The 57,671-nt window shown below is 70.5% G+C and carries 48 protein-coding genes and 5 tRNA genes (1 of these 53 running past the window's edge); 19 read left to right on the forward strand and 34 right to left on the reverse strand.

Annotated elements, in window-relative coordinates; translation table 11 throughout:
- The 3 genes from VF106_RS31780 to VF106_RS31790 form a co-directional block, all read left to right on the forward strand.
- Window positions 1-4,393 (forward strand): SDR family NAD(P)-dependent oxidoreductase (locus VF106_RS31780; protein WP_330843588.1); only part of this gene is annotated, 4,393 nt, incomplete at its 5' end.
- Window positions 4,390-5,964: an acyl-CoA carboxylase subunit beta gene (locus tag VF106_RS31785; RefSeq protein ID WP_330843589.1), complete on the forward strand. Its 1,575-nt coding sequence runs from the start codon at window positions 4,390-4,392 to the stop codon at window positions 5,962-5,964. The genes VF106_RS31780 and VF106_RS31785, both read left to right, overlap by 4 nt.
- Window positions 5,965-6,103: 139 nt before the next feature.
- Window positions 6,104-7,105 carry an alpha/beta hydrolase gene (locus VF106_RS31790; RefSeq protein WP_330843590.1) on the forward strand — a complete coding sequence of 334 codons (1,002 nt, stop codon included), beginning with the start codon at window positions 6,104-6,106 and terminating at the stop codon, window positions 7,103-7,105.
- Window positions 7,106-7,147: 42 nt separating this feature from the next.
- On the opposite strand, the gene VF106_RS31795 is transcribed toward VF106_RS31790, so the two are convergent.
- A complete protein-coding gene (locus VF106_RS31795; protein ID WP_330843591.1) occupies window positions 7,148-8,362 on the reverse strand; it encodes a PucR family transcriptional regulator in 1,215 nt (404 codons plus the stop codon).
- Between the two features lie 150 nt (window positions 8,363-8,512).
- Window positions 8,513-9,415: an alpha/beta hydrolase family protein gene (locus tag VF106_RS31800; protein WP_414639108.1), complete on the reverse strand. Its 903-nt coding sequence runs from the start codon at window positions 9,413-9,415 to the stop codon at window positions 8,513-8,515.
- A 214-nt stretch (window positions 9,416-9,629) separates the two neighbouring features.
- Between VF106_RS31800 and VF106_RS31805 the strand changes: the two genes are divergently transcribed.
- The gene (locus VF106_RS31805; RefSeq protein ID WP_330843592.1) at window positions 9,630-10,865 is read left to right on the forward strand and encodes an MFS transporter; all 1,236 of its coding nucleotides are present in this window, start codon (window positions 9,630-9,632) and stop codon (window positions 10,863-10,865) included.
- A 59-nt stretch (window positions 10,866-10,924) separates the two neighbouring features.
- Complete coding sequence (locus tag VF106_RS31810) at window positions 10,925-12,208, forward strand: extracellular catalytic domain type 1 short-chain-length polyhydroxyalkanoate depolymerase (RefSeq protein WP_330843593.1); 1,284 nt, start codon at window positions 10,925-10,927, stop codon at window positions 12,206-12,208.
- A gap of 40 nt (window positions 12,209-12,248) precedes the next feature.
- Here VF106_RS31810 and VF106_RS31815 read toward each other — a convergent pair whose 3' ends face one another.
- The 6 genes from VF106_RS31815 to VF106_RS31840 all read right to left on the reverse strand — a co-directional run bounded on the left by VF106_RS31815 (window position 12,249) and on the right by VF106_RS31840 (window position 18,078).
- A complete protein-coding gene (locus tag VF106_RS31815; protein WP_330843594.1) occupies window positions 12,249-12,707 on the reverse strand; it encodes a GNAT family N-acetyltransferase in 459 nt (152 codons plus the stop codon).
- 18 nt (window positions 12,708-12,725) lie between these two features.
- Window positions 12,726-14,051, reverse strand: a complete 1,326-nt coding sequence (locus tag VF106_RS31820; protein WP_330843595.1) for a family 1 glycosylhydrolase — start codon at window positions 14,049-14,051, stop codon at window positions 12,726-12,728.
- Window positions 14,052-14,129: 78 nt separating this feature from the next.
- Entirely contained in the window at window positions 14,130-15,272 is a 1,143-nt protein-coding gene (locus VF106_RS31825) for a damage-control phosphatase ARMT1 family protein (protein WP_330843596.1), read from the reverse strand.
- Between the two features lie 99 nt (window positions 15,273-15,371).
- Window positions 15,372-15,704: a YnfA family protein gene (locus VF106_RS31830; RefSeq protein ID WP_330843597.1), complete on the reverse strand. Its 333-nt coding sequence runs from the start codon at window positions 15,702-15,704 to the stop codon at window positions 15,372-15,374.
- 163 nt (window positions 15,705-15,867) lie between these two features.
- A complete protein-coding gene (locus VF106_RS31835; protein WP_330843598.1) occupies window positions 15,868-17,052 on the reverse strand; it encodes an NAD(P)/FAD-dependent oxidoreductase in 1,185 nt (394 codons plus the stop codon).
- Window positions 17,053-17,133: 81 nt separating this feature from the next.
- The gene (locus VF106_RS31840) at window positions 17,134-18,078 is read right to left on the reverse strand and encodes an RNA polymerase sigma-70 factor (RefSeq protein WP_330843599.1); all 945 of its coding nucleotides are present in this window, start codon (window positions 18,076-18,078) and stop codon (window positions 17,134-17,136) included.
- Between the two features lie 113 nt (window positions 18,079-18,191).
- Here VF106_RS31840 and VF106_RS31845 point away from each other — a divergent pair, with 113 nt between their 5' ends.
- The gene (locus VF106_RS31845; RefSeq protein WP_330843600.1) at window positions 18,192-20,327 is read left to right on the forward strand and encodes an MMPL family transporter; all 2,136 of its coding nucleotides are present in this window, start codon (window positions 18,192-18,194) and stop codon (window positions 20,325-20,327) included.
- A 4-nt stretch (window positions 20,328-20,331) separates the two neighbouring features.
- Here the strand turns inward: VF106_RS31845 and VF106_RS31850 are convergent, their stop codons facing one another.
- The 4 genes from VF106_RS31850 to VF106_RS31865 all read right to left on the reverse strand — a co-directional run bounded on the left by VF106_RS31850 (window position 20,332) and on the right by VF106_RS31865 (window position 23,001).
- The gene (locus tag VF106_RS31850; RefSeq protein WP_330843601.1) at window positions 20,332-21,597 is read right to left on the reverse strand and encodes an RNA polymerase sigma factor; all 1,266 of its coding nucleotides are present in this window, start codon (window positions 21,595-21,597) and stop codon (window positions 20,332-20,334) included.
- A complete protein-coding gene (locus VF106_RS31855; protein ID WP_330843602.1) occupies window positions 21,594-21,917 on the reverse strand; it encodes a YciI family protein in 324 nt (107 codons plus the stop codon). The genes VF106_RS31850 and VF106_RS31855 overlap by 4 nt, the downstream gene beginning before the upstream one ends.
- 16 nt (window positions 21,918-21,933) lie before the next feature.
- On the reverse strand, window positions 21,934-22,551 hold the full coding sequence (locus tag VF106_RS31860; RefSeq protein ID WP_330843603.1) for a dihydrofolate reductase family protein: 618 nt from the start codon (window positions 22,549-22,551) through the stop codon (window positions 21,934-21,936).
- 117 nt (window positions 22,552-22,668) lie between these two features.
- A complete protein-coding gene (locus VF106_RS31865) occupies window positions 22,669-23,001 on the reverse strand; it encodes a hypothetical protein (protein WP_330843604.1) in 333 nt (110 codons plus the stop codon).
- A gap of 267 nt (window positions 23,002-23,268) precedes the next feature.
- Between VF106_RS31865 and VF106_RS31870 the strand changes: the two genes are divergently transcribed.
- Complete coding sequence (locus tag VF106_RS31870; RefSeq protein WP_330843605.1) at window positions 23,269-24,498, forward strand: MFS transporter; 1,230 nt, start codon at window positions 23,269-23,271, stop codon at window positions 24,496-24,498.
- 28 nt (window positions 24,499-24,526) lie between these two features.
- Window positions 24,527-25,006, forward strand: coding sequence for a nitroreductase family deazaflavin-dependent oxidoreductase (locus VF106_RS31875; protein WP_330843660.1), 480 nt, complete (start codon window positions 24,527-24,529; stop codon window positions 25,004-25,006).
- Here the strand turns inward: VF106_RS31875 and VF106_RS31880 are convergent.
- From VF106_RS31880 to VF106_RS31905, 6 genes are all read right to left on the reverse strand, one after another.
- Window positions 24,966-25,035, reverse strand: a tRNA-Ile gene (locus VF106_RS31880). The genes VF106_RS31875 and VF106_RS31880 overlap by 41 nt on opposite strands.
- A gap of 26 nt (window positions 25,036-25,061) precedes the next feature.
- Window positions 25,062-25,134, reverse strand: a tRNA-Gln gene (locus VF106_RS31885).
- Window positions 25,135-25,143: 9 nt separating this feature from the next.
- Window positions 25,144-25,215 (reverse strand) — tRNA-Gln (locus VF106_RS31890).
- Window positions 25,216-25,227: 12 nt separating this feature from the next.
- Window positions 25,228-25,300, reverse strand: a tRNA-Leu gene (locus VF106_RS31895).
- A 3-nt stretch (window positions 25,301-25,303) separates the two neighbouring features.
- Window positions 25,304-25,377, reverse strand: a tRNA-Leu gene (locus tag VF106_RS31900).
- Between the two features lie 259 nt (window positions 25,378-25,636).
- Entirely contained in the window at window positions 25,637-25,915 is a 279-nt protein-coding gene (locus tag VF106_RS31905) for an Rdx family protein (protein WP_330843606.1), read from the reverse strand.
- A gap of 56 nt (window positions 25,916-25,971) precedes the next feature.
- Here VF106_RS31905 and VF106_RS31910 point away from each other — a divergent pair, with 56 nt between their 5' ends.
- Entirely contained in the window at window positions 25,972-26,835 is an 864-nt protein-coding gene (locus VF106_RS31910) for an alpha/beta fold hydrolase (RefSeq protein WP_330843607.1), read from the forward strand.
- Window positions 26,836-26,840: 5 nt separating this feature from the next.
- Window positions 26,841-27,431 carry a TetR family C-terminal domain-containing protein gene (locus VF106_RS31915; RefSeq protein ID WP_330843608.1) on the forward strand — a complete coding sequence of 197 codons (591 nt, stop codon included), beginning with the start codon at window positions 26,841-26,843 and terminating at the stop codon, window positions 27,429-27,431.
- A 4-nt stretch (window positions 27,432-27,435) separates the two neighbouring features.
- Here the strand turns inward: VF106_RS31915 and VF106_RS31920 are convergent, their stop codons facing one another.
- The 7 genes from VF106_RS31920 to VF106_RS31950 all read right to left on the reverse strand — a co-directional run bounded on the left by VF106_RS31920 (window position 27,436) and on the right by VF106_RS31950 (window position 38,680).
- Window positions 27,436-29,001 (reverse strand): hypothetical protein, encoded by a 1,566-nt coding sequence (locus tag VF106_RS31920; RefSeq protein WP_330843609.1) that lies wholly within the window; start codon window positions 28,999-29,001, stop codon window positions 27,436-27,438.
- Entirely contained in the window at window positions 28,998-31,007 is a 2,010-nt protein-coding gene (locus VF106_RS31925; RefSeq protein WP_330843610.1) for a hypothetical protein, read from the reverse strand. Before VF106_RS31925 ends, VF106_RS31920 begins: the two co-directional genes overlap by 4 nt.
- 150 nt (window positions 31,008-31,157) lie before the next feature.
- The gene (locus tag VF106_RS31930) at window positions 31,158-32,318 is read right to left on the reverse strand and encodes an FAD-binding oxidoreductase (protein ID WP_330843611.1); all 1,161 of its coding nucleotides are present in this window, start codon (window positions 32,316-32,318) and stop codon (window positions 31,158-31,160) included.
- Window positions 32,319-32,388: 70 nt separating this feature from the next.
- Window positions 32,389-33,747, reverse strand: coding sequence for an FAD-binding oxidoreductase (locus tag VF106_RS31935; protein ID WP_330843612.1), 1,359 nt, complete (start codon window positions 33,745-33,747; stop codon window positions 32,389-32,391).
- Entirely contained in the window at window positions 33,744-35,615 is a 1,872-nt protein-coding gene (locus VF106_RS31940) for an ABC transporter ATP-binding protein (protein WP_330843613.1), read from the reverse strand. The genes VF106_RS31935 and VF106_RS31940 overlap by 4 nt, the downstream gene beginning before the upstream one ends.
- Window positions 35,605-38,436 carry a type 2 lanthipeptide synthetase LanM family protein gene (locus VF106_RS31945; RefSeq protein WP_330843614.1) on the reverse strand — a complete coding sequence of 944 codons (2,832 nt, stop codon included), beginning with the start codon at window positions 38,434-38,436 and terminating at the stop codon, window positions 35,605-35,607. The genes VF106_RS31940 and VF106_RS31945 overlap by 11 nt, the downstream gene beginning before the upstream one ends.
- A gap of 49 nt (window positions 38,437-38,485) precedes the next feature.
- The gene (locus VF106_RS31950) at window positions 38,486-38,680 is read right to left on the reverse strand and encodes a DUF6229 family protein (protein ID WP_330843615.1); all 195 of its coding nucleotides are present in this window, start codon (window positions 38,678-38,680) and stop codon (window positions 38,486-38,488) included.
- A 175-nt stretch (window positions 38,681-38,855) separates the two neighbouring features.
- Here VF106_RS31950 and VF106_RS31955 point away from each other — a divergent pair, with 175 nt between their 5' ends.
- Together VF106_RS31955 and VF106_RS31960 are read left to right on the forward strand one after the other, a co-directional pair.
- On the forward strand, window positions 38,856-41,150 hold the full coding sequence (locus VF106_RS31955) for an RCC1 domain-containing protein (RefSeq protein ID WP_330843616.1): 2,295 nt from the start codon (window positions 38,856-38,858) through the stop codon (window positions 41,148-41,150).
- A gap of 109 nt (window positions 41,151-41,259) precedes the next feature.
- Complete coding sequence (locus tag VF106_RS31960; RefSeq protein ID WP_330843617.1) at window positions 41,260-43,578, forward strand: hypothetical protein; 2,319 nt, start codon at window positions 41,260-41,262, stop codon at window positions 43,576-43,578.
- Between the two features lie 54 nt (window positions 43,579-43,632).
- Here VF106_RS31960 and VF106_RS31965 read toward each other — a convergent pair whose 3' ends face one another.
- A complete protein-coding gene (locus VF106_RS31965; RefSeq protein WP_330843618.1) occupies window positions 43,633-44,583 on the reverse strand; it encodes a DUF6528 family protein in 951 nt (316 codons plus the stop codon).
- Window positions 44,584-44,861: 278 nt separating this feature from the next.
- Here VF106_RS31965 and VF106_RS31970 point away from each other — a divergent pair, with 278 nt between their 5' ends.
- A complete protein-coding gene (locus VF106_RS31970; protein ID WP_330843619.1) occupies window positions 44,862-45,803 on the forward strand; it encodes a carbohydrate-binding protein in 942 nt (313 codons plus the stop codon).
- Window positions 45,804-45,872: 69 nt separating this feature from the next.
- Here VF106_RS31970 and VF106_RS31975 read toward each other — a convergent pair whose 3' ends face one another.
- From VF106_RS31975 to VF106_RS31985, 3 genes are all read right to left on the reverse strand, one after another.
- Window positions 45,873-46,448 carry a roadblock/LC7 domain-containing protein gene (locus VF106_RS31975; RefSeq protein WP_330843620.1) on the reverse strand — a complete coding sequence of 192 codons (576 nt, stop codon included), beginning with the start codon at window positions 46,446-46,448 and terminating at the stop codon, window positions 45,873-45,875.
- Entirely contained in the window at window positions 46,445-46,819 is a 375-nt protein-coding gene (locus VF106_RS31980; RefSeq protein WP_330843621.1) for a hypothetical protein, read from the reverse strand. Before VF106_RS31980 ends, VF106_RS31975 begins: the two co-directional genes overlap by 4 nt.
- A 234-nt stretch (window positions 46,820-47,053) precedes the next feature.
- Window positions 47,054-47,680, reverse strand: coding sequence for a TetR/AcrR family transcriptional regulator (locus VF106_RS31985; RefSeq protein ID WP_330843622.1), 627 nt, complete (start codon window positions 47,678-47,680; stop codon window positions 47,054-47,056).
- Between the two features lie 84 nt (window positions 47,681-47,764).
- On the opposite strand from VF106_RS31985, the gene VF106_RS31990 reads away from it, so the two are divergent.
- A complete protein-coding gene (locus tag VF106_RS31990; protein ID WP_330843623.1) occupies window positions 47,765-48,412 on the forward strand; it encodes a hypothetical protein in 648 nt (215 codons plus the stop codon).
- A gap of 2 nt (window positions 48,413-48,414) precedes the next feature.
- Here VF106_RS31990 and VF106_RS31995 read toward each other — a convergent pair whose 3' ends face one another.
- A complete protein-coding gene (locus VF106_RS31995; protein ID WP_330843624.1) occupies window positions 48,415-49,641 on the reverse strand; it encodes a putative acyl-CoA thioester hydrolase in 1,227 nt (408 codons plus the stop codon).
- Window positions 49,642-49,743: 102 nt separating this feature from the next.
- Between VF106_RS31995 and VF106_RS32000 the strand changes: the two genes are divergently transcribed.
- Window positions 49,744-50,046 (forward strand): DUF1905 domain-containing protein, encoded by a 303-nt coding sequence (locus VF106_RS32000; RefSeq protein ID WP_330843625.1) that lies wholly within the window; start codon window positions 49,744-49,746, stop codon window positions 50,044-50,046.
- Here VF106_RS32000 and VF106_RS32005 read toward each other — a convergent pair.
- The 3 genes from VF106_RS32005 to VF106_RS32015 are packed head-to-tail and all read right to left on the reverse strand — an operon-like array spanning window position 50,033 to window position 52,687.
- A complete protein-coding gene (locus VF106_RS32005; RefSeq protein ID WP_330843626.1) occupies window positions 50,033-50,665 on the reverse strand; it encodes a TetR/AcrR family transcriptional regulator in 633 nt (210 codons plus the stop codon). The genes VF106_RS32000 and VF106_RS32005 overlap by 14 nt on opposite strands.
- Before the next feature lie 43 nt (window positions 50,666-50,708).
- Complete coding sequence (locus VF106_RS32010) at window positions 50,709-51,353, reverse strand: response regulator (RefSeq protein WP_330843661.1); 645 nt, start codon at window positions 51,351-51,353, stop codon at window positions 50,709-50,711.
- Window positions 51,353-52,687, reverse strand: coding sequence for a sensor histidine kinase (locus tag VF106_RS32015; RefSeq protein ID WP_330843627.1), 1,335 nt, complete (start codon window positions 52,685-52,687; stop codon window positions 51,353-51,355). Before VF106_RS32015 ends, VF106_RS32010 begins: the two co-directional genes overlap by 1 nt.
- Window positions 52,688-52,822: 135 nt before the next feature.
- Here VF106_RS32015 and VF106_RS32020 point away from each other — a divergent pair, with 135 nt between their 5' ends.
- The 4 genes from VF106_RS32020 (at window position 52,823) to VF106_RS32035 (ending at window position 56,872) form a co-directional block, all read left to right on the forward strand.
- Window positions 52,823-53,908, forward strand: coding sequence for an alpha/beta hydrolase family protein (locus VF106_RS32020; RefSeq protein WP_330843628.1), 1,086 nt, complete (start codon window positions 52,823-52,825; stop codon window positions 53,906-53,908).
- A 76-nt stretch (window positions 53,909-53,984) separates the two neighbouring features.
- Window positions 53,985-54,428, forward strand: coding sequence for a hypothetical protein (locus tag VF106_RS32025; protein ID WP_330843629.1), 444 nt, complete (start codon window positions 53,985-53,987; stop codon window positions 54,426-54,428).
- Between the two features lie 20 nt (window positions 54,429-54,448).
- The gene (locus VF106_RS32030) at window positions 54,449-56,407 is read left to right on the forward strand and encodes a hypothetical protein (RefSeq protein ID WP_330843630.1); all 1,959 of its coding nucleotides are present in this window, start codon (window positions 54,449-54,451) and stop codon (window positions 56,405-56,407) included.
- Between the two features lie 24 nt (window positions 56,408-56,431).
- Complete coding sequence (locus tag VF106_RS32035; RefSeq protein WP_330843631.1) at window positions 56,432-56,872, forward strand: hypothetical protein; 441 nt, start codon at window positions 56,432-56,434, stop codon at window positions 56,870-56,872.
- Here VF106_RS32035 and VF106_RS32040 read toward each other — a convergent pair whose 3' ends face one another.
- Window positions 56,873-57,671: the 3' portion of a PP2C family protein-serine/threonine phosphatase gene (locus VF106_RS32040; protein ID WP_330843632.1), read on the reverse strand. The gene runs 407 nt beyond the window's last position; 799 of the gene's 1,206 nt are visible here — the last part of the coding sequence; its start codon lies off the right edge, out of view; the stop codon is at window positions 56,873-56,875.

A 57,671-nucleotide genomic window follows, 5' to 3' on the forward strand; every position in this document is an offset into this window, starting at 1 on the left:
CGGCGGGGTGGCGCGGGCGGGTGTGTCGGCCTTCGGGTTCGGCGGCACCAACGCGCATGTGATCGTGGAGGAATGGCCGGCTGGGCGCCCCTCGGCACGTGGTGTGGACCGGCCGGAGGTGTTCGCCGTCTGGGGCGCCGACGAGCAGCGACTGCGGGACCGGGCTCGCGGTTTGGCGGACTGGCTGCCGGAGAACGAGCCTGGTCTCGCGGAGCTGGCCGCCGCCCTCGTGCACGGCTGTGACTCCGGTGCGGCTGGCGCGGTTCTCGTTGCCGGGGACCGCGATCAGCTGCGGGAGCGGTTGTGTGCCCTGGCCGAGGGGCGGCCCGATCCGTCGGTACTGCCCAGCACGTCCGAGGCTTCCTCGCCAGTGTTCGTGTTCTCCGGGTACGGCTCCTACTGGCCGGGTATGGGCCGCCGGCTCCTCGCCCACGAACCCGCCTTCCGCGCCGCGGTCGAAGGTCTCGATCCCGACTTCCGAGCGCGGATCGGGGTCACGCTCACCACGCTCCTCACCGAGGACAGCGAGGACCTTGCTCTGCGGCAACCCGCCACCTTCGGCATGCAGGTCGCGCTCGCCGCGCTCTGGCGTGCCTACGGGGTTCTCCCGGCCGCGGTGATCGGACACTCCGTCGGGGAAGTGGCCGCCGCCGTGGTGTCCGGAGCCTTGTCCCCGGCCGACGGGTTGCGGGTCGTCGTGGCACGGGCGTCGTTGCTGTCGAGAATCGACGCGTCCGGGACCGGCGCGATGGCGGTCGTCGAGCTTCCGGCCGGCGAGATAGTGCGGCTCGCCGGCCGGTTCCCCGGCATCGGGGTCGCCGTCCACGCGTCACCGCGGCATTCGACCGTGTCCGGTCCGGCGGCCAGTGTGGACGGTCTGGTGTCTCATGTGGCCGATCAGGGTGGCCTCGCCCGGCGCCTGCGCGTGGGCGGCGCCGGGCATTCCCCTGCCGTCGACCCCATCCTGGCGCCGTTGCGTGAGCGGCTCGCCGGACTCGAGGCGGCCGAACCCGCCGTCCCGTCGTACTCCACAGTGGACGAGAGGCGACCGATCGGCGCCGGGGTCGACTACTGGGTCGCCAACGTTCGCCAGCCCGTCCGGTTCGCCCAGGCCATCACGGCCGCGCTCACCGACGGGCATCGCGACTTCATCGAGATCGCGCCACATCCGATCGCGGCCGTGTCGGTGGAGCAGACCGCGACGGCCCTCTGCATGACCGACGTCAGGATGACGGCGACGCTGCGCCGTGATCCCGACGGCACCCTCGACGGGTTCGCCGCCGCCCTCGCGGGCCGGCAGCACGACGTACTGCGGGTCCGCTATCCCCAGCGTGCGGTCGTCGACCTGCCCGGACCGGCGTGGCGGCGCAGGCGGCACTGGACCGCGGCGCGCCCGCCCGCGGCGCGTTCACTGCTCGGCACGCGGATCGACCTTCCCGAGCCAGGCCGGTACGTCTGGTACAGCGAGATCGACTCCGCGCAGGGCCACACCACGTTCGGGCTTCCCGTGTTTCCCGCCGGCGGAATAGTCGAGCTGGCCATGGCGGCGGCGCGGAGCGTGCTCGGCGGGGCTGAGCTGACCGACGCGCAGGTGGTCGCCCCGCTCGTGCTCAGTGCGACGACCGAGGTGTGCGTGTCCGCGTACCACCGGACCGGTGGGCTGGATCTGTCCGTGTACGCCCGCTCGGCGTCGCGTCCGGAGTGGACACTGCACGCACTGGCGGTGGCCGAGCCGGGTGGTGGTTCGCCCGCGGAGCTGCCGGATGTACCGGTGCGACGGTCCGATCTGGTCGCGCCCCCGGAAATGCTGTGCTACCAGCCGGTCTGGCAGGAGGAGCCGTTGCCCTCGGTGCCACGGGAGCCTCGGCGGGTGGTGCTGCTGCACGAGGACGCCGAACGGGCCGAACGGGTCGCTGCCCTGCTGTCCGGCGACGACGTGCAGGTCCTGCCGCTCGGCACCTCGCCGCCACCCGCGGACGTGGTGGTCGTGCTGGTGCCCGCCCGTGACGTCGTGCTCGCGGTGGCGGACCTCGTGCGGGTGTTGGCGGACGGCCCGCCTGCGCGGTTGTGGCTCGTCACCCAGGCCGCGGCGGCCGTGGTTCCCGGTGAGCGTGGCGATCCGGGGCCGGCGGCTTTGCGTGGGCTGGTGCGGGTGCTCGCGTTCGAACACCCCGAGCTGCACGCCGGCTGGTTGGACACCGACGCGGACGACGCGCTCGTGGCGGAGGTGCGGGCCGGCACGCCCGAGGACGAGGTGGCGTGGCGGGCGGGCCGACGTTACGTGCACCGGGTGACACCGCTGTCCCCGGCTCCGGACCCGACCGCGCCGGTCGTCCGCCCGGGGGCGTACGTCATCACCGGTGGCACGGGTGGCCTGGGCCGGGTCGCCGCGCAGTGGCTGGCCGAGCGTGGCGCGACCCGGGTCGTGTTGTCGGGCCGGCGACCGCGCTCGGTCGAGCTGAGCTGCGACGTACGGGTGGTCACGGGAGACATCGCCGAACCGGGCGTCGCCGAACGGCTGGTGGCCGCCGCGACCGAGGGCGGTCTCCCGTTGCGCGGTGTGGTACACGCCGCGGGTGCGCTGTCCGACGCGTCCGTGCTGGCCATGGACAAGGCCGGCATGATGGCCGCCTGGCACGCGAAGGTTGTTGGTGCGCAACGGTTGTGGGCAGTCTGCGAGGATCGTGCCCTGGACTGGTGGGTGGCGTACTCGTCCGCCGCCGGACTGTTCGGCTCGCCGGGTCAGGCCGCGTACGCGACGGCCAACGCATGGCTGGACGCGTTCTGCGAACAGTTGCGCGCACAGGGCGTGCCCGCCACGTCCGTCCAATGGGGAGCGTGGGACGAGGTCGGTGGCGCCACGGAGAAGGACAACGCGGTCCTCGACCGGCTGAGCCCGGCGGAGGCGATGCCGGCGCTGCGGGCGATCCTGGGCTCCGACCTGCCGCAGGCGGCGGTCGTGCGCTTCGACCCGGCGCGGATCGTCGAGCTGTTTCCCGCGCTGGCCCGGCGACCGTTCATCGGCGCGCTGCTGCCGGAGCCCACGGGCGAGACGACGTGGTCGGGTGTGGCGGAGTTGGCGGCACAGTCCGATCCGGACGCCGTCCGCGCCGCGGTCACCGCGCACATGCGGGCCACGGTGGCGGAGATGATGCGTACCGCGCCGGACCGGCTCGACGTCACGGCGCCGCTGACGTCGTTGGGCCTTGACTCACTGCTGGCCATGCGCGCGCGGGCCGCCATCGAACGGGACTTCGGCCTGCACCTGCCACTGCCGCTCCTGCTACGCGGTGCGAGCCTCGACGACCTGGCCCGCCACGTGGCCGGCGAGCTGGCGACGAACAACGCTCCCGTACCCGCGAAGCCGGCCGGGCCGGGGACCCGTGACTTCGCCGAGCGGTGGGTGGCCAGGATGTGGCGTGAGGTGCTCGACGAGGACGTGGTGAGCGTGCACATCCCGTTCGAGGGCGCCGCCGAGCGGCTGCGGGCACGGATCGCCTGTGAGCTTGGCGCGGCCATGCCACAGGTCGACCTGTTCGCCCAGCCCACCATCGCGGGCATGGCCGATCTGCTGCGGCCCGTGCTCGAGGAGCACGGCGGCGGGGCCGTCCGGGTGCTGTCGGACCGCGGGGACACCGATCCGCTGTTCCTGTTCCACCCCGCCGGCGGGTCGACCGCCGTCTACGGCCCGCTCGTCAAGCTGCTCGGCGACGACGTGCCGTGTCTGGGCCTCGAACGCCTGCCCGACCTGGCGACCGTCGAGGAGAAGGCGGCCCGCTACGCCGAGTTGATCCGGGAACGTCAGCCGGAAGGGCCCTACCGGCTTGGCGGCTGGTCGTTCGGCGGCTGCCTCGCCTACGAGACCGCCAGGCAGCTCGGCAGTGACCAGGTCGGGTTGCTGTTCCTCGGCGACACGATCCTGCCGCTGGACACACCTCGGTCCGAGGACTACCTGACCGGCCGGTTCCGCCGCTTCGTCCAGTACGTGGAGCGCACCTACCAGGTCGACCTCGATCTGTCCACAATGGAGCACCTGGCCGAGGACGAGCGGTTCCCGCTGGTCATCGAGCGGTTGCGGGAGCGGGTGCCCGGCATGGGCGAGGCCGTGCTCCACCACCAGTACACGTCCTACGTGGACGCTCAGGTGGCCGAGCAGTACCGGCCAGGCCCGTACGAGGGAAAGGTTCTGCTGTTCCGCGCGGAGCAACCACATCCGCTCACCACCGAGCTGGATCCCCGCTACCTGCGGGCCGACCGGGCACTGGGCTGGGACGCCTACTGCCCGCACCTGGAGGTTCTCGACGTGCCCGGCGACCACATCTCGATGGTCGACCCGCCGAACATCGACGTGCTCGCGGAGCGTGTCTCGGCGACTCTGGAGGCACTGTCATGACGGAGGAACTGACCACCGCCTACCGGATCGCCGACCTCGCCGACCGCGACGAGGAGGTGTTGCGCACCGCGGAGAAAGAGGCCGCCGACCGCCAGCACGCCAAGGGCAAGCTGACCGCGCGCGAGCGGATCGAGGAGCTGACCGACCCCGGCTCGTTCGTCGAGCTGGACCGGTTCGTGCGGCACCACTGCACCGACTTCGGCATGGCCGCCAACCGGCCGTACGGCGACGGCGTGGTCACCGGACGGGCCACTGTGGACGGACGGCCGGTTGTCCTGTTCTCGCAGGACTTCTCGGTGCTCGGCGGCAGCCTCGGTGAGGCCTTCGGCAAGAAGGTCATCAAGGTCATGGACCTCGCCGAGGACATCGGCTGCCCGATCATCGGCATCAACGACTCCGGCGGCGCCCGCATCCAGGAGGGCGTCACCGCGCTCGCCTACTACGCCGAGATCGGCGCCCGCAACGTGCGCCTCTCCGGTGTGGTCCCCCAGATCTCCATGATCATGGGGCCGTGCGCGGGTGGCGCGGTCTACTCCCCCGCGATCACCGACTTCACCGTGATGGTCGACGAGATCGCGCACATGTTCGTCACCGGCCCGGAGGTCGTCACCGCGATCAGCGGGGAGACGGTCAGCCGGGACGACCTCGGCGGCTCGGTGGTCAACAGCGAGATCTCCGGCAACGCGCACTACCGCGCCGGCGACGAGCGGGACGCCATCGACTGGGTGCGCACGCTCGTCGGCTTCCTGCCCGCCAACTACCTCGAGCCCGCGCCGGAGTACGCCAGCACCGGGAGCCCCGAGCTCACCCGGCGCGACCTCGCGCTCGACGAGCTGATCCCGGACGCCCAGGCGCGGGCGTACGACATGCGTCAGGTGATCGAGACCGTCCTCGACGACGGCGAGTTCCTGGAGATGCAGCCGGTGTTCGCGCCCAACATGATCTGCGGGTTCGGTCGCGTCGAGGGTCGGTCGGTCGGCGTGGTGGCGAACCAGCCACTGTGGATGGCCGGGGTGATCGACATCCACGCCTCGGAGAAGGCCGCCCGGTTCATCCGGTTCTGCGACGCGTTCGGCATCCCGTTGGTGACGTTCGCGGACGTGCCCGGCTACCTGCCCGGCCGCGAGCAGGAGCACGGCGGCATCATCCGGCGCGGCGCCAAGCTGATCTACGCCTACGCCGAGGCGACCGTGCCGAAGGTGACGGTGGTACTGCGCAAGGCGTACGGCGGCGGTTACGCCGTGATGGGCTCGAAGCACCTCGGCGCGGACGTGAACCTGGCCTGGCCGACCGCCGAGATCGCCGTGCTCGGCGCGGAGGCGGCGGTCACCGTGCTGCACCGCAGAACCCTGCGCGACTGTGCACCCGCCGAACGCGACGCCCTGCGGCGGCGGCTGGTGGACGAGTACCGACGCCAGTTCGCGAGCCCCTACGCGGCGGCCGAGCGCGGCTACGTCGACCAGGTGATCCGCCCGGCGACGACCCGCCTGGAGGTCACCGCCGCCCTGCGCGCGATGCGGACGAAACGGCGGCGCCCCCCGGCGAAGAAACACGGCAACATCCCGCTTTAGGCGCGTAGCGGAGGAGCCCCCCGCCGGACTGACCGAGGAGCGTGCTCGTGAGCGAGGTACGAGCGTCGAGCACGCGATTACGGAAGGAGGCGGCCGGGCGGAGGAGCGGAGCGACCCATCCAACACGTGAGGAGAGAACATGAAATTACGAGGTAGGCGCAGCGCCGCGCTGACCGGACTGCTGGCAGCCGCCCTGGCAGCCGGCGCGCTGGCCGACCAGCCGGCGACCGCCGCCGCACCGGTGACCGCCGACACGGGCGCCACCGTGGTGCAGGAGACCCGGATCGACGCACGCACACTCGACCTGAAGATCAACTCGCCGTCGCTCGGCGCGACCGGCATGGTGCGGGTGCTGCTGCCCCAGGGTTGGGACAGCCAGCCCAACCGCACCTGGCCGCAGGTGTGGCTGATGCACGGCTGCTGCGAGCCGGCCGACTACAAGTCGTGGACGCAGTTCACCGACGTCGAGGAACTGACCGCGAACGTGCCGGCGATGATCGTGATGCCGACCGACGGCCCCGCCGGGATGTTCAGCGCGTGGTGGAACTTCGGCCTGTCCAGCAAGCCGGACTGGGAAACCTTCCACGTCACCGAGGTGCGGCAGATCCTCGAACGCGGCTACCGCGCCGGCACGCAGCGCGCCATCGCCGGGATCTCGATCGGCGGGTTCGGGGCCATGCACTACGCGTTCCGCCACCCCGGCATGTTCACCACGGCCGCCTCCTACAGCGGTGTGCTGGACACGATGGGCATCGGGGTGCCGGCCATCATCAAGGCGATCCTGATCCGTGAAGGCTTCTTCAACTACCTGCTGCTGTGGGGATCCGAGCTGTTGGCGCCGGACCGGTGGCGCTCCCACAACCCGACGGCGAACCTGGAGAAACTGCGCGGCACGGCCTTGTACGTGTCCAGCGGAAATGGCCAGGCCGGCCCGTTCGACCCCGGCACGAGCAACGAGGGCGGCGATTTCCTGCTGGAGCCGAACGCACAGGCGGCGACGCAGAGTTTCGTCAACCGCGCGCAGCAGCTGGGAATTCCGGTGACGGCGAACTTCTACGGCCCGGGCACCCATTCCTGGCCGTACTGGCAACGCGAGCTGCACCGCTCGTGGTCATTCCTGACGGCCCGTCTCGGTATTTGAGGGAAATGCGCTGAAGGGCACCCTCGAAGCGGAGGGTGCCCTTCAGGGTTTGCGCAGTGATCGGCCGTGCAGGACGAGGCTCGCGGCGAAGCGGAAGTCGGGGTCCTCCAGCCGGTCACCGAACAGGGATTCCAGCTGCCGCAGGCGGTAGCGGGCGGTCTGTGGGTGGATGCCCAGTGCCGTCGCGACCTCGGGTGCCGACCTGTTCATCGAGCGCAGCAGGGCGTGCAGTGTCTCCTCGAGCCGGGTCGCCTTGCCCGCCGGCAGCCCGGCCAGCGCGGCGAGCACGTCGTCCGACAGCAGGCGTCCGATGTGCTCGCCGCCAAGCAGGATCAGGGTCGCGAGGTGGTCGTCGGCCACCACCAGGCCGTCCTTGGCGGTGAGCATCCCGCGGCGGGCCTGCCGCAGCGCGAGCCGTGCGCAGTGCGCGGACAGCCAGGTGTCGGCCGGGGTGACGCACGGACCCAGCGCGCCAACCCGCCACGACAGCAGCTGTCGCAACCGGTCCACCCGCGCCGGCTCGTCCGGGCCAGGCACGAACAGCACGGCGTCGCCGCCGCGGGCCAGCACCAGGACGTCCGTGTCGAGCGTCGCGTCCGGCACCAGTTCGAGACCGGGCGCCTCGACGACGACACAGGCCAACGTGGCGGGCAGCGGCCATTCCGCTTGGTAGGAAAGGGTCTCCGGCGAGCTGCCGCCCGGGTCGGGGCTGCGTTCGAGCAGCCGTTCGGCGAGCGCGCGGCGTCGGGTCGCCAGGTCGCCCGCGCTGCGCAGGCGGGCCTCGGTGTACCCGCGGACCGACTCGTTCGCCAGTTCGTTGATGTGCACCAACACCGCCTCGCTAAGTAGCAGGACGGTGCCGGTCGGCATCCCGACCGCCTGCGCGATCTCGCTGTAGCGACGGCTGCCCACCCTGGCGCCCACCCGGTAGGCGGCCTGCAACTCGTCCATGTTGCGCCCGGTGAGGAACTCCGCCTTGCCGAGCCTGCGGAAGAAGGTGCTGTTGTGTTCCTGAGGGGCGTTCGGGTTCTCGATCAGCTCGACGAACTGGACGAGCGCCCGGCGGACGGCCGCGACCAGGTCACGACCCAGCTCCGAGTCCAGCGGGCGCCGGTACCGAGGCACCTCGCGCCGGATCACGTCGATCATCTCGGTGGCGATCGCGTCGAGGTTGGGGCGCAAGGCGTCCGCGATGGTGGCGGGCAGCTCGGCCCACGGGTTGCGGACGAGGCTTCTTGCTCCCTGCGGACGTGTCATCGGGCGCACTCCAGTGTGTGACCAAAACCGCGCACTCCGTCACCGCCCACTACTACGCAGTAGGTTAGAAGACCGGCACGAGCGAGGTCAACAAAAAGGTGTGCCCGGCCGAGTGGTCAGACCGGGCAAACCCTTGTGTCACACGAGATGTCACGGCGTGTAGGGACAGGTGGACAGGTAACGCGAGATGGCGGTGTTCGGCTGCGGTGTCGGGCAGAGGAACTGGTCGTACCGGGTGTCGTCGTCGATGAACCGCTTCAACCAGGAGATGGCGAACCTGGCGGTCGTGACGTCCGGGGAGTTGGTCTGGTTGTGCCCGGCGCCGCGCAGCTCCAGGAAGGCCTTGTCCACGGTGTTCGCCAGCGAGTTGTAGAACGGGAGCGAGTGGTCGTTGGTGGGGGCGATCGCGTCGTTCTGCGCCGCGACGACCAGCGTCGGCACCCGCACGGCCGACCAGTTCTTGGTGGTGTGCCAGCCGGCGAGCGGAATGGCGGCCTGCAGCGCGGGCCGCTTGTTGGCCGCGGACATCGACGCGCCGCCGCCCATCGAGTGGCCCATCACGCCGAGCCGGTTGCGGTCGATCCGGTTACGCACCGAGCTGGTGTTGGTGAGATAGTCGAGCGCGGCGAGTAGCTGGTCGGCGCGGGCGTCCGGGAAGTCGAACACACCCAGGGTGTCGATGGTGATCACCACGAAGCCCTGTGACGCCAGCCGGGGCCCCAACCACGAGATGGCGAGCTGGAGCTCGGTGAAACCGGGCGAGATGGCCACCGCACCGAACGTGCCCTGGCTGGTGTCGATCGGGAAGTAGACCGTCCCACCGCCGAAACCACTCTGGGCCGGCACCGTCATCTGCGAGGTCGCGAACGGGCCACGCTCCGCCTCGATGCTCTGCGGGGTCGGGTCAGGCCCACGCTGGAACGGGTTGTCGGCCGCCAGGGCGGCGCCGCTGCCGATACTCGCCCCCACCAGCCCCATGACAAGGGCCAGCACCGCGAGCACCACCAACCGCCAACGCCCGAAAGATTTTCCTCTTCGCGTCGTCGTCGTCATTCTCGGCGAGGGCACGTCGTTGTTCCTCCTGATTCCGGGAATACCACACGAACCTGTAGCTACTCGACGGTAACCACGCCGTACAGGCCGTTTCAACGAAGCCCCCGAGAACTGTCACCACCGTTAGCGAAAACACCCACCCTTTGTCACCGGCGCACCGAACAGGTCCGTTTCCCGCCAGACAGCCCGACCTGACACGGGCACGCTGCCCCGGGTGCGTAACTACCTGGCCGTCCTCCGGCACACCGGTTTCCGGCGCCTGTGGCTCGGCGCGACGATCTCGTCCGTCGGCGACGGGATGACGTTCGTGGCGCTGTCCTGGCTCGTGCTCGCGCAGCCGGACGGCACGTCCGGCCTCGGCCTGCTCGGCGTCTGCTACACCGCGCCGGTCCTGGTGGGCGGGCTGCTCGTCGGACCGGTGCTCGACCGCTTCGACAAGCGGGTCGTGCTGGTGGTGGACAGCCTGCTGCGGGCGGCGGCGGTCGCGTCGGTGCCGGTCACCTCGATGCTCGGCGGCACGCCGAGTTGGCTGCCGTTCGCGGTCGCGGCGACCTACGGCCTGCTCAAGATGGTGCCGTTGGCGGGGTTCCCGGCCGCCATCCCTCAGCTCGTGGCCGAGCGGGAGCTGGAAGCGGCGAACGCACTGGAGAGCATGAGCTTCAGCGTGGCGTTCGTCGTCGGCCCCGCGCTCGCCGGGCTGTTGGTGAACGCGGCCGGGCCCGAGGTCGTGCTCGCGGTGGACGGCGTGTCGTTCCTGGTCTTCGCACTCGCGGCGGCGACGGTGCGGGAGCCGCTGTCCCCTGTGATCACTTCCAAGGCCCGGCGCCCGTCGCTAGCCGGGTTGCGCCGCGATCGTGTCATCGTCACCACGACCATCGCGTTCATGGCGTTCAACATCGCCGAGGGCATGCTGCTCGTGACAACGCCATGGCTCGCGAAGAACCACCTGCCGGGTGGCGCGGCCACCCTCGGCCTGCTGCTCGCGGCGCTGGCGGCCGGTGAGATCGCCGGTGCCGCGCTGGCGGGGCGCCGACAACGCTCACTGGTCGCCGGTATCGCGGTGGCGCAGGCGGGTGCGGCACTGGGTTTTCTCGGACTGCTCGCGACGCCGAACCACATACTCGTCGGCGCCGGCTTCTTCGTGGTCGGGGCACTGAGCGCGCCGATGACCGTGTGGGCACAGTCGCTGCGGATGCGGCGGATCCCGGCGGAACTCCACGGCCGCGCGTTCGCCACGCTCCGCACGCTCATGCAGGGCACACCACCGGTCGGCACGCTGCTCGCCACCCCGCTGCTGGCCGGTGACCACCTGGCCCTCGCGGCACTCACCATGGCGCTCGTGGCGGGCCTGCCGGCCGCGCTGGTGTACGCGAACGCCGAAACTTCCGGCCGTCGTGAGCGCTCCAAAATGCGAAAATCGTCATGCTACAGTCCAACCAACGAAAGATGATTTCCGATATTTTCGGAAATTTTCAGACATTCGAGATATCTCAACGAGGAGATCTCGCGATGGTCAGAAAACGAATCCTGGGTTGGCTGGGTGCTGCTCTCCTGGTCGCGGCGGCCCTCGTGGGGCAGGCGAGTCCCGCGGCGGCCGCGTCCCTGGTGGAGGTCACCAACTTCGGCACGAACCCGAGCGGCCTGCGCATGCACCTGTACGTGCCGGACAACCGCCCGGCGCGGCCGGCGATCCTGGTCGCCGTGCACTACTGCACGGGAAGCGGGCCGGCTTTCTTCAGTGGCACGGAGTTCGCCCGGCTCGCCGACCAGCACGGCTTCATCGTGATCTATCCGTCCGCGACCCGCAGCGGCTCGTGCTTCGACGTGTACACCGCCGAAGCGTTGCGCCGTAACGGAGGCAGCGACCCGGTGGGGATCAAGTCGATGGTGGACTGGGTGATCCAGAACCGCGGTGGCGACCCGAACCGGGTGTTCGTCACCGGCGCTTCCTCCGGGGCCATGACGACCAACGTCCTGCTCGGCGACTACCCGGACGTGTTCAAGGCCGGCGCGGCGTTCGCTGGCGTGCCGTTCGCGTGCTTCGCCACCACCCCACCGAACACATGGAACAGCGAGTGCGCCAACGGCCAGGTCAACCGGACTCCGCAGCAGTGGGGCGACCTGGTCCGCAACGCCTTCCCCGGCTACACGGGCGCACGGCCGAGGATGCAGGTCTGGCACGGCACAGCCGACACCACGCTGCGCTATCCGAACTTCACCGAGCAGGTCGAGCAGTGGACGAACGTGCACGGGCTGAGCCAGACCCCGTCGTCCACCGACAGCCCGCAGTCCGGGTGGACACGCACCCGGTACGGCGGCACCGGCACCACCGCGCCGGTCGAGGCGATCAGCCTGAACGGCGTGGGCCACAACCTGCCGACGAACGGCATGGCGGCCATGGTGATCGCGTTCTTCGGCTTGAACGGCGGGGGCTCGGAACCGCCGCCTCCCCCACCACCACCGCCACCGCCCGGCGGGCCCTGCCGCGTCGCGTACTCGGTGAACCCGTGGAACACCGGCCTGACCGCGGAAGTCTCGATCACCAACACCGGCACGGCCGCGATCAGCGGGTGGACGCTCCAGTTCACGCTGCCCGGCGGACAGACCATCACCTCGGCGTGGAACGCCACCTACACGCCGGCGAGCGGGCAGGTCACCGCACGCCCGGTCACCCACAACAACACGATCAACGTGAACGGGACTGTGGGTTTCGGCTTCCAGGCCACGCACACCGGCAACACGGCCGAGCCGACGTCGTTCACCCTCAATGGGACCGCCTGCACGGTCGCCTGAGAAAACCGGGGCCCGGCCACGCGCCGGGCCCCGGTTTCCCCTACTGGTTCAGATAGTTCGACAGGACCACCATGTCCGGCTCGAACCCGAGCGTCTGCCAGAACCCGTGGTCCTCGGTAGCGCCGGCGCAGGACAGGCACCGGATCGTGTGCGCGCCGCGCGCACGCAGCCACGCGACCGCCGCCTCGGCGAGTGCCCGGCTGACTCCCTTGCCCCGCAACGGGGGCACGACGTAGAGCGAGTCGATCCGTCCTTCCTGCCCGGGAAGCAGCCCGTCCTCGTCGTCCACGCGCCCGTTGACGAACCCGACCAGCTCCTTGCCGTCCACGGCCACGAGGCAGAACGCGTTCCGGTGCCACGCGGCGATGTCCAGCATGCGGGACAACCTGCGTCGCCCCTCCTCGGTGAGCGGGCCGCCGTCCGGCACCTCCCGGCACATGCGATCCCACAGGTGACCGGCGACCTCGCCCTCACCGTCGTGAATCCTTCTGATCTCCATGCCGGAAGCGTCCCCGGGTCAGTTCAGCGGTGCGACCGGACCGGGATACCGCGCCGGGGACAGGCAGCTGTCCAGGGAGACGATCGAGCAGAAGGCCGGCGGCTTGACCGGCGCGTAGCCGGCGGGCACACCGTGTCCGGTGATCAGTGCCCGGTAGGTGGCCACGGCGTCCGTGGGCCGGCGGGTGAGCGTCGGGTCGGTCAGTGCGTCCACTGTGTACAGACCGAAGCGCGGCCGGTAGCTGCCCCACTCGTAGTTGTCGGTGATGCTCCAGTAGTTGTAGCCGATGACCTTGATGCCGTCGGCCTTCGCCCGCTGGATCCAGTAGATGTGGTCGCGCAGGTGGTTGGAGCGCGTGTAGCCGTCCGGCCGGGCCAGGCCGTTGTCGGTCGGCATGCCGTTCTCCACTATGTACAGCGGAAGCGTGGGGAACTTCTGGGCGTAGTACCGCAACGCGTAGTAGATGCCGTCCGGCTGCGGGTCGATCTTCCAGAACTCGCCGCTCGCGCCGTGCACAGCGGAGATGTTGTCCAGGCTGGCGCCGTAGTAGTAGTCCAGGCCGAGGAAGTCGAGCTTGTCCCGCACGTGGTCGACGAACAGGGTGTCCTGGCCGATCTGGACGCCCGCCGGCAGGTAGGCGGTGTTGCTCGACACCAGCGTGCCCGGGTCCAGCTGGTGGATCATGTCGTAGGCGCGGCGGTGGACGGTCACGAGCCGCGACATCATCCACGGGGTCTGCCACGCTTCCAGGCCACCGTTGGCGATCTCGTTCTGCAGGTAGATGGTCGGCTCGTTGATGGTGATCCAGATGGCGCCCTTGCCCTTGTACCGGTCGACGACGCGCCGCGCGTTCGCGAGCCAGTCGTCGACGGTCGCGTCGGCGTCCCAGCCGCCCTGGTCGGCGACCCATCCCGGGTACACCCAGTGGTCCAAGGTGATCATGGGCCGCATGCCGGCGGCCAGGATGCGCGCGACCACGTCGTCGTAGTAGGCGAGCTCCGCCTGGTCGACCACACCCTTGCGCGGCTCGATCCGCGACCACTCGACGCCGAAGCGGAACACTTCCACGCCAAGGGCTTTCGCGTTCGCGATGTCCTCGGCGTAGCGGTGCCGGAAGTCCACCGCGTTGACGTACGGGTCCTTGATGGAGGCCGTGCCGGCCTGCTCGTAGCGGCGCCAGTTGCTGTCCGGCGCGGAGCCTTCCGACTGGTAGCCGGAAGTCGCCACACCCCAGAGGAAATCGTCCTGTGCCGCCGCGGCAGCGCGCCCCGGCGGCGCACCGACCGAGGTGATCACGCTTGCGAGAACAGCGAGAACGGATCCGAGGACGGTGCTACGACGCATGGTTCCTCCTGCCCGGCGGTGGACGCGGAACCTACACTACTCACGAGTAGGTAACTGGGCCAAGTGGCCAGACCAGAGTCAGCGCGAGACCTGCAGCAACGCGTGCGCCCCGTTGGTACGCCACGACTCCCCGGTGGCGTCGAGCCTTGCCAGCACCTCGGGGGGCACGCCGACCACGACGTCGGACTTGCACGTGCGCACCGCGACCACCGGGCCGGGGAAGTACTCGGTGACCTTCTCGAACGGCGTGTCCGCCTGCCATGAGCAGTCCCCGACGAGACGCCGGTAGTTGAGATCGCCCTTCATGATCGTGACCGACGCCGCGGCGAACTCGGCGGCGAGGTCGGCCGGCATGTGGTGATAGGACCACGGCGCGCACGAGAACGGATGCGCACGCACCACGAGATCGCCCTCCCGCATCGCACGCCACAACCGCCCGCCCGCTTCCTCGGTCTCGGACAACCGCCGCAGGCAGGCGAGCACGTCGGCCATCGTGGCGTCGGACGTGAAGTACGGATACGCCTTGACGTGCAGGACGATGCGGGCCGCCCGGCCGGTGCCGAGCAGGTGGTCGGCGAGCAGCAGGTCCGGCACCAGCTCCCGCCCGGAGTTGTCCGCGACCACGCACACCGTGCCGGCCCCGTCGAGCAGCGACCACAACGCCGCACTCTGGTCGACCACCAACGCCGACGCACGTCCGCCGGCCACCTGCCCGAGCTGGAATCCAAGGTCGGCCTGGTTGCCCCACAACGACGCGGTCAGCAACCCCGCGTCCCGCTCGTCGGCCGTGAGCCCGCGGAGCACGGCCAACTCGTCCGCCAGCGCCGCACTCCGCAGCTCCGCGGACTTGACGGGCTCGAAGGGGTCGACGCCCTGCCACTCCCCCGGCGCGAAGTAGCCGACCGCGTCAAGGAGCTTGCGGTAGAAGAAACTCTCCGCCCACAGGAACGGCACGTCGTACCACCGCTCACCGAAGTAGTCCCGCCCCCACTCGGCCCACACGTCGTGGTCGTGGGCGGACCGGCCGAGGGGCCGGATGGCGCCGGTGATCTCCTCGGCGAGCGCGTCGAGCGCCCGTGACCGTTCCGGCGGGTACGGCAACCCGTCCCGCACCTTCTCGATCAACGCGGGATGCCGGTCGTGCAACACACTCCACGGAAACGACCCGGGCGCACTGCTCAGCACCGCCGGCGCGGCCGGCGACCACTCGGAGTTGACCACAACCGAGTCTCACACACCTCCGCCGAGGGCCGCCGATCGCGTCCGATGCGCCTGCCGCGACCACGAACGCCTCCGACATCGATTCCGGGTCGATGACGCCTACCCGCGCGGCGCGTACATGATCACGGCAACACCGATCAGACAGATCGCGGCACCGAGGTAGTCCCATCGGTCGGGCCGGAACCTGTCCACGATCACGCCCCAGGCCAGAGATCCGCCGACGAACACGCCGCCGTAGGCCGCCAGGATCCGCCCGAAGTGCGGGGCGGGCTGAAACGTCGCCACAAAGCCATACGCCCCGAGCGCGAGCACTCCCGCCGCGATCCACAGTAGACCGCGATGCTCCCGCACCCCTTGCCACACCAGCCACGCACCGCCGATCTCGGCGAGTGCGGCCAACGCGAACAGCAGCAGCGAACGCGCAACGGTCATGACCGCGACGATAGTCCGAGGTCACCGGCACGACAGTCCCCCGCATCAGCGACGCCTTCGCCGGGGCGCAGGCAGCACGCCACACAGGCCGCGCCGGCCAGCCACGCCAGACGAAACGGCGGTGAACAAGTACCACCAGGTCCGCAGCCCGCGCCGCGGCGTGTCACACGGTGGTCGCGACGGGCTCTTCGGCCAGGGTGGTGTGGCGGCGACGAGTCGGGAGCATCGACGTCGGGTGGGAGATGCTCCAGGCCGCGGACTTGCAGATCATCTCCTTGAGGCGTGCGGCCATCCTGCCGGTGACCGCGGACGGTTTGGTCTCGTCGTCCGGGGTCACCCACTGCACGATGGCGTCGCGGCGGCCGAGGCTCATGCACTGGCCGAGGTAGCCGATCTTGTTCTGGGGGATCTGGCGTCCGGTCAGGCGGGCGGCGATGACGTCGGCCGCGTGCTGGGCCGAGGGGACTCCCGAGGCGCAGGACATCCGCAGCGGTTTGCCGCTCGCGCCCGGGGCGAGTGCGGCATCGCCGACGGCGTAGACGTCGGGGTGCGAGACCGACCGCATGGTGTCGTCGACGACGATCTGGCCCGTCGCGGCGACCCGCAGGGTCGTGGCCGCGGCGATGGGGTGGACGGCGAAGCCGGCCGTCCAGACGGTCACCTGGGCCGGGATCGCGCGGCCGTCGGCGGTGACCGCGCCGGTCTGCTCGACGCCCGTGATGTCGGTGTGCTCGTGCAGGGTGATGGCGAGCCGGTCGAACGCCGTGCGCAGGTGGTGTTGGGCCTTCTCGCTCAGCCAGTCGCCGAGGCCGCCGCGGGCGGCGAGTGCGACCTCGAGGTCCGGTCGGGCTTCGGCGATCTCGGTGACGGCTTCGATGCTGGTGAGGCCACCACCGACGACGAGCACGGTGCCGCCCGCGGCGAGACCGGCCAGACGCGCACGCAGCCGCAGCGCGGACTGCTTGCCGGCGATGTCGTATGCGTGCTCGGCGACACCGGGAACGCCGTGGTCGGCGGCGGCGCTGCCCAGGGCGTAGACCAGCGTGTCGTAGGCGCTCTCGCCGGGGCCGTCCGCGTCGACGATGGCGACCGTCTTGGTTTCGGCGTCGACGGCGGTGACCCGCGCCAGCCGCACCCGCACGCCCGTGCCCGCGAAGACGTCGGTCAGTGCGCGGGGCTTCAGGTCCTGGCCGGCCGCGAGTTGGTGCATGCGGACCCGCTCGACGAACTCGGGATCGGCGTTGACGAGGGTGATCTCGGTGTCTGCGGAGTGCAGTCGCTTGGCCAGGCGCCCGGCTGCGTTGGCTCCGGCGTATCCGGCCCCGAGAACGACGATCTGGTGCTTCATGGTTTCACTCCTGTCTGGCTGGTGTCGCCTCCTGAACCGGGCAGCGGCACGAAACCTGACAGCAGTGAGTTGTGATCCAGGTCACCAGTTGTCGACGAGCGGTTCCCCGTGTTCGGAGGTGGCCCACCAGCGCGTCGCGCGTTCGAGCTTGCCGGGGTTCGCCTGGGTGTGGACAGCCGCGATGCCGTCTGCGGTCACGTCCAGGGAGACGACGGTGGCGACCCGGTCGCCGACCACCAGCACCAGGGCGGGCACACCGTTGGCGACCGCGGCGAACAGGACCGGCTGGCCGCCGATCATGTCCCACTTGGCCTGGCTGGGCTCGACCAGCCCGCGTAGGAACCTCGCGACCCGCAGCGCACCGGTGATCGGCAACGGCAGTGAGAAGACCACGCCGCCTCCGTCACCCACGTGGATCGCGTCGTCGGTCAGCATCCTCACCAGTGAGTCGGTCTGGCCGCTGAGTGCCGCGGCGAGGAACTCCTCGACGATCTTGCGGGCCGCGGCCGCGTCGACCTCCACCCTGCGCCGGTCGGCGGCCAGGTGCTGCTTGGCACGCCGGTAGATCTGCTGACAGTTCGACTCGGTGACATCGAGCACCTCGGCGATCTCGCCGTGCGAGTAACCGAACGCCTCGCGCAGCACGTACACGACGCGTTCCTTGGCCGAGAGCCGCTCCATCAGCATGAGCATCGCGATCGAGACCGACTCACGCTGCTCGACGGTGTCCGACGGACCGAGCATCCGGTCCCCGGCGAAGACCGGCTCGGGGAGCCACTGGCCCACGTAGGTCTCCCGCCTGGCCCGCGCCGAGGTGAGCCGGTTGAGGCAGATGTTGGTGAGCACCTTCGTCAACCATGCCTCGGGCGTCTCGATGAGCGCCCGGTCGGCGGACTGCCAGCGCAGGAACGTGTCCTGCACCGCGTCCTCCGCATCGTTCGCCGACCCCAACACGCGGTACGCGATTGCCTCCAACCGCGCCCTGGACCCCTCGAACACCTCGACCTCGGACGCACCGACCAGCATGGTTCGAAGTTAACCATCCGCCGGTCGTGTCAGGTGTGAACGCTACCCTCACTGACCGGTCGGCCTCGGGGGCGATGAGGGCGGGTCGCGGGACGAAGCGGGGAAGGTGTGTCGTGCTCTCAGCGCTCGCGAGGTGGTGTGGACGCCACCGCAAGTTGGTGGTGCTGTTATGGGTGTTGCTGGCCGCGGGTTTGCTCGCCGGGGCGCGCGTGGTCGACGGCAGCACGGCCGACGAGGTGGCGGTGCCGGGCAGCGACAGCGAGGCCGCCAACGCGTTGCTGTCCGCGGCGGACGTGTTCGGCCAGCAGTCCTCCCAGCTCGTGCTGACGGCACCGCGGGGCCAGCACGTCGACTCGCCGGAACTCCAGGCCGCGGCACGGGAAGCGGCCGACGCGGTGTCAGCGGTGGCAGGTGTCGGCACTGTGCCCGGGCCGGGCGAGCCGAGTCCGGACCGGACCGCGGTGCGGTTCAGCGTGCCGCTCGACGCGGGGGTCACCGCCGACAAGGCGCTGGGGCAGCGGGTGCTCGACGCCGCGAAACCGGCCCGTGCCGCGGGGATGGACGTCGCGCTCGGTGGCGTGCTCGGGCGACAGCTGTCCGCACTGAACTCCCGGCCCAGCGAGATCATCGGCATCGTGGCGGCGCTGGTGGTGCTGCTGCTGGCGTTCGGTTCGGCCGTCGCGGCGCTGCTTCCGGTCGTCACCGCGCTGCTCGTGGTCGTCGGCGGGTTGGCCGGGCTGGACATGCTGAAGAGTGCGGTCAGCATTCCCGACGTCGCGCCGACGCTCGCCGCCATGATCGGGCTCGGGGTCGGGGTCGACTACACGCTGTTCCTGGTCGGCAAACAACGCAGGCTGCTCGCCATGGGGTTGCCCGTGCCGGACGCCGTTGGCCGGACCGCGCAATCTGCCGGCGCGGCGGTGGTGTTCGCCGGTGCCACCGTGGTCGTGGCGATCAGCGGGTTGATGCTGACCGGCGTCGATTTCGTGTCCTGGCTCGGCTGGAGCAGCGCGTTGCTGGTCGCAGGCGCCGTGGCCTCCGCCGTCACACTGACCCCGGCGGTGTTGGCCATGGCTGGCGAGCGGCTCGGTCGCGGCCGCCCGGCGGCGGCCACCGACGAGGCCCTGGACCGGAGTGTGTGGGGCCGGCTCGCGTCATGGTCGGCCCACCGCCCCGTGACGGTCGCCGTCGCCAGCGCGGTCGTGCTGCTCGGGCTCGGCGCGCCGACGCTCGCGCTGCGGCTCGGGCAGTCCGACGCCGGTGACCGCGGCACCGACCAGCAGACCGTGCTGCACTACAAGGCCGTCGCGGCGGCATGGGGTCCTGGGGAGAACGGCCCGCTCACCGTCGTGATCACCGACCCGGCCCAGGTGGAGCCCGCGGTGGCCACGCTGCGCGGGACCAGGGGGGTCGCCTCGGTGTCGCCGCCGCGCCCGCTGCCGTCCGGAGCGGTGTCGCTGCGGGTGGTCCCGACCACGGCGCCCTCCGACCCCGCCACCGACGATCTCGTCGCTCGGCTGCGCGACGAGGTGTTGCCGAACGTCGGCGAGGCACATGTCGGTGGCGGCACCGCCACCCGCATCGACCTGGCGAACCGCATCACCGAACGGTTGCCATGGCTCATCCTGATCGTCATCGGCGTGGCGGGCGTCCTGTTGTTGCTTGCGTTCCGGTCGGTGGTGCTGCCGATCAAGGCCGCGCTGATGAACATCGTGTCGGTGTGCGCCGCGTACGGCGTGGTCACGGCGGTGTTCCAGTGGGGCTGGGGAGCGGGGTTGCTCGGCCTCGACGGGCCGGTGCCGATCGACAGCTATGTGCCCATGGTGCTGTTCGCCGTCCTGTTCGGACTGTCCATGGACTACGAGGTGTTCCTGCTGTCCGCAATCCAGGAACACTGGGCCCGCACCGGTGACAACCGTGTCGCCGTACGTCGCGGCCTCGCGGAGACCGGCGGCGTCATCACCTCCGCCGCCCTGATCATGGTGTGCGTCTTCGCCAGCTTCGTCCTCGTGGACAACCCGACGGTGAAGATCTTCGGTCTCGGCCTGGCCACCGCGATCGTCATCGACGCCACCATCACCCGCTGCCTGCTCGTGCCGGCCACGATGGTCCTGCTGGGCCGCTGGAACTGGTGGCTCCCGCGCTGGCTCGACCGGCTCCTCCCCCACGTCCTCGACCACCGCGCCGCCGAACCCGAGCCCGTGGTCAGCGTGACGACACTCGAGACACAAGGCCAAAAGCAACACTAGGGCGCTACCCCAGTTGGTCGCGGCGACGTGTCAGGTGGGCGGACTCTGCGGTGTTGCCCGCCAGCTCGATGGCCGTGTCGTACGCGGCGCGGGACTGCTGGCTGCGGCCCAGCCGGCGTAGCAGGTCGGCGCGGGTCCCGTGGTAGAGGTGATAGCCGGCCAGCTTGTCCTCGAGGCGGTCGACGGCTGCCAGTGCGACCTCCGGGCCGTCGAGCTCGGCGACCGCGATGGCACGGTTGAGGGCGATGATCGGCGAGGGGTCGAGGCGGACGAGCTGGTCGTACAGGGCGACGACCTGTGACCAGTCGGTGTCGCGGACGTCGCGGGCGGAGGTGTGCACGGCGTTGATCGCCGCGAGGATCTGGTAGCGGCCCGGAGCCGCCCCGGTGGCCAGGCGTTCGCGCACCAGCTGGTGTCCCTCAGCGATCATCGCCGTGTTCCAGGCCCCTCGGTCCTGCTCGCCGAGGGGGACCAGTTCGCCGGTCGCCGCAGCGTCCGATGTTTCGCTCCGCAAGCTCCGCGAAATCCTGGCGGTGCGGCGGGCCTCGATGAGGAGCATCAGTGCCAGCAGCCCGGCCACCTCACCGTCGTCCGGCAGGAGGGCGCGGATCAGGCGGGTGAGCCGGATCGCCTCGGCGGTCAGGTCCTGACGGACGGGATCGGTGTCGGGGCCGGTCGCCAGGTAGCCCTCGTTGAACACGAGGAACAGGACGGCGAGCACACCGGACACGCGCGCCGGGAGATCCTCCGCAGACGGCACCCGGTACGGGATGCGCGCCGCCTTGATCTTGGCCTTCGCGCGGGTGATCCGCTGCCCCATGGCGGACTCCTGCACCAGGAAGGCGCGGGCGATCTCGGGCACGGTCAGGCCGCCGACCATGCGCAGCGTCAGCGCCACACGCGTTTCCTTCGCGAGCGCCGGGTGACAGCAGGTGAAGATCAGCCGGAGCCGCTCGTCGTCGATGGCGCCGAGAGGCTCGGGCGGGTCGTCGTCGTACATCATCCGGGCCTCCTTGTGCTTGTCGTCGCGCTTGTTCTCGCGCCGGATCCGGTCGATGGCCTTGTGGTTGGCGGTGGTCGTCAGCCAGGCGCCGGGGTTGGGGGGCACGCCGTCGGCGGGCCACCGCTCGACGGCGGTCGCGAACGCCTCGGCCGCCGCCTCCTCCGCGATGTCGAGGTCCCCGAAACGCCTGGTCAGGGCAGCGACCACCCGCGCCCACTCCGCGTGGTGGACCTGGGTGATCGCCTCCCGGACATCGACACTGTTCACAGGAACGGCCGCACCTCGACCTTCCGGTTGCACGCCTTCGACCCCTCGGCGGCGAGCGCGAGCACCACGTCGAGGTCGGCGGCCTCGATGATCCAGAAGCCGATGAGGAACTCCTTCGACTCCAGGAAGGGTCCGTCGGTGAACATCGCCTCGCCGCCGCGGTTGTCGACGACGGTCGCCACGCTGGGCGACGTCAGGCCACCGGCGAAGACCCAGTAACCCTCGGCCTTGAGCCGGTCGTTGAACACCTCGATCGCGGCCTGTTCGTCCGGGGTGGCCAGGTCAGGGTTGTCGGTGATCACGGAAACCAGGTACTGCATCTCTCGTCGTCTCCTGTCAGTCGGCGGTCGCATACCGCGGGCGGCCGCCCGCGCGGTAGACCTGGATCGTTATCCCGGTCGGGGTGGCGCGCGACTCCACGAGGTCGAGCGCCGTGTCCGGGCCGGAGCCGGGGAACAGCCGCGTGCCCTGGCCGAGGACCACGGGGCAGATGAACAGGGTGATCTCGTCGACGAACTGCTTGGCGAGCAGCCACCGGATCAGCGCACCGCTGCCGTGTACCTGCAGTTCCCCGCCCGGCCTGGCCTTCAGCTCGCCGATCGCCGCCGCGACGTCACCGGAGAGGACGGTCGTGTTCGCCCACCGCGGTTCGGTCAGCGTGGTCGACGCGACGTACTTCGGCCGCGTGTTCAAGGGCCCCGCGATGGGGCTGGAGCCCGGATCCGCCATCGCTCCCCAGGAGCCGGCGAAGATCTCGTAGGTCCGCCGACCGAACAGGAACGCGTCCGCGCGCCCGTAGATCTGGTGCAGAAACGTGGCGGCCTCGTTGTCGTCCTCGTACAGCGGCAGGGCCCATCCGCCGCGTTCGAACCCGCCGCCTCGGTCCTCGTCCGGCCCGCCGAGCCCTTGCATCACACCGTCGACGGTGACCCATGTGGTGGTGGTGAGCTTCATGATCGTGGTTCCCTCCTCGAGGGCGTGGGCAGCCTCTCACCCCCTGCCACGAACACCTCGGCCCCGATCCGACACCGCTGCCCGGACTTTTTCAAGATCTTTCTGGGCGGAGCGCCGTCAGGGCCGGCGGCGGTCGAGCGCGAGCTGGGCACGCCGCATCTGCCACCGACAGGACGGCGAGATGGTGCCCGTGCCACGGTGGTTGAACGCGCGCCGCAGCTGCTTGAGCGCCGCGGCGACCGACCCGCCGGGCTCGGCCGTGGCGATGGCGGCCAACTCGTCCATGACGGGCGAGACGGATTGGGCGAACGTGCTGAGCACGGCGTGGACACTCTCGGCCGCGTCGGGGTTGTCGTCCACGAGCTGGAGCGGCGTCAGTGCGGCGCCGATGGCCTCCCGCAGAACGCTGACCGGATCGGTCGACACAGCGGGCACAGGCTGGTCGTTCACCAGATCCAGCCTACAAGGCCGTCACCCCCACGGGCGATGTCTCGTGTCGTGGCTGATGTCATGAAAGACGCGATGGGGACGTTCAACGACATGAGCGCGTCTTTCGAGACATCGCCCGAAACCGTTCACGGCGGCGACCCGACGAACCCTTGCTGTCACAGCGAACAACCCGTGGTTGTGGCGCGCCGGCGGTTCGGTTGTTTGTTTTCCTGCCTCGCCGCTCGCTTTGATCTGTCCGGATCGGACAGAGAGAGGGGCGCGCTCGACATGGCGAGACGGTCGCTGGGGCGACAGTTCGGGTGGTTGTGGGCGGCGTACGCGGTCAGCGCGTACGGCACGGGGTTCTCCTTCGGCGCGTTCGCCTTGATCGCGGTCCTGGTGTTGCGTGCCGGGCCGGTCGAGATGTCGTTGCTGTCCGCGGCGGGGCTCGTGGCGGGGGCGGCGGTTGCGGTGCCGCTCGGCCCCTGGGTGGAGTTCCACCGCAAGCGGCCGGTGATGATCGCGACTGATCTGGTTCGGTTCGCGGCGTTGATGAGCGTTCCCGTCGCCTTCGCCCTCGGCTGGCTCAGCTTCGCCCAGCTCCTCGTGGTGTCGGTCGTCGTCGCCGCGGCCAAGATCGCTCGCAACGCGGCCAGCGGCGCGTATCTCAAAGCCCTCGTGCGACCGGAGGACCTGCTCGTCGCGAACGGCCGGTTCGAGTCGACGACCTGGACCGCCACCGTGGTCGGCCCACCGCTCGGCGGGGCCGCGATCGGCATGTTCGGGCCGGTGACGACCGTGGTGGCCGACGCGGTCAGCTACCTGCTCTCGGCACTGGGGATCGTCGCGATCGGCGGGAAGGAGCCGAAACCCGCCAGAACCGCCGCACCTCGGCTGCGCGCCGGCGACCTGCTGGACGGGTGGCGCTACCTGCTCAACCATCGCACGCTGCGCCAACTGTTCTTCAACGTGCTGCTGGTCAACGGCCTGATCATGGCGACCGAGCCGTTGATCGCCATCCTCATGCTCGGCGACCTCGGGTTCACGGCGTGGCAGTACGGTCTCGCGTTCGCCCTCCCCTGCGTTGGCGGCCTGATCGGCGCACGGCTGGCACGCCGACTCGTCGCGCGGTTCGGACAGCACAAGGTCATGCTCGCCGCCGGCGCGCTCCGCGCGTGCTGGTTGCTCGGGCTGGCCTTCGTCGGCCCCGGCGTCCCCGGGATGGTGCTCGTCATCGCCGTCCAGTTCGGTTTGGTCACGTGCATCGGCGTGTTCAACCCGGTTCTGGCGACCTACCGGCTCGACCAGGTCGCGCCGGACCGAGTCGCCCGCACCCTGACGGCGTGGTCGATCACCAGCAGCGCCACCATCGCGGCCCTCACCGCCCTGTGGGGCCTGCTCGGCGACCTCATCGGCCCCCGCGCCGCGATCGCGGTGGCCGGGCTGCTCATCCTGGCCACCCCGCTACTGCTTCCCCGGCACGTCCCCGCCTCACCTGCGCTGAGCACCTTGACTTGAACCTTTGTTGAAGTTCGATGCTTCCGGCATGACCATCGACGACAGCGAACTGATCGACAGCCCCACGGACTGGGTCGCCAAGCACATCCGCGACTACGTGGCGACCGACGGCGAGAGCGGGCATCTGTACCAGGGCTGGCCGACACTGCTGATCACCACCCGGGGCCGCAGGTCCGGCAAGCTCCGCCGCACGGCGTTGATCTACGCACAGGACGGCGACCGCTACCTGCTGGTGGCCTCGAACGCCGGCTCGCCGCACCATCCCGCGTGGTACCTCAACCTCAGCGCGGACCCGCACGTCACGGTCCAGGTCCGCGACGACACGTTCACCGCCCGAGCCCGCACGGCCACCGCCGAGGAGAAGCGACGGCTGTGGCCACAGGTGACGGCGATCTTCCCGCTCTACGACACCTACCAGGCCACGTCGAGCCGGGACCTGCCGATGGTCATCATCGAGGCGGTGACGGTCGAGGTGGCGGGAGTCGAACCCGCGGCGGGCGCTTCATGAGAGCGTCGCAAGGACCACCGTGCACCTCGTTCCCGGTGGCGGACCGGGGGCCGTGCTGCCCGTCGAGGAATCGAACCTCGGTCTCCGGAGTCAGAATCCGGTGTCCGTGCCAACTGGACCAACGGGCATCGTGGTAGCTCCCGGTCCAGGGGTCGAACCTGGGCTCACGACTTCAAAGGCCGCGGTGCTACCGATTACACCAACCGGGAAAGGTGGTGCCGTGCCCTTACCAGGATTCGAACCTGGACTGGCCGGATTCTGAGTCCGGTGCCTCTTCCGTTGGGCTACAAGGGCGCGTGCGGTTGCGGGGAGTCGAACCCCGACCTGACTGGTTCTCGACCAGCCGCCTCTGCCATTTGGGCTACAACCGCGGAGAATGAGAAAATGGGCGCACAAAATAAAGAAAGCCGCCCGGATCGGTTCCCCGATGGGCGGCTCCCTCGATGTGACTAGTGCTACGTCACGGCGGGGAGCCGCTGCCGAGAAGGAGAAGCTGTTGCATGCGCATGGCAGCGACAGCCAGGCACTGGCCGCGCATCCGCATGTTCGCCATGACCACTCCTCCGATTTGGTGTGCATTCATCATTGCCCACGCGCGGGTGGCGCGTCAATCCCATTTGAAGAAAAAGACTAACGCCGGTCCGAGTGGCCCAGATCGCGGCTCGGTGCAATACGGTCGCGCACCATCTGTTTCAGCTCGGCGAGGTCGGGAAAACCGCCCATCGCCTTTCGGGACCACACCAGTTCACCGTCGAGGCGGACGTCGAACACGCCGCCGGTGCCCGGGACGAGCGCGACCTCGCCGAGCTCGGTGGTGAACGTGGTCAGCAGCTCCTGCGCCGTCCACCCGGCACGCAGCAGCCACCGGCACTGGGTGCAGTACTCGATCTCCAGACGCGGCTCTCTCACGCGTCCAGTATGACGCCACATTTACATACATACTGTCTGTATGTACTCTGGCGGTCATGAGAAGCGCATCCCTCGGTCAGGAACGCCGGGTCACGCTGCCGCAGGGCGAGGTCCGGTACTTCGAGCGCGGCGAGGGCAGGACCGTCGTGTTCGTGCACGGCGTCCTGACCAACGCGGACCTGTGGCGGGCGGTCGTGCCGGAGCTGGCCGCCGCCGGGTTTCGCTGCCTCGCGCCGGACTGGCCCTTGGGCGCGCACGACATCCCCATGCGACGCGACGCCGACCTCTCCCCCGCCGGGCACGCGAACGTGCTCGCCGACTTCCTGGCCGCGCTGGACCTGCGGGACGTGATCCTGGTCGCGAACGACACAGGCGGCGCGTTGACGCAGCTCATGCTGGCCAGGCGGCCGGAGCGGGTCGACCGCGTGGTGCTACTGCCGTCCGACTGCTTCGAGTACTTCTTCCCGCCGATCTTCAAGCCGCTTCCCCCGCTGGCCCGCGTGCCAGGCTCGATGCTCCCGCTCGCGGCGTTGCTGCGGGTCAGGGCACTGCACCGGCTGCCGATCCTGTTCGGGTGGGTCACCAAACGGGTGCTGCCGAGGGAGATCGCCGCGTCGTACCTGTGGCCGCTCGGCCGTTCGGCCGGCGTGCGGCGCGACCTGCGCAAGCTGCTGCGGGACGTGCATCCGAGGCACACCCTCGAAGCCGCGGAGAAGCTGCGCGGCTTCGACCGGCCCGTGCTGTTGCTGTGGGGCAGCGAGGAGAAGCTGTTCCCGATCCGGCTGGCCCGCCGCCTCGCCGCCGTGCTGCCGAACGCCCGGCTGGTCGAGGTGCCGGACACCTACACGTTCGTCTCGGAGGACCGGCCCGAGGCCGTGGTGGCACACGTGGTCGAGTTCGCGGACGTCATGGCAGATTAGGGCGCGTGCGACGCACCCAGCAGGATCGCTCCAGCAGCACCAGGGAAGCCCTGGTCACGGCCGCCCGCGAGCTGTTCGCGGCCCGCGGCTACCAGGCCGTCCCGGCCGACGAGATCGTCCGGTCGGCGGGCGTGACCCGTGGTGCGATGTACCACCACTACGCGGACAAGCAGGCCCTGTTCCGCGCGGTGGTCGAGGAGCTGGAGAAGGAGATCACCGCCGAGGTCGCCGACGCGTTCCGGCGGGCGCCCGACGTGCTGACCGGCATGACCGCGGCGCTCGAGGTGTTCCTGGACGCCTGCCTACGCGACGACGTCCGGCGGATCTCGCTGACCGACGCCCCGGCCGTGCTGGGCTGGACGACGTGGCGCGCCATCGAGGCGGAGTACGGCCTCGGCCTGCTGGCGGACGTCCTCGCCGAGGCCATGGCCAAGGACGTGATCATCCAGCAGCCGGTGCGCACGCTGTCCCAGCTGGCGCTGGCCGCGGTGATGGAGGCGGCGCACATGGTCGCCGAAGCCGAGGACCCCGCGGCCGCGCGCGTGGAAGCCCAGCAGGTCCTCGGCACCTGGTTCGCGGCGCTGATCCGCCGGTAGCCGGTCAGGCCAGCGCGGACCAGTGACCGAGCCAGTACTCCCGCCACGCGACGGTCACGCCGAGCACGTTCGTGCCGCTCGCGTCGGAGTCGAGCTGGCTCTTCCACGCGTCCTCCAGGCCGACACAGAGCTGCGCCTGGGGCGACTCGGTCGAGTGCTGCGGGAACATCATGCGCACCAGCCCGTACGGCACGGAGAGCTTGCCCTTTCCGTACAGCACGGAGTTGCCGACGTCCCGGCAGATCAGGTACTCGATCGACGGATCGACGGCCAGTTCGTTCTTCCACGCCGGGTTCTCCGCGCACAACCGCCGCCACGCACGCATCAGCGCGTCGATCGGGGTGACGAGCCCCTCGACCCGACGAGTCATCTGCCACGACACCCACACGGCCATCCGCCGCTCCCGCTGCACAGGGACATAGCGCAACACCGGCCCGGCCAGGGTCTGGTAGTCGCCCGCGCGGTCGATGAGCTTCAACGCGCTCGCCTCGTCGTGCACGACCACGGCGTCGCCGAAGAAGTGCGTCAGCAGTCCGGTGAGGTGCATCGCGGGGTTCTCGCCGTCGCTGCGGGCCAACGACGCCGGGAACCTCCTCGACACCATGGCGCGTTCCTGCAACGCGAGTTGGAGGTGCACGAACGCGAGGTCGTCGAGCGCGGTGATCGAACAGCCGAGCACGCCCACCTCGTCGAACTGCTGGAGGAACGACACGATCGCGTGGGTCGAGCCGACCCGCGCCGGCCCAACGAACGTCACGGGCAGCACGTGGCCGATCCGGTCGTCGACGATCGTCAGCCACTTCTTCCTTCGTTCGTCCACATCGGACCGTGCTCTGATGCCGAACCAGTTGCCGACGCGGTGGCCGGGACGGGTGTCGGACAACCACATGCGGTACCCGTTCGTCTCGCAGTAGGCGGCGAGGCGTGAGGCGAGTTCCATCCGCACCGACACGCTCGGCCGATCCAGTGCGATCGCGAACCGCACCGCCAGGGACGAGGACGGCGGCATCTTCCTCGGGTCGAGTTCGACGTTCGACTCGATGGGCCGCTGGGCCGGACACTGGACCGAGAGCACCGGCGCCTTGCCGTAGGTCGACGCGATCAGCGACAGCTCGCCGATCAGCTTCTTGACCAGGACCGTGTGGAGATGGGTCGCCGCCTTCGGTTGGTCCTCGAGCGCGATGATTCCCTCGAGTCGGCTCGCCGTCTCGTACAGGAACGTCAGGTTGGGCCGCGCCACCCCCTGGAAATGGTGGTCGCCCCCGTCGTCGGTGAACTGGATCCGCGGGTCCGCCCCGCTTCCCTGGTCGCGGAACCAGAGCGATCCCGGTGTGTCGCCGAGGCGGGTGCCGACGACGACCCCGCCGCCGTTCGCCCCGCACGACATGGTCTCGAGGAAGCAGGCCTGCCGGTTCTCGTCCCGCAGCAACTCCAGCAACCGCCCTGGTCGGTCCGCCACGTGGTGCACCTCGAACGCGACCTCCGTGAACGGTTGCCGCATCAGGTTGTAGCCACTCCTGGCCAGTTCCGACAGGGTGCGGATCGACCGGGACCGAGGCTCCGCTGTCATGACGCCCTCCACGAGAAGATCACGTCAGGAGCCACGCTCTTCCCGTCGGCGCGCCGGCCGGGATCGACCCAGGCGGGCACCCGCATCCCGCGTAGCTGCTGCTCGATGCTCCGCTTCTTGTGCCTGCGCCTCGCCAGCCAGGCGACGAACTCGGGGTAGCCGACCGCGATCGCCGCGACGACGGACAGGGAGACCGTGATGGCCGCGATGACGACCAGTCCCATGCCGCCGACGCCGGCCGCGAGCGCGGCGGCCATGAACGCCATGACCACGATGCACGCCTTCGCCGCCATGCGCGGCACCGCACGGAGATGGCCGGTGATCGACTGCCGGTCGGGCAGGGTGAGCCTCGTGTAGAGGAGGCCCGGCACGAGGAGCAGCACGGCGATGATGGCGTCCCGATCGCTGATCTCTACCAGGTTCCTGGCACCCTCGGCGGAGTAGGGCCAGAGATGCTTGGTCAGGAACCACATCACCGAATGGGCGATCGCGGCGACGGACAGCGCGTACCAGAAGACGCTTCCCGGCCCCGCCGCGGTGGTGTCCCGCAGAATCAGGCCCGCGCGGACGGTGATCTGCGCACCTCCGTTGTCGCGGGTGTCCCGCCTGCGCCAGTACACGTGGGCGCGACGCGTGGTCGGGTCGTTGCCGAGCGACAGATCGTCGGACAGCCGGGCGTCGCGGACTTCCTCGGCGGCCGCGCCGAGTTTCTCCGGGGCGACGAACGGGTGGTTGAGGATGGAGTTGTCGGCCTGTCCCCCGGCCGACTCCGTGGCCTCGCCAGAGACGGCGGCCCAGCACAGGTCCGTGACGGCCCGCAAGCGTGAGCTGTCGAACACGAAGCCGGCCTGGTCCGCGTCCCAGCGCCGGCGCCTGACCAGCTCGGACAGATGGCGCAACGTCGTCTGTGTCTCCAGTTCCAACAGCTTCGTGGTCGGCCTGTCCCGTGTGCCTGCCTCCTTGCCCGACAGCTCGGCCAGCGTTTCGAGGTCCTCGACGATGCGGTCCGCGGACGCGCGGTCCGCGTCCGTGGTCAGGTACATCCGCTCGATCTTCAGCTCGTCCTCGACATCGACCACGAGGTGGTAGGAGCGAAGGCTCGCGGGCACCCGGCCCTCGTACTCGATGTGGTATCCGCGGCTGTTCGCCCGGAGCATCCTGGCCACCCGGTTCGGGGCGTGGTCGGACACCTTGACACGCACCGGGGCCTCGTAGGTCAGGAGGTGCTCGTCGGATTCCGTGTCCAGCGCGACGACCAGGAGGTACTCGTTGATGGCGATATCCAGGAGCCGGTTGTAGTCCTCGAGGAGTTCGGCGTATTTCCCGTTCTCGTCCAGGATTTCCAGCGCGACCCTGCGCACGTCCGCCCCTCTTCCCTCGATGACGCCGGAAGGGGTTCGTCGTTCGTATCGACTTTCCGGTTGGCTCCGGTCGGTCAGCAATGTCTGGAGTCCCCACTGGATCAACCACCGCAGTTCGTGGTTCTGCTGCAGGAGGTGGTTCAGCCGCGTTTCGCTGCGTGCGTCCTGGTGGCTCATGAGCACACTGCGGAGCAGTCGGTACAGACCCGACGCCAGCAGTCGGGAGGTCTCGTACTGGGTGAGCCTCGGCAGTTTTCGTCCGCTGCCGTCGAACACGTCGACCGGGGCGACGCTCTGCCGGGAGATGCGGGCGACCGGTACCCACAGCGTCGATTTCTCCGCTAGCGGGCCGGACTGTTCACTCCCCTCTCCCCGCTCGTGGCTCATGTGCGTGTGACACAGTGCGGCGGCCTGCCGCTGCCCCTCGTCGAGCATGCGCAGGTTGACGTCGACCTCGATCGTCCGGCGGGCGGCCCGGTGTTCCACCACCGTGATTCGCTCCGTCAGCCGCCGCACGTGGTTGAGCCGGAGACTGGTGTCCAAAAAGGACATTCCGAGAGCGGCGCCGTCGAGGGACATCCTGGCGGGTGCGCCCGGCACGGGCACGGTTCTGATGGCTTCGCGTAGCGACTCGATTCCGCGCATGGAATATCTCCCCATGGTCATTCATCCCGACCGGTTGGGAGATCGCCCAGATTTAACGGAGAGTTACAATCACGGTTACCCTTGACCCGAATTTCTCCGACTCGTTATACGGATTTCGGTTGGTGATTTTCCGGGTGTTCGCGAGCATCGCTACGCCCTCAACCGGGCCGTCGCGGGCGGCGCCGGTGGGATGTTCTTCGCCAGGCCGAACATGTTCTCCGGGTCATAGGTCCGCTTCAGCTCGCGCAGACGGGCGTGGTCGGCGGCGGTGAACGCGGTGTGGACGCGGGACGGGTCCGCCAACGCGTTCAGGAACGAGAAGCCCGTGGCGTGCGCGGCGATCCCGGCCGCCGACTCGGGTGGACCGTCGACCGCCACCGTGAACGGCACGTCGCGGTGGCTGATCGGTCCCGCGTCGCCGTTCGGCCGGGCGATGGCGCCGCCCCACGGGCGTACCTCCACGGCGGCCGCGTCGCCGTGGACGGCGTCGACGGCCGCCTCGATCATCGGGTCCGGCAGGTCGCGCAGCAGGTTGTACTGGCTCGGCGTGGTGGTGCCGATCGTGCCGCTCTCGGTGTAGGGCATGGTCCGCCAACCGTCCTCGGTCGGGGTGCCCGCCACCCGCCACAGCGGGGCCAGCGCACGCCGCGCGTCCTCGGCCGGTCCCGCGTACATGCCGCGGATCCCCAGCGCCTCCTTGGTGATCACGATGTTCGCGGCCAGCTCGTCCGGCAGGTCCGCCAGGTGGTCCCGGTAGTACGCAAGGACGTCGGCGGCCCGCTCGATCGGGAACCAGGCCGCGCCGGCGTGCACGGTGGTGACCGGGTACAGGCGGAACTCCAGGCCGGTGACCGCGCCGAAGTTGGCCCCGCCGCCCCGGATCGCCCAGAACAGGTCCGGGTCGTGGTCGGCGGACACCGTGCGCGGGTCGCCGTCGGCCGTGACGATGTCCGCGCGCACCACGCTGTCGGCGGCGAAGCCGTACCGGCGCGACAGCCAGGCCATGCCGCCGCCGAGGGTGTAGCCGACGACCCCGACCTCGGGCGACGTGCCGGACAGCGGGGCAAGACCGAACGGCGCCGCGGCGGCGACGACGTCGCCCCAGACCGCACCAGGACCGACCCTGGCGACGCGCCGGTCCGGATCGACCAGCACACCACCCATCCCGGTGGTCTCCAGCACGACCACGTCGTCGTCCTCCGGCGGCGGACCGCCGTGCCCGGTCGCGTACACCGCGAACCGCAGCGACCGCTCGCGTGCGGTCAGCACCGCTTTCCGTACGTCAGCCGGGGTAGTAGCGGCCACGATCATCCCTGCGCTCCCTGTCACACACCCATGTCGAACGGGGTCGCGCCGGATCGACAGCCGGCGCGAACCTTTTTCAGAGTGTCTCGGACAGGCCTTGGGCGAAGCTGAACACCGAGTCGGGGTCGTAGGCCTTCTTGACGGCACGCAGGCGCGGCAGGTTGACGCCGTAGTACGCCCTCGGCCAGTCGGGCAGGTTCAGGTCGGGGTAGTTCGGGTAGCTGGCGCCCGAGCCGACCTTGTGGGTGATCGACCACGAGTCGTTCACCCAGTCGGCGGCGTCCGCGCGGGTCTCGGGCGAGGCGCGGCAGCCGGTCTGGACGGAGTGCTTCACGAGGAACCGCGCGTCGCGGTGGGCGAAAGCGCCACCGATGGGTTCCGAGAGCGCCGCGCCCCACGGGATCAGTTCCAGGTCCCGGTACACGCCGTACACCCGGTCGCCTGCCAGGTGCTCGGTCATCTCGGCCACCACCGGTCTCGGGATCGGGCCGGTGAAGAACTCCGACCGCGCGAGCCGCAGCGCCGGTCGCTCCCCCGCCGGCAGCCGGGGCAGCACGTGCTCGGCCACGTCACCGGGATAGTCGCAGTGCCGTGCGGCGGTCACCGGGGACAGCCCGGTGCAGGAGGACGCCGACGGTGTGCCGGCGCGATCGGTGAACGCGGCGAGCACGGTGTGCGCGTCGGCGAGTGTGCCGACCACGACGCCGAACAAGGCGACGGCCGCGTCCTCGTCGGGGAAGTCGCTGGCCCACGCCGAGACTTCCAGGTTCACCTCCCGGGGCGCGTCCGGCACGAGGTGCTGCCACGCCGCCACCACGTCGACCACTCGCTCGTACGGCCACGTCGCCCGGATCGCGGTCAGGGCCACCGCCGGCCTGGTCCGCAGCTCGGCCGACAGCACGACGCCGAAGTTGCCGCCACCCGCGCCGCGCAGGGCCCAGAGCAGGTCCGGGTGCTCGTCGGGGGCGGCACGTACTACCCGGCCGTCGGCCAGCATGACCCGCGCCGACACCAGGTGGTCGGCACCCAGCCCGTAGTAGCGGCCCAGTACGCCGTAGCCGCCGCCCAGCACCGCGCCGACCACGCCGACCGACCGGCACCAGCCCACGGGCACCACGCGCCTGGCCGGTGCCAGCGTGTCGGTCAGCGCGCCCACCCGCACGCCGGGGCCGACCACGACGGTCTCGTTCCGCACCTCGATCGAGGCGAGGCGACCGAGGTCGACCACCACACCGTCCGAAGTGGAGTGTTCGGCGAAGCTGTGGCCGCCGCCCCTGATCGCGAACGGCCCGCCCCGCGCGATCTCCAGCGCCGCCGCCACGTCCGCCTCGGTCTCGCACTCCAGCACGGCCTTCGGCAGCATCTCGGAGTGCCGGCCGATGAACATCTTCCGTGCGCGCTGGTAGCCCAGGTCGCCCGGCCGCTGCGTGATCATGACGCCGCGTACATGTCGGCCTGCAACCGGTACAGCTCGGCGTACCGGCCGCTGGCGGCCATCAGCTCGTCGTGCGTGCCCTGCTCGGCGATCTCCCCCTGGTGCAGCAGGTAGATCCGGTCGGCGTTGCGGACGCTGCCGAGCCGGTGCGTGATCAGGACGACCGTGCGGCCCACCGCGAGCCTGCGCAGCGACTCGTACACCGCCCACTCGGCCTTCGCGTCGAGCGCCGCGGTCGGCTCGTCGAGCACCAGCAGGCGGGCGTCCCGGAACAGCCCCCTGGCCACCGCGATGCGCTGCCACTGCCCGGTGGACAGCTCGGTGCCGCCGCGGAAGTACTTGGACAGCAACGATCTCCAGCGCGAAGGCAGCCGGTCGACGACCTCGTCGGCGCCTGAGAAGGACGCCGCCGCACGCAGCGCCGCGTCGTCCGGGTCGTCGCGGTCGGGGCGGCCGAGCCGGACGTTCGTGCGCGCGTCGTGCGGCCAGCGCAACGGGTCCTGGGCGACCATCCCGACCCGGTCACCGACGCTCACCGGGTCGAGTTCGGCGATGTCCTGTCCGTCCCAGCGGATCCGCCCGGCGTTCGGCCGGTACAGGCCGGTGATCAGTTTGGCGAGGGTCGTCTTGCCCGACCCGTTCTCCCCCACGAGTGCCACGACTTGTCCTTTGTAGATGGTGAGATCGACGCCGGTGAGCGCGTCCCGCTCGGCGCCCTGGTAACGGAACCCGACTCCACGCAGCTCGTAGCGGTTCGGGTCGGCCGGGGCGACGCGACCGGTGGCGGGCCGGGACCGGCGTGCCGCGTCCGTGCGGAACGCCTCGTAGTCGGCGACGTACAGCCCCTGTTCGAACACGAGGTTCGCGGCGAGCACGAGCCGCCCCAGCGCGGCGGCTGCGGACCGGATGGCGATGAGCGCGGTGCCGGCGACCGCGAGCGGTACCCACCCGGCATGCAGGAGCAGGCCGAGCAACGCGATCGTGCCGGCGAGGGCGATCCCCGACAGCGCCCTGCCGACCGCCCTGACCCGCGCCTGCCCGACGCCGACCGCGACCTCCTGTTCCCGCAACCGTTCCGCGACCACGCGGTACTCGGCCCGCACGAACGCCTCGGCCTGGCACGCGCGGATCTCCGCGGCCGGTTCCCGCCCGGTGGCGAGGTCGGACAGCATCGCCGCCCGCCGGTTCAGCGTGACGGTCCGCGTCATGTTCGCGTAGCCCAGCCGCGCCGCGTGCACCACGGCCCAGCCTTCTGGCAGCACCGAGAGCGCGAGCACCGGCACGAGAACCGGGTGCAGCACACCGAGGCTGCCGGCGGCCGCGAGCACGGCGAACGCGGCGCCGAGCAGTTCGACCATGTTGTCCGTCGCGCGTTCGAGGTAGTACACGCCGCGGTCCCGGGCCCGGTGCAGCCGGTCGTAGAACTCGGGGTCGTCAAAGGCTTCCAGGCCAACGCGGAGTCCGGAGTGGACGAGCTGTTCCTCGGCTGCGCGCCGGACGGCCGGTGTGATGCTGGCGTGGGCGAGCGCGACACCCGTGTCGAGCAGTCCCCGCAGTGTGAACGCGCCCACCACGAGCAGCAGCGCCGGCAGCGCGTCCACAACGCGCTGCGCCGTCGGGCCTGCGGCGAACAGCTCCTCGAGCACCCCGGTGGTGGCGAGCAGCCCGAACGCGAACGCGGCGCCGGAAGCCAGCTGCAGCACGAGGATCACGACGGCCGCCCTCGGTGCGGCGGTCCGGATCATCCCGACGACGGGCCGAACGCTCGCGGGCAGCCGCCGCAGCAGCCGGGGCAGGCTGAGCGTCGCCGCGCCCTCGTCGAGCCGCCAGTACGGGTCGTCCATCTCCAGCTCGGGTTCAACGGTCATGAGCAGGTCCCGGATCCGGCAGCAGCACCGAGGGCAGGTCCGAGTCCGGGTGCAGCCGCAGCAGTTGGTACGCGACGCCGCCGGCGCCCGGCAGCAGTGCCGGCGAGAACGCCTCGCGTGCCATGCCGGTCACCACTCCGAATTCGTCCAGCGCCGCCACGATGTGAGCGTCCACGTCGACTCCGACGACATCGGGGACGGCACGGACCAGCTCCCAGACCCCGAGGTCGCCGTGGCACAGCGTGTGGTTCCAGCCGGTGCCGTGGGTCCACGCGGACCGCGCCGCGCGTGTCGCCACCGCGCGCCACGACTCGTCGAACGGCAGCAGGTCCAGCGCGGCCAGCCCGATCCCGCCTGCGCCGTGGCACCACGCGCCGCCGACGTGCTCACGTTCACGCAGGTCCAGCCAACCGCCAAGCTCGGGTGAGTACAGCGTCTCCTCGTACGCGAACGCCGCCCGTGCCGCGTCGGCGTGCGCGGGGTCGCCGGTGACCGCCGCGAGCCGGGTGAGCGCCCAGCCGATGCCGGTGGCACCGTGGGCGAACCCGCCGATGCCCTCCGGGAACTGTTCGTTGGGCCAGCACATGGTCTCGCCACGCGGCTCGCCTTCCGCGATCAGCTGGTTGCCGATCATGCCGGCGTGCCGGACCAGGTCGCCGTCCCCGGTTAGCTCGGCGAGGCGCAGCAAGGGCACGATCACCCCGGCGCGACCCACGAGCACGTCGTACGCGGTGTCGTCGACCACCGCGCGCGCGACCTGCCCGGCGAGCCAGCGCGCACGCTCGACCGCCTCGTCGCCGACCGCGCCGAACCGGCGCAGCAGCAACCAGGCGGTGATCCGGGAGCCGATGCCGACGTACCCACCCGGCGGTTCCGGGCGCAGCGGCACGCCGGCCGCGACGTCGGCACGCCAGCGATCCTCCGCGAGTGTGAGCGTGCGCATGGCCGCCGCCAGCAGGGCACGCAGTCCCGGCACCTCGTCGGCCCGGCCCGCGGCCTGTTCCCGAAGGTAGGCGGCGAGCAGCACGGCCACCCCGCCGACGCCGCTGTACAGGTCGGCGGACAGCGCCTGCACGGACCACCCGGTGGGGTTGAGCACCGACGCGACCCAGCTCGCCGTGCCGTCGGCGCCGAGGACGGCGGTCGACACGATCTGCTCGACGATGCCGAGGGCGTGCGCGCGGCGGCGCCGGTCCAGGTCCTGTCCGTCCACTGTGGAGGGTAGGCGGCGAACCTCGTCCGGCAGCCAGCCCTCGTTCAGGTACGCGCTCACGAGCGCCGCCTGGATGACCCGCCGGTCGACATCGGGATCGGTGGCCCGCCACCGGTCTAGCTCCAGTGACAGGAGATCACCGGCACGGCCCCAGCGGGTGCCGCGCGGCCCGGTCAATACACCGGTCGCCGGGGTCGTGGTGAAGAACGGGATGTCGCCGGTGAGCAGCTCGGCGACCTCCGCGGCGATGACGTCGGGCGCGTCCGGCGCGTCCGGGGCGTTGCCGGCGTGCCGGGCCAGCAGGTCCTCGGCGCGCGCGACCGCGCTCGCCTCGTCGTGCAGTGACGCCGGGTGCCACAGCATGCGGCTCAGCTCGGCGTAGGTCTCGGTGGCCCGCACGACCGCACGCACGGGCACGTCGGCGAACGGCGCGAGGAGGTCCGCGAGCCGCCCGGCGCGGTCCTCGGCACGCAGCCGCGCGGTCTGCTCGGTGAACGCGGAAACCACGTGCTGCCAGTACTTCCCGAGCACCGGCTCCGCACACGGATGGTTGGCCGTCGGCGCGCGGAACCCTTTCGCGAAGCCGATGTGCGCGGTGTCGGTGCCCGCGCCGACGATCACGGGCACGTCCGGCACGGGTTGCTGGCCGGGCAGTGAGCCGATGGCGGAGGTGTCGATGCCACGCCATCCGAGGACGAGCCCCCGGCCGGGCAACAACCCCGTGCCGAGCACCGAGCCCGCGACCATGGCGTGGGCGGCGTCGGTGGCCTCTCCGTACCCGGACGGCGGCGCCGGTTGGCGTGGGGTGAACAGGGTTTCGCAGTCGACGACGACCGGCACCGGGCCGGCCGCGATGAGGTTCTCCTGGTGCAGGTCGGTGCCGCCGACGAGCCGCGTGATCGCGAGCCAGCGGCCAAGGTTGCGGTAGAACCGCGTCAGTTCCGCCTCGGACCCGCAGTACCGGTGGGCGACATGTTCGGCCCAGCCGTAGCCGTCCCGGACGTGCACGGCGGGCACGCGGACCGGGTCGTCCTCGTCGGGTACGACGGCGGCGAGCAGGTTCGCGAGCGCCCGGTCGACGGCCACCGAACGCGGTTTGTAGACGGCGGCGCCATCGGTGCCACGCACGAGCACGACCGTCCGCCCGCCGCGGTGGCTGTCGCCTGCGCCGAACTCCGCGCCGGTCAGCTCGCCGATCCCCAGTACCTCGCGGTCCCCGACGAAACGGGTCGCGAACTCGACGGCGGCGGCGACCCGGTTCGCGACGACCGTGCGAAGGCGCGCGAGCATCGTCGGGTAACGCGTGCCGAGCGTGTCCCAGTAGCCCGGCACGCAGGTGCGGTCGACGAACTCGGCCCAGCGGTCGGCGCTGTCGGTGGCCGTGAGCGATCCGGTGAGCCGGGCGGCGTTGAGCTCGAGCACGAGGACGCGGCTGATCTTGCGCAGAACGCTGTCGTGGAGCGCGGCCATGGCCCCGGCGTGGACGGCCTTCTGCTCGGTGGGCGTGAGGCCGGTGATGGCCAGAGCGGTCGCCAGATCCGCGGTGGCGGGGTTCAGGAACGCGGTCGCGGAGCGTTCGAACTGCTCGCCGTCCCCGATGGCCGTCACGGTGCGTCCTCCCAGGTGGGGGCCGCCCGGCGGGCGACCCCCGTGCAGATCAACAACACTGGTACCTGGACGACCCGCTGCACGCGGTGCCGCACCGGCCGGACTGGCCGGGGCCGGTCATGGTGATGTCCGCCTCGGTGTGCTCACCACCGGTGAACACCGGCCCAGCGGGGTTGTCGTCACCGTCACCGGCAAGCCACCCCGCGATGATCTCCTCGGGCTTCACGAGTTCCAGGGTGCTCATGCGCTCTCCTTCCGGTTCATGCGAAGGGAAAGCCCCAGCCTGACAGTCTGATCCGACCGTCGCAACCGACCGTTGGAACCATCGAGGTCGCATCCCGTGGGCTGAATGGCGGTAGCTCGAACATGTGATCGCTCACTAATGTCCGATCCGGCTCGGGGGATCTTGGTTCTGGGGGATGTTCTTGTCGCATCGGTTGTTCTCTGTCGTCCTGCCCGCGTTCCTGGCACTGGGGCTCACCAGCGGCCTCGCGCCGGCGAGCGCCGACCCGACCGCGGCACCGGCCGCGCCGGCGTCGACGTTCACCCCTCTCGCGCCCGTCCGCGTGCTGGACACCCGCGACGGCGGCGGCCCGGCGGGTCCCGGTGGCACCGTCGCCCTGAACCTGTCGACGCGCGTGCCCGCGACCGCGACCGCCGTCGTGCTCAACGTGACCGGGGTGACGCCGACGGCGGACACCCACCTGATCGTCTTCCCCGCCGGCATCACCCGACCGGCCACGTCGAGCCTGAACCTGCCGGCGGGTGACATCAGGGCCAACCAGGTCACCGTCACGCTCGGCACGAACCGCTCGGTGAGCGTGTTCAACAACTCCGGCAACACCCATGTGGTCGCCGACCTCGCCGGGTACTACAGCACCGGCTCGGGCGCCCGGTTCACGTCCCTGCCGGCGAACCGGGTGCTGGACACCCGGCTGAACGGCGGTCCGCTGGGCGCGGGCGGAACCAGGGCCGTCGACCTGAGCGACGCCATCCCCGCGTCCGCGACCTCCGTGACCTTCAACCTCACCGCCACCGACACGACCGCCTCGACCTTCGTGACCGCATGGCCCACCGGAGGCAACCTGCCGACGGCGTCGAACCTGAACACCCCCGCCGGCGACACACGGGCCAACCTGGTCACCGTCACCGTGGGCGCCGACCGGAAGGTGAGCCTGTACAACCTCGCCGGTTCGGTCAACGTGGTCGTCGACGTGACCGGCTTCTACACCGACGACTACGGCGCGGAGTTCGTGCCGTTCAACCCGAAGCGCGTGCTGGACACCAGGTTCGGCACCGGGACGGGCGGCGCGACGAACCCGGTGGACAACAGGTGGGCCCTTGGTCTGGACCTCGCCGGCGAACTTCCGGCGAGCTCGACCGGTGTGCTGCTGAACATCACCGGCGTGGACGCCACGGTGCCGACCCACGTGGCGACGGGTCCGGACGTCGGGGACCGCCCAACGGCCTCGACGCTCAACCTGGCGCCTGGGCAGGCCGTCGCGAACGCCGCCGTGGTGACGTTCGCGAACTCACGCACCATGTACTTCTACAACAACTCCGGCGCGGTGCACCTGATCGCCGACCTGGCCGGCGTGTTCACCGTCGTCGACACCGACCCCTGCACGGCCGACTGCGTCTACGCGTGGGGCAGCAACGAGGAGTGGAAGCTGGCCATCGGGGAGTCGACCAGGCACACGTTCGTTCCCACACCGGTCGTGGCCCTGTCCGACGTGCGCGCGGTCGACGGCGGCGGGGAGAACGGGTACGCGTTGCGTGCGGACGGCACGGTATGGGCCTGGGGCGACAACTTCTTCGGGAACCTGGGCAACGGCTGGACCACCGGGGCCTCCTACGCCGGGTCGGCGGTGCCGGTCCCCGTCGTGGGGTTGACGGGGGTCACCGCGATCTCCGCCGGCGGCTCCAGTGCGTACGCGCTCCGCGCCGACGGCACGGTATGGGCGTGGGGCAGTAACTTCTTCGGCAACCTCGGCAACGGCACCCGTGCCGACTCCAACGTGCCGGTGCGGGTGCCCGGCCTGACCGACGTGGTCGCGATCGCCGGCGGCTCGGGAACCGGGTACGCGGTACGCGCGGACGGCACGTTGTGGTCGTGGGGCTTCAACGGCGGTGGGGTACTCGGCAACGGCTCGAACGTCGACTACTCGACGACCCCCGTCCGGGTGACCGGGCTGACCGACGTCGTCGCCGCCTCGAGCGGCGGCGGCGACACCTACGCGCTACGCGCCGACGGCACGGTGTGGGCCTGGGGCTACGACCTCGACGGCTCGCTCGGCACCGGTCAGCCGTGCGACCCGGGTGAACCGTGCCAGTCGAACGTGCCGGTCCAGGTCGTCGGGTTGACCGGGGCGACCGGCATCGCGGCCGGCAGCCGGAACGGCACCGCACTGCGTGCCGACGGCACCGTGTGGACGTGGGGCGCCGACTCCCCCGGCGGCCAGACATCCGTGCCGGTCCAGGTGCCGAACCTCACGGACATCACACGGATCGACGGCTTCTCCGGCGGGTTCTACGCACTAGGCCCTGACGGCACGGTCATGGCGTGGGGCTTCAACACCAGGGGCGCACTCGGCAACGAGTCGGCCCCCGACCACACCACCACACCCGTGCCGGTCGTCGGCCTGCCCGCGGCCAGCGCGGTCGGTGGCGGCTGGGGCGCCGGCTACGCGCTCGTGCCGAACCCAGCCGGTTGACGCGGTCCGAAGTGGACACGATGGACCGAATGGCGGTAGCTCCACATGTGACAGTTCACTACTATCTGTCCCCGGTTCGGGGATGTAGCTTACTGGGGGCGATCTTTTCATGCATCGATTAGTTCCTGTTGTCCTGTGCGCTCTTCTGGGCGCGGGTCTGTTCACCGGTCCGGCGGCGAGCGCCGAGAGCGCCGTCGCGCCGGCAGCCGAGCCGGCGGCGGACGCGTCGTCGTTCACTTCTCTCGCACCGGTCCGCGTGCTGGACACCCGGGACGGCACCGGTGTCTCCGGGGCGGTCGGCCCGGGCGGCACGATCACGCTGAGCCTGTCGGCGAGAGTGCCGGCGGACGCGACGGCCGTGGTGCTCAACGTGACCGGCGTGACGCCGACCGCGCCGACCCACGTGACCGTGTTCCCCGCCGGGACACCGCGACCCACCTCGTCGAACCTGAACCTGCCGACCGGTGACATCAGGGCGAACCAGGTGACCACCGCGCTCGGCACCAACCGCTCGGTGAGCTTCTTCAACAACGCCGGCAACATCCACCTGGTCGCCGACCTCGCCGGTTACTACAGCACCGGCGACGGCGCCAAATTCACGCCGGTGCCGCCGAAGAGGACGCTCGACACCCGGTTGACCGGCGGCCCGCTGGGCGCCGGCACGACCCGTGTGGTCGATCTGGCCGGCTCGATCCCCGCCTCGGCGACCGCGGTGACGGTCAACCTCACCGCCACCAACGCCACCGCGTCGACGTTCGTGACGGCATGGCCCACCGGGGCGGCCAAGCCGAACGCGTCGAGCCTCAACCTGCCCGCCGGCGACACCCGGCCCAACCTCGTGACGGTCGCCGTCGCCGACCGGAAGGTGAGCCTGAACAACCTCGCCGGCTCGGTCGACCTGATCGTGGACGTGACCGGCTTCTACACCGACGACTACGGCAGCCTCTTCCAGCCGTTGCAGCCGCAGCGGGTGCTGGACACCAGGTTCGGCACCGGGACGGACGGCAGCACGGCGCCCGTCGGCCCGGGCGACGGGCTCATTCTCGACCTCGTCGGCGAGCTGCCGGCGATCTCGACCGGTGTGGCGCTGAACCTCACCGGTGTTGACGCGACCACGTCGACGGTCGTGACCGCGTGGGCTCCCGTCGGGGAGGTCCCGGTCTCCTCGACGCTCAACCTCGGCCCCGGCCAGGCCGTCCCGAACGCCGCCGTGGTGGCCTTCGCGGGCGACCCCGCCGTCGCGCTGCACAACCTGTCCGGCTACGTGCACCTCGTGGCCGACCTGTCCGGCGTCTTCGTCACGCCGGACAACAAGTGCACGACCGACTGCGTCTACGGCTGGGGATCCAGCACGGGGTACGCGGGCTCGTCACCGCGGCCCATCGAGGTGGCGGCGCTGCCCGGCGCGCGTGCGGTCGCCAGCACCGGAGAAACCACGTACGTGCTGGGCGCCGACGGCAGGGTCCAGGCATGGGGCGGCAACCTCTACGGACAGCTCGGCAACGGCTGGACCACCGGGCAGCCCTATGGCGGGTCGGCGATGCCGGTCCCCGTGGTGGGACTCACGAACGTCACCGCGATCGCGGCCAGAGGCCAGGGCGCGTACGCGCTGCGCGCCGACGGCACCGTGTGGGCGTGGGGCGCCAACCACTTGGGCCAGCTCGGCAACGGCAACGTCAACGCGTCGAGCGTGCCCGTCCGGGTCTCCGGGCTGACCGGCGTCACCGCGATCGGGGCGGGCGACAACAACGGGTACGCCGTGCGCTCGGACGGCACGCTGTGGTCGTGGGGCGACAACGGTGGCGGGCACCTCGGCAACGGCTCGAACGTCCCGTACTCGACGACACCCGTCCAGGTGACCGGGCTGACCGACATGGTCGCGGTCGCCGGCGGTGGCCACAGCAACGGCACGTACGCGCTGCGCGAGGACGGCACGGTCTGGTCGTGGGGCTACAACTTCTCCGGCGCGCTCGGTCACGGACAGCCCTGCGCCGAGGGAGTGCCGTGTCTTTCCAGGGTGCCGGTGCAGGTGTCCGGGCTGACGGGGGTGACCGCGGTCGCGAGCGGCGTCTACAACGGTATGGCGTTGCGGGAGGACGGCACCGTGTGGACCTGGGGCACCAACGACCGGGGCCAGCTCGGTAGCGGCGTCGACTGCGACTACACGCAGGACCCGAGCACGTGCCAGGCCTATGTGCCGGTGCGGGTGGCGAACCTCTCGACCGTGACCCAGATCGGCGGCTTCTACGGCGGCGGCTACGCGTTGCTCGCCGACGGCACCGTCCAGTCGTGGGGCACGAACTACTCCGGCACGCTCGGCAACGACACCGTCGCCGAGTACACGACGGTTCCCGTGCCTGTCCTGGACCTCGCCGGGGTGACCGACCTGGGCAACAGCGTCAGCGGCGGCTTCGCGGTCGCGCGGTGACGTCTGCCGCGCCCGCCTCGGCCACCTGCCGGGGTGTCCGAGGCGGGCCGGCGATCACCGCTGTGGTTGCCACCAGCGGGCCTTGTAGATCCACGCGCCACGCAGGGTCAGCTCGCCCCGTGGGAGTTCGAGTGCCACGGTGTCGGTGCACCAGGTGCAGACGTGGTCGGCCTGCGGGGACGCCGTGAGCACGCGACCGGTCCTGGCGTTCGTCGTGACGCTCTTGACGTGTGGCTCGCTGATCACCGACGCGCCGGGGTAGCGCCGCGCGAAGGTGCCGCTGGACTTGTTGAACCGCAACACTTCCGACTCGGTCGTCACCCACAGCTGGTCCGGCGCACCCGGCACGGGCTGGAGGTCGTGACCGCCGACGCTTGGCAGCGGGACCACCCGGACCGGGGTGAGCGTCGGCGCGGCCGGGGTGCCGCCGACGCGCAGTGCCACGAGGTCGTTCGTACCCAGTGCCCACAACACTTTCCGCTTGTCGTCCCACACCGCGCCGTGCCCGCCGACGAGCGGGTACTCGACGTAGGTCGTCGAACGCGGATCCTGCGAGGCCGTGTAGACGCGCAGCCAGCCACCCGTGCTCGCGGCCACCGCCACGTTGCCGTCCGGCAGCAGCTCGATGCTGTGCGGGTTGTTGGGCGCACCCACGTTCGCCGCCCAGTACGCGTCCGTGCCCCGCGGATATGGCACCACTCCGACGAAACCGCCGGACGCCGTGGTCATCAGGTACTGCTGCCCGTCGCGTTCGGTCAGCTTGGCCTCGTCCGGCGAGACCCAGCCGTCGGCGAGGTCGCCGAGCCCGTTGGCCGCACTGGGCACCCACGCCCACGTGTACTCCCTGGCGCTCCAGGCATCCTGGTTCGCCGGCAACACGAGAATCCGCCGCGACGCCTGCTCGGTGATCACCACCAGTTCGGGCGGCGGTTCCGCCTTCGCCGGCACGGTAAGGAAAACGAAGGCCAGCAGGGACGACAACAACGCGATCGCGGCTCTACGCATGACAGAAACCCAATCCGGACGAGGTGACTCCAGCCTGAACCACTGTTGACCATGCCAGGACTTCCGGTCAACATTCAACTGAATGTCAAGATCTTCCGTGAGTAACTGGCGAGTGTTACACAGCTCCAGAGAATGTCTCGCGATTGCTGGTCTTGATGTTGGAACGCCGGTAGCGTGGTGTCGCTGCGGTCAGTCTGGGGATGACGTGATGTCCTGACCGTGCCGATTCCCCGTGTCCGCGGTGTGTCCACATTTCGCCCTGTCGAAAGGGGATCACCGTGTTGTTCCTGTTACGTAGACCTCGGCGCGTAGCCGCGGTCGCACTGGTGGCGCTCACCGCCCTGCTCACCACCGTGCCGGCCACGAGCGCCGAGGAGAAGCCGACCGGCACCGCCGTCGTGGACGGTCCGGTCAGCGGGAAGCTCGTGCCCGCGCTGCGCGGCAAGGCGGCGAGCGAGGCGGCCGGCGCGTACGTGTCCGACCGGTACCGCGAGCTCGCGACGTCCCGTGGCGAGAGGCAGTCCCAAACCATCCAGCCGTGGACGGACGCCCTGCACAACGGTTGGGGCGTGTTCCCCACCGTCGTCTCCGACGGCGCGCAGGCCACCCACTCGGTCAACCCGCAGATCCACATCTCGCCGACCAACCCGGACATCATCTACGCCCCGACGCTCACGCCCAGCGGCAAGACCTGCATCGAGGTGACCACGTTCTACTGGCAGGGCGGCAACGGTGTCGGCGCGTGGGACTGGTGCGCGGCCAACCCGGGGTTCGCCGCCGTCGCGTGGATCGACTCCAGCTTCCTGAACACCTACACGGTTCCGTTCCACGGGTTGCGTGCCTACACCGTGCGGGACGTCCAGACCGACCCGGTCACCAACTCGTGGACCGCGTACCTCTACAACTACACCACCGGCGCCTGGGACGAGCTGTTCACCAGCGCCGACCCGGCCAAGCTGACCCAGACGCACGGTGGCTGGAGCATGTTCGAGGTCTACACCTACTACAACTCGGGCACCGGTGAGGGCTACTACTGCACCGAGACCTACGGCTCGATGTGGTGGACCACCGACTACCAGCTCAAGATCGGCAACAGTTGGCAGTCCGTGACCCCGGCGAACTCGAACACCTCGTCCGGAATGAGCAGTACGGATCTGGGCTGTTACAGCCTGTCCTTCAGCATCAACACCGCGAACAGCAACTGGCAGGTTACGCACTGAGCAGTGCGCCACATTGTGGCGCACCCCTTTTTTTCAAATAGCGCGAAAACCCGCGTCCAGAAAGGACGGTCACCTGACGTCGGCGGACGCGTCCTCCGAGATGTCGTCGGCCGGCGTTCGGGTGGGGGTCTGCCGGGACATGCGGACGCCGAACAGCCGCTGCCGGTCCATCGCCTGCTGCAGCCCGGACAACGCGTTCCTGGCGGCGACGTTGAACAGGCCCATGTTCATGTCCTTCTGGCCGAACACCACCAGCAGCACGCTCGGCTCCACCGGGTAGACGCCGACGTAGCCAGACGAACCCTGGAAGATCGACGCCTTGGACTCGCCGACGTCGGCCTGGTCGGTGAACTGGACCGCGATGCTGGCCGCGGCCGCCGCCATCGCGGCGACCGTCTCCCGCTGGATGTCGTGGGTGTCGCTGGCCAGCACCAACCCGTCGGCGCTCGCGACCAGCATGCCGTAGATGTTGGGATCCTTGCCGCTCACGCCGCGCAAGGCTTCCTCGACCACCGTCAGCAGGTCACCCGACCAGTGACGACCGGCCGGATCGGCGAACCGTGCCCCGCCGCCCGGTACCGAGCCGGCTCGACGTCTGGGTAGCTGAGCCGGCACGTCGGAGTCCGGAGGCTGGGCGGAGCTCATACCGTCAGGTCACCTTCGATGCGCCGCAGGTGATGCCGCGCCAGGGCCAGGTTCGACCGCTCGCGGTCGAGGACGAGGTACAGGAACAGGCTCGGTGAGGCGCTCTGCCGGTCGTTGATCAGCCGGATGAGGTGGTACTGCCGCCGCAGCGTGATCAGGATGTCCTCGATCGAGTCGTTCAGCGCGAGTGCGGCCAGCACCCGCATCTTCGACCGGACCACCTCGGTGTTCCCGGCGGCCGCCACCTCCAGGTCGAGCCATTCACCTCCGCCCAACGTGCCGAGCGACATCCCGCTCTCGTAGTCCACGAGCGCGACGCCGACCGCCCCGTCAATGGACATGGCTTCCTTGAGAGCAGTTTCAATGTTCATTCCGCCGGTTCTCCTCCTCATCACGAGTTCTCCCTCGTCAGGGCAGCATTGAGCGGCCGCTAATCGGCAAGACTTCGCCACGGCAATCGGGTAGATCAACCCACCGTGCGAGCCACTCTAGGCCTGTTCGTCACGTTAGTACATCCCCAAATCCACGCCAGCAAATTGCTAATTGCACAAACTGGTAAGACATCAGATGGTGATGTAACGGAACTGGTCACCGCGATTGTCCAGTCAGGACCGGGCCACGATGCCGTCGAACATGAGGTCCACCGCGGCCTGGATCGTGCGCGTGCGGTTGTCGCGGTCCAGCTCCGGTGACAGGCCGAGAAGCGCGGTGCCGAGGATCATGCCGACCAGTGCCCGGGCGGTGGCCGTGATGTCCAGGCCGCACCGCAGGTAGCCGCTGTCCCGGCCGTGGTCGAGGTAGCCCGCGGTGAGGTTGACGGCGAGGTCGAACATGCCGAACAGACGTTGCTCGAGGGCGGCGTCGACGCTGGCGGCCTGGACGAGCAGGAGCCGAACGACGCGGGCGTCGGCGGCGATGGCGTCGAGTGCGCCGGCGATGCGGCCCACCTGATCGCGGTACTCGTCCAGGGTGGCGACCGCGGCCGGCGCGTTGTCGCCTGCCAGGGCGGCCGTCGCGCGGGCCATGACGGTCTCGATGACCTGCTCGAGAATGGCGCGCTTGCTGTCGAAGTGCCGGTAGAAGGTGGAGTGCCCGATGCCGACGCGTTCGGCGATGTCCGCGACACCCGCGTCGTGGTAGCCGCGCTCGGCGAACACGTCGATGGCGGCCTCGATGATCTCCTCGCGCAGCTGGATTCTGCGGCGTTCGACGTAGGACAGCGGCTGGCTCACGCTGGGCAGGATACTTGCTCCCGGAACGGAACCGTGATTCCCTTCTGGGTGTCACCCTTTCACCGAGTGCCGAGGGAGCTACCGATGACCACCGCGAAAACACCGGTCGTGGACCGGGTCGCGCGGCTGCGCACCCTTGCCGAGGTCGACCGGCAGACCGCCCAGGACGCGGCGTGGACATGGCTGCGCCGGCTGGGCACGGGCCTACCCGGTCATGACGCCGAGGCCCAGCTGGCGCAGCTGTTCGCCGCGGGCTCACCCGCCGACGTGGACGGCCAGACCGAGGGCATGCTGGTCGGCTGGACCACGCCCGACGCGGACCTCGACACCGCGGGCCGGGTCATCCACACCGTCGCACGGACGACGACCACCCGGCTGGGACTGATGCCCTGGCTGGGCAAGTACTTCGACCAGCAGGCCCGGCGCGGCACGAACACGGTGACCCGGACGGCCGTGGTGCTGACCCGCCTGATCGCACCGACGTACCGGTTCCGCCGCGCCAGCGACCACTGGCAGGGGTTCGACATGCTCACTCACGTCGAACCCAGCGTCATCTCGCCGGAGGTCGACGTACTCGTGCTCGACTACGAAACGATCGGCACCAACCCGTGGCCGATCAACCACATCCGCGACGAGGCGGTGGAAATCGTGCCCGGCGTTCTTCTCGGCGCCAAACTCTGGCACCAGAACAACGGCTACCGCCAACTCGCCTACTGGGCCGCGAAATCCTGAGATCAGGCGCTCGGACCCACGTTTCCCCGTTCCCACAAACGATTGTGGTCGACGTCGTCGAGATCCCGTCCCGGGTCGACGCGGGCACTGAACGGACGGGACGTGGTGGCCGCCGGCGACCACGGTGCCGCGGTGTCGAAACCCGGGCCGAGATACGAATCGCGGATGACGAGTTGGCCGTTCGGTGTGATGCCGGGCAGGTATCCGGTCGTGCTGGCGCCCTGGTCCCAGGACCGTCCGAAGTGGCCGGTCGGGGTCGGCGCGGTCTCGTAGCCGCTGTCCGCGGTGAGCGCGCTGTGTCGGACCAGGAAGCCGTACCGGAAGGCGGGTGCCGTGTTCGGTGCGAAAACGACGCCGCCGGAAGGCTTTCTGGTCGACACGAGGTGGAACCTGGTGTGGGTGAAGACCGCGCTGGCGCGGCCGAAGACGAAGTCCGTGTCGCCCTCGATGTAGCTGTGCCGCACGACCACACGCGCGATCCGCTCCGGGTCGACGGCGTTGGCGAGGAACGTGTCCTGGCGGCTGATCAGGCGCATGAACTCCAGCTGCGTGCGGTCGGCGTCGGTGCGCAGTGCGACCGCCTGGTGCGTGCCTCGGTCCACTGTGTCCAGTAGCGTGTTGGTGATCGTCAGGCCACGCAGCCGCAGGTCCGGGATCTGCGACCACATGACCGTGGCACAGTTCGTGCCCACCGTCGCGGTGGTTCTCGTCGCGCACGACTGGTACATCTCCCACGCCGGGTCGCCCTCGACGTACTGACCGGACGGGTTGACCGCCGCCGCCCACGCCGCCGGGGTCATGATCGCGTCCAGCGTGAGCTCCAGCCGCACGTCCTCGGGGCGACCGACGCCGTACAGCGTCAGCGGCGGCGTGCCGGTCGGGATGAACACGGTCCCCGTGTAGGTGCCCGGCAGGACCGCGATGGCGCGGCGAGCCGTGCCACCGGCGGCGAACGCCGCGTTGACCGCCTGTTGGACCGTGGCGTGGGTCGCCCCGCCGACGACGAAGTCCGGCCGCGGTGTCGTGATCGGTCGTGGGCGCCACGGGTCGGCCGTCGGCGCGGCGTACGTGCCCGACAACCGGAGATAGTCGGCTTCGGTGTACCGCGCCGCCTCGGCCGACGACAGGACGGGCCTGGACTCGGTGCCTGGCGCGGACTGCTCGGCCCGTGCCACCCCGGGCATCGCGAAGGCCATCGCGACAACCGCCACGCCGACCAGGAATCTCATGACACAGCCCTCGTCTCCGGTGACGCACCGCGCATGTTTCGGAACCCGACGTTACACACGACGGCGCGAGGGGGCCAGGTCACGTGTGCGATGCTTCGGGCCGTGCACTTCGTGTTCGACGCCGAACTGTGGATCTGGGACGCCCGCCGCGACGACAGCTGGACGTTCGTGAGCCTGCCCGTCGAGGCGTCGGAGGAGATCCGCGAGGTGACCGGCCCACCGCGCCGAGGGTTCGGCTCGCAGCGGGTGCGGGTCACCGTGGGCGCCAGCACGTGGACGACGTCGATCTTCCCGGACAGCGGACGCGGCGCCTACGTGCTGCCCGTCAAACGCGCGATCCGCAAGGCGGAAGCCATCGAGGCGGGCGACACCGCGACCGTGACCGTCGAACTCATCGATTTGTAGCCGTTCTGCGGAGCTTGCCCCGCAGCGCGCGGCGGGCGACCGGCCCGAGATCGTCCACCACCTCGACGAGCACGGCCATACGGTCGAGCGCGTCGAGCGCCGCCTCGGCGTCGTCTGGGGCGACGCCCTCGTACAGCTCCAGCCCGATGAACCCGGCACTCACCGCGCGCGCGAGCCCGGCCGTGTCGATCAGCTCGGCCACCGGGGAGTCGGCCAGCACCCGCGCCAGCACGGTCTCGACCGGGGCGATCCAGAGCCGCAGAGCCGTCGCCGTCGCCTCGGCGACGTTCGGGTCGGTCTGCGCGCCGGCGAGCATCTGGGCGAGCACCATGACGTTGCCCTGCGCGCGTTGCTCCGCGTGCACGGCACGGCCGAGCGCCAGCAGCTGCCGCAGGTCGGTGACGTCGTCGAGCTGTTCGGCGAACCGTGCGACGCTCGCCTCGGTCGCCGCGAGGCACGCGGCCTTCAGCAGTTCGTGGACGCTGCCGAAGTGGTAGAAGACCAGCGCCTGGTTGACCCCGGCCGTCGCCGCGATGGTCCGCGCCGAGGCGCCGACGATCCCGTGCGTGCGGATCGTCTCGATGGTGCCGTCGATCAGCCGCTGCCGGGTATCGCCCATGGCATCACCGTAGCCATCACGGTCGGCGCTCACGTAGCTCGGCTCAGGTGAGACCGGCCTCGTAGGCGAGGATCGCGGCCTGGACGCGGTTGCGTGCGCCGAGCTTGTCGAGGATCGAGCTGACGTGGGCCTTCACCGTGCCCTCGACGATGTAGAGGGTGTGGCCGATCTCGGCGTTCGAGTGGCCGGCGCCCAGCAGCGCCAGCACGTCGCGTTCGCGGTCGGTCAGTGCGCTCACCCGCTCGTGGGCCTCCGCCGCGCGGCCACCAGCGTCGCGGTAGTCGCGGATGACGCGGTGTGCCACGGCCGGGGACAGGAACGCGGCCCCGTCGGCGACGGCGTGTACCGCGGTGATCAGTTCGCGGGGGTCGGACGCCTTGAGCAGGAAGCCGGCCGCGCCGCCGCCGAGAGCCCGCGCAATATAGGCGTCCTGGCCGAACGTGGTGAGCATGATGACGTTGGTGGCCGGGGCCGACGCGGCGATCTCGTCGGCGGCGGCGAGGCCGTCGAGCCCGGGCATGCGGATGTCGAGCAGCGCAACGTGCGGGCGGTGCGCACGCACCAACTCGACGGCCTCGCGCCCGTCTGCGGCCTCGGCGACGACCTCGATGTCGCCGTCGGTGGCCAGAATCGCTCTGACGCCAGCGCGAACCATCGCCTCGTCGTCGGCCAGCACCACCTGGATCATCACGCCTGCCGGAACCTGTTCTTCGCGACCAGCACACCGTCGACGAAGCAGAGCTGGTAGACGTCCGGGCCGGGCTCGAACAGGCCGCCGGCCAGGTAGTACACGCAGGCGGCGCCGGCCGGGCTCGTTGGTGTGGCGACGACGTTCGGCGTCCGTCCGATGTCCCGCACCGGCAGCAGCCGCTCGACGGCCGCACGCGACTCGCCGAGACGAAGCTGGTCGTACCGGTCGTCCGGGAGGCTGGTCCGGCCCGCGGTGACGACCTCGACGGCGACGATCGCGGCGACCAGCGCGAGCCCGATGCCGAGTGTCAGCGCGGAGTTCTGGAGCAGCCTGCGGCGGGTGTGTCCCAACTCGACGCCGGGCGGGCCGTCGTCGGGCGGTTCGGTGCCGTCGGGGAGCACCGCGGTCACCGCCCAGCCGCCGTCCGAGCGTTGGCCCGCGGTCAGTCGGCCGCCGACGAGCCGGATCCGCTCGTCCAATCCGATCAGTCCCTGCCCGCTTCCAGCGGGCCCGCCCGGGCGGTCCGCCGCGTCGTTCACGACCTCGACCCGCTGGCGGGCGACCGTGACGGTCACCCGCGCTCCCGGCGCGTGCCGGGCGGCGTTGGTCAGCGACTCCTGCACCACGCGATGGGCCGCCTGGCTTGTCATCTGCGACCAGAAAGGCGCCGGGCCGTCGTGGCACAGGCGGACCCGCACGCCCGCGGCGGCGGTCCGGCCGACCAGGTCGTCGATGCTCTCGTCCGCAGGCCGCAGCTCGGCTGCCGCGTCCGTGCTGCCGAGCACCTGGACGATGTCGTGCAAGCGGCCGGTGGCCCGGACCGCGCAGGCCCGCAGCTCACCCGCGGCCCGTCGCTGCTCGTCGGTGAGGCCCGCCGCCAACTCCAGCGCGCCGCCGTGCAAGGCGATCAGCGCCAGCTCGTGACCGAGCGAGTCGTGCATGTCCTGCGCGATCCTGGCCCGCTCCCGCAACCGGGCCTGCTCGACGAGGATGCCCCGCTCCCGTTCGACCTGCTCGGCCCGCAGGCGCCGGTAGCGGCCGACCCACCACGGCAGCACGGACGCGAAGAACTCGATCAGAACCAGCGAAAGCCAGTCCGGCAGCGGCTCGGGCGCGCGCCAGACCGCCAGCGCGAGCCCGGTGCCCGCCACGACGGTGAACACCCACAGCGCGGGCGACAGCGACGCCATCCGCCGACCAGCCGGATAGGCCAGCACGATCATCGCCACCGACAACCACGTGCCGTCGTCCGTGAGCACGACATTGAGGGACAGCCCGGCCGAGGCGATCAGGAGTGGCGTCCAGGCCAGGTCTGCTCGCCGGTTTCGCACCGGCCCACCCTACAAACCGGGAAGTCCGCCGCGCCCCTGACGAAAGTCAGGGTGCTGGCCTGGCGAAGGACCGATGCCCTGGGGCATCTCCTTTCCTAGCGTCGTGATCATCCCCGACATGAGGAGGAGGTAGTGATGCGCAAGATCACGACGCTGTTCACCGGCCTCGCGACGGCCGCGGCACTCGTGGTGCCCGCCAGCGCCGAGTCGACCGACCTGGCGCTGCCGGCGCCGACCGGCCGACATGCGGTCGGCGCGACGAAGGTGCACCTTGTCGACGAGGACCGGCCGGACCCGTGGGTGCCGACCGGACCACGGGAGCTGATGGTGACGGTGTGGTACCCGGCCACCCAGGCACGGGGCGAACGGGTGCCGTACGCGACGGCCGAGGAGTCCCGGCTGCTGCTCGAACTGTACGGAATCACCGGTGTGCCAACGGATGCGCTGACCAGGGTGCGTACCAACGCACGGGTGGGAGCGCCACGCGCACCCGGCCGGTTCCCGCTGGTCGTCCTGTCCCCCGGGCTGGCGTTCCCGCGCTGGACGCTCACCACACTGGCCGAGGACCTGGCGAGCCGCGGGTACGTGGTCGCCGGCGTGGACCACACGTACGAGGGAGCGGCGGTCACGTTCCCCGACGGCCGAGTGGCCCCGTGCGTGGTGTGCCAGGGCGGCGCGAGCGGGGCGGCGATCACGGCGAGCCGGGCGGTGGACCTGTCGTTCGTGCTGGACCGTCTGCTCGCCCGGTACGACCGGATGATCGACCCGCGGCGGATCGCGATCGCCGGCCACTCGATCGGCGGGGCGGCCGCCGCGACGACGATGCTCGCGGACCCGCGCGTGGACGCCGGGGTCAACCTGGACGGGTCGTTCCAGCCCGCGCTGTCGCAGGATCTCGCGCGCCCGTTCCTCCTGGTCAGTGCGGAGGACCGGATTCCGGGCCAGCGCCCGGACTGGGACCGGACGTGGCCGCACCTGACGGGCTGGCGCCGTTGGCTGAACGTGCCGGAGACGGGACACTCCTCGCTGAGCGACACCGCGGTCGTCGTCGAGTGGCTCGGCCTGCCGGCACAGCCGCTTCCCGGCACGCGGGTCGTCGAGATCACCCGGACCTACGTGGGCGCCTTCATGGACCTGCACCTGCGACACCGGCCCCAACCGCTGCTGGACGCCCCGTCACCACGATTCCCCGAGGTGCGCTTCGTGGGTGCGAACTCTTGACCCCCGGATACCCCCCTGTGGTATGTTCAACATCACGTCAGATACCCCATGAGGGTATGTACACTGGGAGGACGTCATGCGCATCGGCTACAAGAGCCCCGCCTGGAACTTCGTCCAGCATCTGCTGGAGATGACCATCGCCATGTTCGTCGGCATGTTCGTGCTCGGCATGCCCGCCGGGATGCTGTTCAAGGCACTCGACTGGACCGTCCTGACCGAGGAGACGGTGCCGAGGACGCTGCTGATGGCGACCTACATGAGCGTCGGCATGGCGGCCTGGATGCGGTTCCGCGGGTGCCGCTGGCCGGCCGTCGTGGAGATGTCGCTCGCGATGTACGTGCCGTTCGTGATCATGTACCCGTTCTTCTGGGCCGGACTGGTTTCGGACGGGACGGTCATGGCCGTCGGGCACGCGCTGATGACGCCGGCCATGATCGTGGCGATGCTGTTCCGCCTGAACGAGTACACGCAGGGCCACCACCACCACGCCAAGACAATGGCGGCGCAGCCGGAGGGGTGACACCCTCTACGATTCCGGGCGTGCTGGCAGGACTGGACGACATCGCGTGGGACGAGCTCGGGCACGCGTACGGCTCGGCGGAGGACGTCCCCGACATGATCCGCGCGGCGGCGTCGGACGACGACGAGGAAGCCGGCGAGGGAGTCGAAGAGCTGTACGACAGCGTGGTGCATCAGGGGTCGACCTACACGGCGACCCCTGTCGCGTTGCCGTTCCTGCTGGAGATCGTGGCGAACCCGGTGGCACACAACCGCGCCGCGCTGGTGGGCCTGCTCGGCTTCGCGGCCGATGGCGACCACGACGGGACGATCCTCGCCGTGCTGCGACAACACACCGAACAACTCCTGGGGCTGCTGGCCGACGACGACGAGCACGTCCGGGAGGCGGCCGCGCAGGCGCTGGGCCACCTCGACGGTGTGCCCGCCACGCGGCTGCGGTGGGACGTCGAGGACGTGCCCCGGGTACGGGCGTCGATCCTCATGGCCGCCCACCGACTCGATCCGGCTCTGGCCAAGGACTGGCTCGCCCCGGCACTGACCGAGCAACGGGAGGTGCGGGCGGCGGCCGCGTACCTGATCGGCACCAACGGACTGCCGTGGTCACAGGCGGCGACCGACGCACTCGTGTCGGCCTGCGCGGACGGGAACCCGCTCGAGAACTGGATCTGGGCGACCGACTGGCTTTCCGCCCTGCTGTCCGCTGTGGACAGTCAGGTGGCGCTCGCCGTGGTGGCCGCGCTGTCGCGGTCGGGGCACGCCGACGTCAGGGACGAGTTGGTGTTCGCCGCTGGGGAAGCCATGTCGGCGCGGCGTTCCGCGCCCGCCGTGCTCGTGCCGGCGCTCGCGCCGCTACTGGCGGATCCCGACGAGCAGGTCCGCGGGTCCGCGGTCACCGAGATCGCACGCAGCGGCGCGGCGGCGTTGGTCGCGGACGAGCTGGCGGCTCTCGCGGACGCTCCTGGCCAGCCGAGTACCACGGCCCTGTGCACGTTGATCGCGCTCGGAGATCCGCGGTGGCGGACGCCGGTGCTCGCCGGCCGCTCACTGGAGCGGGTGGCCCAGGCGATGGCGAACGCCCGGGTACCCATGGACGCCGAGCTGCTGGCCGCCGTTCGCGCGCGGTTCGCGGCGGAGCCGACGCACAACGAGCGGATCGATCTGGTGCTGCTGCTCGGCTCGTGGGGCCCGGCCGCGCTTCCGGCACTGTCCGACGTGTTGGCCGTGTTCGACCAGACCGACCGGGTGGCACCGGCCGCGCTGGCCGCCATCTCGCCGGACGACCCGGAAGTCCGACGGATCCTCGCAGGTGCGGTGCACAACCTCCGTGCCGCAGAAGTGTTGTACGAGCTGACCGGCGACGCGGCACCGCTCGTCGACGCCGTGGCGGCCAACCTTTCCGACGCGGACGCCATCGGGCTCCTGGCCGGTGTCGGCGACGCGGCCCGGCCGCTGCTCCCCCGGTTGATCGACATCGTGCGGACGGACGCCGAAATCTGGCCAGCACAGGAGGCGCGGATCGCCGCGGCGCGGGTGGTGTGGTCGCTCACCCGCGACACCGCCACGGTGTTGCCGGCGGTGTCGGCCGTGCTGCGCGCAGGCGGTGACCGACCCAGACGTGCCGCGGCCGAGTTCGCGGCGGACCTGCGCGAGCACTCACTGGAGCCGGTGCTGACGGACCTGCTGACCAACCGGTTCGTCGGTGTGGCGGCGGCTGTCGCGCTGTGGCGCCTCACCGGACGAGCCGAGAGCAGACCGGCGGTCCGCGCCCTGGCAGAAGGCTGGCCCGACCCCGACGACGCGATCGCCGCCCTGCTGGAGATGAGCGCCACGGACACGGTCGACGTCCTGCACGAGCTGGCCGAACGGGACGAACGACTTGCCCTGCACAGCGCCGGAAACGACTACATCGCCGAGGACGAACGGCTCCGCGCCAAACTCCGTGAAGCGGTGGCCACGCTACGGGAATCCGTGCGAGGATGATCGCCATGACAACCAGAAAGGGCCATGCCGCGTAGGCGCCCCGCACAGCTCCGCGCCGCCCAGCCGATCGAGCCGCGGCCCGGACGGAAGATCCTTCAGATTTCCGGAGTATCCGCGGCGACCCGGCGCGCCATCGCCGAGCTGGAACGCACCCGCCTTGCGCTCGGCGACATCGCCGACGCACTCGACGCCTGGGCGAGATTCGTCCGCGGTCCCGCACGCACCATCACGGACTACGAGCCGGAATACGACTGCTGCCAGTCGCACGACCCAGTCGTCCAGCGCAGAACGCTGCTCAGGGCCCTCCACGCGCTACCGACCGAGGCGGCCCGCGAGCTGCGCGCGCTCGTCCAGCCCCTGGACGACCTGTACCTGACCCGCTCGATCCCCACTCCGGAAACGGCCCACATCCGAAGGCTGCTCACCGGGGTTGTCGTCGAGCCGACGGTGCCGTTCCCGCGGTGATCACGCAGTGTGGCGGACGGCCACCAGTGCGATGTCGTCGTTGGCTGGCTGTGCGCCGACGAGGACCGACATGACTCGCGCGCACACGGCCTCCGGGGCGGCGGGGCGGACCGTGGCGCGGAGGCGTTCGAGGCAGCCGTCGAGGTCGATGCGGCGGCGTTCCACCAGGCCGTCGGTGTAGAAGACGAGCAGTGCGCCGGGTGGCACGTCGAAGGAAGCGCTGCGGCGGCCCGTGACGGCCAGGTGGTAGCCGACGGGTGGGCCCAGCGGCGCGGACACGAAAGCGCTTTCCTCTGCCGGCATGGCGATGATCGGCGGCAGGTGGCCGGCGAGGGCGAGGTCCATGCGGTGGGCGACAGTGTGGATCACCGCGTAGGCGACCGTCGCCATGGTGCGGTGTTCGAAGTGGCTGGCCTTGCGGTCGAGCTTGCCGAGCACCTCCGCCGGGTCCTCGTACTCCAGCGCGTACGCACGCAGGGCGCTGCGCATGCGGCCCATGACGACCGCGGCGGCCAGCCCGCTGCCGACGACGTCACCGATCGCCACGCCGATCCGGTCACCCGGCAGCTGGAACACGTCATACCAGTCGCCACCGACACCGCTGTCCGCGCCGGCGACGTAGCGGGCGGCGAACTCCCATCCGGCCATGTTCGGCAACCTGGCGGGCATGAGGCTGTCCACCAGCATGGCGGCCGCCGTCTGCTCGGCCCGGGAGCGGTGCACGTGCGCTGCCATCGCGACCCGGTCGGCCACGAGCTGCAGCAGCTCGGTCTCCTCCTGGGTGAACCGCCGAGACGCC

The sequence above is a fragment of the Actinophytocola sp. genome, assembly GCF_036378875.1.
Taxonomy (GTDB): Bacteria; Actinomycetota; Actinomycetes; order Mycobacteriales; family Pseudonocardiaceae; genus Actinophytocola.

What these genes read in the sequence shown, in the direction of transcription:
- VF106_RS31785 (WP_330843589.1), top strand. Translation starts at nt 4,390, where the DNA reads ATGACGGAGGAACTGACCACCGCCTACCGGATCGCCGACCTCGCCGAC.
- VF106_RS31790 (WP_330843590.1), top strand. Translation starts at nt 6,104, where the DNA reads ATGAAATTACGAGGTAGGCGCAGCGCCGCGCTGACCGGACTGCTGGCA.
- VF106_RS31795 (WP_330843591.1), bottom strand. Translation starts at nt 8,362, where the DNA reads ATGACACGTCCGCAGGGAGCAAGAAGCCTCGTCCGCAACCCGTGGGCC.
- VF106_RS31800 (WP_414639108.1), bottom strand. Translation starts at nt 9,415, where the DNA reads ATGACGACGACGACGCGAAGAGGAAAATCTTTCGGGCGTTGGCGGTTG.
- VF106_RS31810 (WP_330843593.1), top strand. Translation starts at nt 10,925, where the DNA reads ATGGTCAGAAAACGAATCCTGGGTTGGCTGGGTGCTGCTCTCCTGGTC.
- VF106_RS31815 (WP_330843594.1), bottom strand. Translation starts at nt 12,707, where the DNA reads ATGGAGATCAGAAGGATTCACGACGGTGAGGGCGAGGTCGCCGGTCAC.
- VF106_RS31820 (WP_330843595.1), bottom strand. Translation starts at nt 14,051, where the DNA reads ATGCGTCGTAGCACCGTCCTCGGATCCGTTCTCGCTGTTCTCGCAAGC.
- VF106_RS31830 (WP_330843597.1), bottom strand. Translation starts at nt 15,704, where the DNA reads ATGACCGTTGCGCGTTCGCTGCTGCTGTTCGCGTTGGCCGCACTCGCC.
- VF106_RS31835 (WP_330843598.1), bottom strand. Translation starts at nt 17,052, where the DNA reads ATGAAGCACCAGATCGTCGTTCTCGGGGCCGGATACGCCGGAGCCAAC.
- VF106_RS31840 (WP_330843599.1), bottom strand. Translation starts at nt 18,078, where the DNA reads ATGCTGGTCGGTGCGTCCGAGGTCGAGGTGTTCGAGGGGTCCAGGGCG.
- VF106_RS31855 (WP_330843602.1), bottom strand. Translation starts at nt 21,917, where the DNA reads ATGCAGTACCTGGTTTCCGTGATCACCGACAACCCTGACCTGGCCACC.
- VF106_RS31860 (WP_330843603.1), bottom strand. Translation starts at nt 22,551, where the DNA reads ATGAAGCTCACCACCACCACATGGGTCACCGTCGACGGTGTGATGCAA.
- VF106_RS31870 (WP_330843605.1), top strand. Translation starts at nt 23,269, where the DNA reads ATGGCGAGACGGTCGCTGGGGCGACAGTTCGGGTGGTTGTGGGCGGCG.
- VF106_RS31875 (WP_330843660.1), top strand. Translation starts at nt 24,527, where the DNA reads ATGACCATCGACGACAGCGAACTGATCGACAGCCCCACGGACTGGGTC.
- VF106_RS31910 (WP_330843607.1), top strand. Translation starts at nt 25,972, where the DNA reads ATGAGAAGCGCATCCCTCGGTCAGGAACGCCGGGTCACGCTGCCGCAG.
- VF106_RS31920 (WP_330843609.1), bottom strand. Translation starts at nt 29,001, where the DNA reads ATGACAGCGGAGCCTCGGTCCCGGTCGATCCGCACCCTGTCGGAACTG.
- VF106_RS31925 (WP_330843610.1), bottom strand. Translation starts at nt 31,007, where the DNA reads ATGCGCGGAATCGAGTCGCTACGCGAAGCCATCAGAACCGTGCCCGTG.
- VF106_RS31930 (WP_330843611.1), bottom strand. Translation starts at nt 32,318, where the DNA reads ATGATCGTGGCCGCTACTACCCCGGCTGACGTACGGAAAGCGGTGCTG.
- VF106_RS31935 (WP_330843612.1), bottom strand. Translation starts at nt 33,747, where the DNA reads ATGATCACGCAGCGGCCGGGCGACCTGGGCTACCAGCGCGCACGGAAG.
- VF106_RS31940 (WP_330843613.1), bottom strand. Translation starts at nt 35,615, where the DNA reads ATGACCGTTGAACCCGAGCTGGAGATGGACGACCCGTACTGGCGGCTC.
- VF106_RS31950 (WP_330843615.1), bottom strand. Translation starts at nt 38,680, where the DNA reads ATGAGCACCCTGGAACTCGTGAAGCCCGAGGAGATCATCGCGGGGTGG.
- VF106_RS31955 (WP_330843616.1), top strand. Translation starts at nt 38,856, where the DNA reads ATGTTCTTGTCGCATCGGTTGTTCTCTGTCGTCCTGCCCGCGTTCCTG.
- VF106_RS31960 (WP_330843617.1), top strand. Translation starts at nt 41,260, where the DNA reads ATGCATCGATTAGTTCCTGTTGTCCTGTGCGCTCTTCTGGGCGCGGGT.
- VF106_RS31965 (WP_330843618.1), bottom strand. Translation starts at nt 44,583, where the DNA reads ATGCGTAGAGCCGCGATCGCGTTGTTGTCGTCCCTGCTGGCCTTCGTT.
- VF106_RS31975 (WP_330843620.1), bottom strand. Translation starts at nt 46,448, where the DNA reads ATGAGCTCCGCCCAGCCTCCGGACTCCGACGTGCCGGCTCAGCTACCC.
- VF106_RS31980 (WP_330843621.1), bottom strand. Translation starts at nt 46,819, where the DNA reads ATGAACATTGAAACTGCTCTCAAGGAAGCCATGTCCATTGACGGGGCG.
- VF106_RS31990 (WP_330843623.1), top strand. Translation starts at nt 47,765, where the DNA reads ATGACCACCGCGAAAACACCGGTCGTGGACCGGGTCGCGCGGCTGCGC.
- VF106_RS31995 (WP_330843624.1), bottom strand. Translation starts at nt 49,641, where the DNA reads ATGAGATTCCTGGTCGGCGTGGCGGTTGTCGCGATGGCCTTCGCGATG.
- VF106_RS32005 (WP_330843626.1), bottom strand. Translation starts at nt 50,665, where the DNA reads ATGGGCGATACCCGGCAGCGGCTGATCGACGGCACCATCGAGACGATC.
- VF106_RS32010 (WP_330843661.1), bottom strand. Translation starts at nt 51,353, where the DNA reads ATGATCCAGGTGGTGCTGGCCGACGACGAGGCGATGGTTCGCGCTGGC.
- VF106_RS32020 (WP_330843628.1), top strand. Translation starts at nt 52,823, where the DNA reads ATGCGCAAGATCACGACGCTGTTCACCGGCCTCGCGACGGCCGCGGCA.
- VF106_RS32025 (WP_330843629.1), top strand. Translation starts at nt 53,985, where the DNA reads ATGCGCATCGGCTACAAGAGCCCCGCCTGGAACTTCGTCCAGCATCTG.
- VF106_RS32035 (WP_330843631.1), top strand. Translation starts at nt 56,432, where the DNA reads ATGCCGCGTAGGCGCCCCGCACAGCTCCGCGCCGCCCAGCCGATCGAG.